The organism is Pandoraea iniqua (genome assembly GCF_902459685.1).
In the GTDB taxonomy this organism is placed as follows: domain Bacteria; phylum Pseudomonadota; class Gammaproteobacteria; order Burkholderiales; family Burkholderiaceae; genus Pandoraea; species Pandoraea iniqua.
The window spans coordinates 1-55,973 of sequence record NZ_CABPSF010000009.1 but is presented as its reverse complement, the minus strand read 5'-3'; the positions used below and the strand labels follow the sequence as shown (position 1 = coordinate 55,973).

Sequence of the window (55,973 nt, the reverse complement as noted above, 5' to 3'; positions counted from 1 at the left end):
CGATCGCCCGGCGCCTCTGGCGGTATCTATCGGATACCGAAGCATCGACCTCATCATCCGCTTCACCGCCGTGGCGGGCCGCCCACCTCCAAATTCCCGGGCGCTCGTCACGACATGACGTTTTATCCGAATCCATGCCGCGACACTGTCCATGCGGCCCACGCTTCTGGAGGGAGAAAATGCAAAAACGCGATTTCCTGATGAAAACTTCTGTCGCCGTTGCCGCGGCCGCCTTCGCGCTTGCCGGTTGCACGACGACCACGCCGTCGCAAGCCGACAAGAGCGACAATTCGGCCGGCGCCAATGCCAACAAACGCCGCGAAATCGATGCTTCGGTAAACGGCGCACTCGACAAGATGTACGCCTCGGTCAAGGGCTCGCGCGAACTGGTCAATAAGGCCCGTGGCGTGCTGGTCTTCCCGTCTGTGCTGCAAGCCGGCTTCGTCGTGGGTGGTGAATATGGCGAAGGCGCGCTGCGCGTAGGCGGCAACACGCAGGGCTACTACAACACGGTGACCGCGTCGTTCGGTCTGCAAATCGGCGCGCAGTCGAAGGCCGTGATCTTCCTGTTCATGACGCAGGACGCCCTCGACAAATTCCAGCGCACCGACGGCTGGACGGCAGGCGCGGACGCCTCTGTCGCGCTGGTCAAGATCGGCGCCAACGGTGCGGTCGACCTGAACACGGCCACGTCGCCGGTGGAAGTGATTGTGATGACCAACGCCGGCCTGATGGCGAACCTGAATGTCGAAGGCACGAAGGTCACCAAGCTGAAGATCTGACGCTGAGCCTTCGGGCTCGCAGTGCTCCAAAGGAAAACGGCGCCACCCTTCGCGGGGTGGCGCCGTTTTTTATGCCTGTCGCTATTGCACGTCGCTGCTTACTCGTTACTGAAAGCTGCCGGACGCCACTTCAACAAACGCTTTTCAAGCGACGTCAGCAAGTAATCCGCGCCGAGTGCGACGGCAGCGAGCACGATCATCGCGGCGAACACACCGCTCGCGTTGAAGGCGCCCTGCGCCGTCGAGATCAGCAAGCCGATGCCTTGCTTCGACCCGAGGAACTCACCGACGACCGCGCCGACGAGCGCGAAACCGAAGCTCACGTGCAGGCTGGCGAGAATCCACGACAGCGCCGACGGAATCACCACCGCCATCGTCACCTGACGACGCGATGCGCCGAGGATCTGCGCATTCGCAATCATGTAGCGATCGGCTTCACGCACGCCCTGAAACGCATTGGCGAACACCACGAAGAACACCATCACCACCGCAAGCGCCACCTTCGAGGCCATGCCCAGACCGAACGCGATCACGAAGATCGAGCCCAGCACGACACGGGGAATCGAGTTGGCAATCTGGATGTAGAGGCTCAACACATCGGAGAGCAGTTTGTTGCGGCCGAGCACGATGCCGCAGATCACCCCGGCCACCCCGCCGATGAGAAAGCCGAGCACGGTCTCTTCGAGCGTGACGAGCACCTGTGCCCACAACGGCCCTTGCGACGTGCCATTCACGCACCAGTCGTAAATTTGCTCGACGATCAACGTCGGCTGCGAGAAGAAGAACGGATCGATCCAGCCGATGCGCGCGGCCACTTCCCAGCCACCGAGACCGATCACCAGAATGGCGACACGCAGAAAGATCACCAGCGCGCGGCGCTGTTTGATACGACGTTGCGCGGCAGCTTCCTCGCGCGCGAGATCGGCGTCGCCGAACCCTGCCAGCACGGCCTGTTCACTCATGTTCATGCCCTCCTCCTGACGGCATGGGCACGCGCGGCTGCGCGGCCCGTCAATTCACTTTTCATGACCGGCGCCTCACGAGAGATCGCGAGCCCGGTCAAGACATCAACCGATCTTCACTTCTTCGCGCAGGTCAGCCCAGATCTCGCGAGAGATATCGATGAAGCGTTGTTCGTACCGAATCTCCGACATCACGCGCGGACGCGGCAGGTCGATCGTGTACACGTTCTTGAGCGTGGCCGGGCGCGCCGTCAGCACGAACACACGGTCGGCCAGCGCAATCGCTTCTTCCAGATCGTGCGTGACGAACACCACCGAGCCTGACGTCGACGACCACAGTTGCAGCAGCTCGTCCTGCATGAGCGTGCGCGTTTGCATGTCGAGCGCCGAAAACGGCTCGTCCATCAGCAGAATTTCGGGGCCGTTGATGAACGTCTGTGCGAGCGCCACGCGCTTACGCATGCCGCCCGAGAGCTGGTGCGGATAGTGGCTGCCGAACTTGTCGAGCCCCACGCGTTTGATCCACTGATCGGCGAGCGCGTACGCAGCGTCCTTCGACTGGCCGCGAAACAGCGGGCCGGCGGCCACGTTCTCGCGCACGCTGCGCCACGGAAACACCGCATCGTTCTGGAACACGAAGCCGATGCGCGGATCGATGCCGTTCACGGTCTGGCCCATCACACGCACCGAGCCGGCGGTCGGGCGCAGCAGGCCCGTAATCATCGACAGCGTGGTCGATTTGCCGCAGCCGGTCGGGCCGACGATGGCGACGAACTCGCCACGCGCCACCGACATGCTGAAGTTGCGCAGCGCGATGGTCGCCTTGCCGTCAGGCGAGATGAAGCGGCACGACACGTTGTCGAACTCGATGGCCGGCGTGTCGCGCGAGACCGCGCTGGCCGCACGGGCCGGTGCCGGTGCGGTGGGGGTGTGAGTCTGGCTAATCGTCTGAGTCATGCTCAGCTCCTCTGATACGTCGACGGGCTAACGGTGGCGTTGCGCTAATTCAAGGGGTGAGCACGCCCGCACACCGGACGGGGGTCAGGTGCGGGCGGCTCGGATGCTGGTTAAGTTGACGCGGCGTCGTAGAGACCGCGCGCCGGTACTACCGGGTCAAGAGAGGCGAGTCGGGCGAATCAGTTACTTGGCCTGATCGACGAACTCGTTGGTGTAAGTCTTCGACAGATCGATGTGCTTGCCCTTGACGTTCGGATTGAACGCGGCGAGCACCTTCAGCACGGTCTCGGGACCACCGTTCGGCATGCGGCCGTCCGGCGAATACATCGGCAGCGAGTTTTGCAGGGCCTGCACGTACAGCGCCTTGTTGTTGCCGTAGTAGTCCTTCGGCATCTTGTCGGCGATCTCGGCGGCCGAGTGCGTGTTGATGAACTTGAGCGTCTTCACGAACGCACGCGCCAGCTTGGCGGCTTCCGGCTTGTGTTTGTCGAGCCATGCACGCTGCACGTAGAGGCTCGATGCCGGGTAAGCGCCGCCCAGTGCAGCGACCGTGCCTTCCATCGTGCGCATGTCGACCAGCACGGCGGCGTCGCCCGTCTTGAGCAACTGCGAGGCGGTCGGCTCGGTCGTCATGCCCGCGTCGATGCGGTTCTGCTTGATGGCGGCGATAAACGTGTTGTCGGCGCCCACCGGCAGCACCGAGTACTGCGACGACGGGATGCCGTGCTTGGCCGCGAGGTACTGCGTGAGGAAGTTGGTCGACGAGCCGAGACCGGTGACGCCGAGGGTCTTGCCCTTCACGTCGGCCATGCTCTTGATGGTGTCTTTGCTCTTCGCGTTGACGAGCTCGACCTCGCCCGGCACCTGACCGAAGATCACGATCGCCTGAATTTCCTTGCCCTTGCTCTGCAAGTCGATCGAGTGATCGTAGAAGCCCACCACGGCCTGCACGGCACCGGCGAGCAACTCGTTTTCGGCGTCCACGCCGGCCGGCTGCGAGAGCAGCTCGACGTTCAGACCTTCGTCCTTGAAGTAGCCGAGTTGCTCGGCAAGCTTGGCCGGCAGATAAACCATCTTCGTGATGCCGCCCACCATGATCGTGACCTTGCCGCTATCGGCGGCAAAGCCCGGCGCACTGGCAGCCGCCAATGCCACGCCGAACACGCTGGCGAGAACAGGTTTCACAAGGGCTTTCGGCAGGCGCAGGCCAAGGCTTGCTCGCATTGTGGTGTCTCCATTGTTTTAGGGATAATGGGCCGGACCCGCGCGGTGCGGTTTCGGCTGGCCTCGGGCAACGGTGTGACGGTGCATCGAGGTCAAGGCAGCGATCCTTTCATCTGCCTTCTGGCGGATTGTAGAAAAACGAAGCTTTCATCGAGCTTTCGTCCCATGCAGGTTTTCGCCGGCAACGGGTGGGTGTTTACCCGCTGTTGGCTTGCCCGTGCACAGCGGGCACACTCCGGGGCGCTCCCGCAGGCATTTCGCCTTAGCCGTCATGAAACTCTTGCTGATCGAAGACAACGACACCCTCGCCCACTGGCTCGCCCGCATGCTGCGCGACGACAACTTCACCGTCGACGCCGCGCGCGACGGCGATGCGGCCGACCGTCTGTTGCAAACCGAAACCTACGACGTGGTGCTGCTCGATCTCATGCTGCCGAAGCTCGGTGGCAAGCACGTGCTGCGCCGGCTGCGCGAGCGGCGCAACAACGTGCCGGTCATCATCCTGACCGCGAGCGGTTCGGTCGACGAAAAGGTCGATTGCCTTGGCGCGGGCGCCGACGACTATCTCGTCAAGCCGTTCGAAGTGCGCGAGCTGATTGCCCGGGTGAAGGCGCTGGCCCGGCGCCACGCCCCCGAACAAAGCGCCGACTTCGTGTGCGCCGATCTGGCTTATCACACAGGCACGCGGCAGTTCACCATTGCGGGCACCCCGCTCGCGCTGCCCTCGCGCGAACACGCCGTGCTCGAGATTCTGATGCGCAAGCAAGGCAAGACCGTCGCCAAGACCGCGCTGGTCGATGGCGTCTTCGGACTGGACGACGAGCCGAGCGCCGATGCCATCGAGATCTATATCCATCGCCTGCGCAAGAAGCTCGAAGCGAGCCGCGCGGCCATCATGACCCTGCGCGGACTCGGCTACCTGTTGCGCGAGAAAGATGCTTAGCCTGCGCGTCAGACTGCTGATGTGGCTGATGCTGCCGCTCTCGCTCTACATCGGCGCGAGCGCGTGGCTGGCCTATCGCAGCGCCCACGACACGGCCGAGCTCGTGCAGGACCGCGCGCTGCTCACCTCGGCGCAGGTCATCGCCGGGCAAATCACGTGGGTGGACGGGGCGCTGCGCGCGAACGTGCCGCCGTCGGCACTGGAGCTATTCGCATCGCCGGCGCACGACCGCGTGTTCTATCAGGTCATCACCGAGCGCGGCCAGTTGCTCGCCGGGCCGCCCGACTTTCCGCACCCGGCGCTGTTCCCGGCCACGGTGCCGGCCTATTCGAACGTGACCTACAACGGCGAGCCGCTGCGCGTGATCAGCTTCGTGCGCACGATGTACGACTCGGGCACGCCGCACCGCGTCGCGGTGGTGGTCGCCGAGACGATGTACGCGCACGACCGGATGCTCGCCGAGTTGTGGGAGCCGTCGCTGCACCGGCAGATCGCCATGGCGGCACTCGCTGCCTTGCTGGTGCTGATCGGGCTGACGGTCGAGCTGCATCCGCTCATCCGGCTCAAAGACGAAGTGGCTGGCCGCTCGCCGCAGGAGCTGGTGCCGATACGCGCCGGTCAATTGCAGACCGAGCTGCGCCCGATCGTCGATGCCATAAATTTGTGCATCCAGCGGCTCTCCGCGCAGGCACAGCAGCAGCGGCGTTTCGTGGCCGACGCCGCGCACCAGTTGCGCACGCCGCTCACCCTGCTCGACACCCAGTTGCAGTTTGCCGCCCAGCTCGACGATCGCGCCGCGCTGGCCGACGTGCTCACCGCCATGCAGACCAGCAGCCGCGGGCTGGCCGACCTGACCAACAAGCTGTTGTTGCTGTCGCAGGCGGAAGCTGCCGACACCCCGGCGTTCTCGCGTTCGCGGGTCGATCTGGTGGCGGTGGCAGCGGGCGTGCTCGAAGAGCTGGTCGCGCTGGCGCAGCGCCGCAACATCGATCTGGGGTTCGAATCGGCGCACACCCACGTGTGGGTGGCGGGCAACGGCGGCCTCTTTCATGCGATGGTCATGAATCTTGTCGACAATGCGATCCGCTACATCCACGAGGGCGGACGCGTCACCGTGGCCATCGACAGCGCGGACCATGTCGCGCACCTGCGCGTGATCGACGACGGGCCGGGCATTCACGCCGAAGCGCGTCAGCGCGTGTTCGAGCGTTTCTATCGCAACGCGCCGCCGGGCCAGCCGGGCACCGGGCTGGGGCTCGCCATCGTCAAGGAAATCGTTGCCGCCAATCACGGCACCGTCACGCTTTCGCCGGGTGAGGACGGGCGCGGCCTGATCGTGACCGTGTCGTTACCGCTCAGTTCGGAGACCGAAAGCAACGCCCGATAGGGCACACGATGGCGATACCGGCACCAAAAGTGCACACGTAAACCCGTGCGACCGGCTGAAAGAAAATAACAACCGTATGAAGTCGCGCGAAAAATTAAGGCGTTACAATTGTTTAGATCGGAAATGTCGTTTGAAACATACGCTCGACTGGATGCGCTAGGACAAACCCTGATATATTTGGGGCCATCGTAGAATCCTCCTCAAGCAAGTGGAAACTTCTTGATCCAAATCAATTAGTTACACTTCGCTGTCAACCATGCGGGTGCCCGCCGCGTGTAATTGTGACGAAATGTAAAGTTTGTTAAATTGAATGTGGGTCTCGCCGCGTGGGTTGCGGCACGGGACTTTTTCTCTCAGGGATTTATCTCCATGCCGTATCTCGTCGATCCTGCCGCACAGGCTGCGAGACGTCGCGTGTCGCTTGACGATGCGTTGCACTCGCGTGCCGTGACGCCGGTATCGGACCTGCCCGCCGCAAGCGGCGTGGCGCTGCCACTCGAGGCGCCCGAGCCGGCCTCGCGCCCTGCGCGCGCCGTCGTGGCACGTCCGCTCGCGCAATCGGTAGCCCGAAAGATCGACGCCGCACGCGAAGCCGAGCGCACGCGTATCGCGCAAGAGATGCACGACGGGCTGGGCGCCCAACTCACGGCATTGCAACTGGTCGTGGCGCGCCTGTCGGTGCGACCGCCGGCCGATGCCGCCGAGTGGCAATCCCTCTGCACCCAGATTCAGAACGCCGCCAACGCGGCACAAGATGCCGCTGACGAGCTCGTCGGCCGCCACCGTCCGCCCGCACTCGACGCGGGCCTCGTGCCGGCGCTGCGCGTCTGGCTGCGCGGCTTTGGCGAGCAGAGCGGCCTCACGTGCATCTGGCGTTGCGACGACATCACACGCGAGCGCGTGGCCAATCTCACCCCCGACGCCATGCTCGCGCTGTACCGCATTGCGCAGGAAGCGCTGACGAATGTCGCCCGGCACGCACGCGCTACGCGTGTGGTCGTGGCGCTCGACAGCAGCCACCGCTCACTCAAACTTACGATTTCCGACGACGGTTGCGGCGTAGCCCGCGGCGCGCGTCGCAAGCACGGACATTTCGGACTGGTTGGTATGCGCGAGCGCTGTACGGCGCTCGGCGGCACGCTACGTATTGGCAGTGTTCAAGGATCGGGGACGCTCGTGAGCGCACGTCTTCCCTGGCACCAGATCCTGTCGGTCCCGACAGCGGCGCTCGCTGCCGGTCTCAAAGCCCCGGAATCGCTTGCCCTTCACGGATACGCATCATGACGCTTAGAGTGCTCATCGTCGACGACCACGCCATCGTGCGCCAGGGCGTCCGGCAGTTGCTCTCCGATAGCGGGAGCATCGCCGTTATCGGCGAAGCCGATTGCGGCGCGGAAGCGCTGGAGATGACAGAAGCCGCGCAGTGGGACATCGTCCTGCTAGACATTTCGCTACCCGACACGAACGGTCTCGAGATTCTCAAGACCCTGCGACGAAAACACCCGCGTCTGCCGGTGATGATCTTCAGTATGTACGGCGAAGGCCAGTTTGCCTTGCGTGCGCTCAAGGCCGGTGCTGCCGGTTATCTGAGCAAACGCTCGAACGCCCAGCAACTGGTGTCGGCCGTGCGTCAGGTGGCGGCGGGACGCAAGTACGTGAGCCCGATGGTGGCCGAGACGCTGGCCGACTACCTCGGACCGGACGCCGACCAGCCGCCGCACGAACGTCTGTCCGATCGCGAATACCAGACGCTGTGCATGATCGGCTCGGGCAAGCGCCTGACCGACATCGCCAACGCGCTCTCGCTCTCGGTGAAGACCGTCAGCGTGTACCGCACGCGCCTACTCGAGAAGATGCGGCTGAACAACAACGCCGAGCTCACGTATTACGTGATGCAACACGGTCTGGTCAGTGCCGAGATGGGACCGATGTGCGCCTGATCTTGCGCTTGATCGTGCGTCTAACTTGCGCCTAAGTTAGTAAGCGCAAACCGTAACACCCCTATTGCCGCCCCTCGGGCGGCAATATTTTTTCATCCCTGCAAAAAATATTTTGCACAGGGTGCCCGGTCTCGCGGTACCCGGCAATGTCGACCTGAGCGCCACAGTGTGCAGCGCAGGCCGTTACCTCTCCGAGCCTTACCGGACTTGAATTGGCGGCACTTTGCCCCTTTCCTTGCCGGATCAATCGTGGAGGAATTTCGTAGACTGGCTTACTAGCGTTTTTCCGACATCGACGATGCCAGTCGATGGGGGGCGGCAGAGCATTTTGCAAAACCACCCTAAATTTTCCCAAAGGCCGTCCGATATCCCCTACAACGGCGGCTTTCGGCGAATGGCTGTAAGGCCAAAGTTACGGCACTTACGCCGGAGCCAAAAATTTTGGGAAAGGAGTGGCTAAATGTCATCTGTCATCAATACCAATATCTTCTCGCTGGTTGCTCAACGTAACCTGAATACGTCGCAATCGGGCCTGCAGACCTCGATCACCCGTCTGTCGTCGGGCATGCGCATCAACAGCGCTGCTGACGATGCCGCCGGCCTCGCGATCACGGACCGCATGTCGGCCCAGATCAACGGCACGCAGCAAGCTCAGCGCAACGCCAACGACGGTATCTCGCTGGTGCAAACCGCTGCGGGCGCCCTGTCGTCGATCACGGACAACCTGCAACGTATCCGTACGCTGGCCGTTCAGTCGACGAACTCGACGAACTCGGCTTCGGACCGCGCTGCACTGGACCAAGAAGTTCAACAGCGTCTGGCTGAAGTGAACCGCCTGGCCACGCAAACGTCGTTCAACGGCCTGAACGTGCTCGACGGCTCGATGGGCACGGCGAACTTCCAAGTGGGTGCTAACGCTGGTCAGACCATCTCGGTCAACCTGCAACAAAGCATGACCATCTCCAGCATCGGCTCGGTCGCACAAACGACCTCGGCCACGAACCCGCTGAGCTTCACCGTTGCTGCCATGACCGTCCAACTGGGCGCAGGCACGGCAGTGAACGTCAAGGCCGGTACGTACAACAGCTCGGCAGACCTGGCAACGGCCATCAACACGGCTGCACAAAGCGCCGGTTTCACGGGCAACGTCGCTTCGGTCAACTCGGCTGGCGAAATCGCGGTCACCAACACCGATCCGACGCAAACGCTGACGATTGCTGGCGCTGACGCCACCACGCTGGGTCTGGCTGTGGCCGCTGGCGCCGCCGGTACGACGAGCACGTCGACCGCCGTCGCTTCGACGTTCTCGCAAACGCTGGCTACCGGCGATCTGGTCCTGACCGTGAACGGTAAGGCAACCAACATCACCGGCAAGATGAACAGCGCCACCGACCTGGCCAACGCGATCAACTCGTCGAACAGCGGCGTGAACGCGTATGTCGACACCGCCGGCAAGATGCACCTGAGCTCGGGTTCGTCGTTCCAGATCAGCGGCGGTACGGCGGCAACGCTGACCAAGCTGGGCCTGCCGACGACTGCCACGACGTACGCTACGAGCGGCAGCCTGGCACAAGCCGACGTGAAGACGGTCAACAGCGCCACGCTGATGCTGTCGCAAATCGACTCGGCCATCGGCACCGTCGACACGCTGCAATCGACCCTGGGCGCCATTCAAAACCGCTTCCAGTCGACGATTTCGAGCCTGTCGACCACGACGCAAAACCTGACCTCGGCGCGTTCGGGCGTGCAAGACACCGACTACGCTGCTGAAACGGCTAACCTGACCAAGTCGCAGATTCTGCAACAAGCAGGCATCTCGATGCTGGCTCAGGCAAACCAACTGCCGCAACAAGTGCTGAAGCTTCTCCAGTAAGCGCCTGTTTGGCATGGTGTAACGCCCGGCGGCAACTCGGCCGGGCCGCCGGCGGCGCCACCTTCACGGGGGGCGTCGCCGCAAGCATTACAAAGGCTGTAATTTTTTGCGCCGGCGTTTTGCGCGTTGAGCAACTAATTTAAAGAGTGAGCAATTTATGGCGACTACCGGCAGTTCTACAACGGGCTCTATTTCGTCACCGGGCATTGGCTCCGGGCTGGACGTCAACGCGCTCGTCACCAGTCTGATGCAGCCGGCCACGCAAAAGCTCAACTTGCTCAAGTCGCAAGAGGCCAGCTACCAGACCAAGGTATCGGCACTCGGCAGCCTGCAATCGGCACTTAGTTCGTTCCAAACGTCGCTGTCGGCGCTGTCCTCGGCATCGTCGTTCTTGCAAATGACGGCTACGCCGGGCGACGCGACGTTCCTGACCGCGTCGGCAGATACCACGGCGAAAGCGGGCAGCTACACGATCAACACGACCCAATTGGCGCAAGCGCAGAGCTTGACGACGTCGGGCGTGTCGGACCCCGCCGCCTCGATCGGCAGCGGCACGTCCACCAAGCTGACCTTCAGCTTCGGCACGATTTCGGGCGGCACGCTCACCAACGGCACGTACGCCGGCGCCAGCTTCTCGCCGAACGCGCAGCAAGCGCCGTTTAGCGTCACGATCACCAACACGAACAACTCGCTGCAAGGCATTCGCGACGCCATCAACGCCGCCAACGGCGGTGTGACGGCCACGATCGTGAACGACGGCAGCGCCACGCCGAACCGGTTGGTGCTGACTTCGACGCAGACCGGTCAGACGATGAGCATGAAAGTCGACGTCGCAGCAGGCGGCGACAGCACGCTCACGAACATGCTGGCGTACGACCCGACCGGCACGCAGAACCTGACGCAGACCGCAGCAGGCCAGAACGCCAACCTGACCATCAATGGTCTGGCGGTGTCGAGCCCGACCAATACCGTGAAGAGCGCCGTGCAGGGTCTGTCGATGACGCTGCTCAAGACCGGCTCGACCACGGTCAGCGTGAGCAACAACAGCGATGGCGTCAGCAAGTCGGTCAACGATTTCGTCACGGCGTACAACACGCTGCAATCGGCCATCGGCAAGCTGACGTATTTCGACAAGTCGAGCGCCACGCCGGGCAGCACCTCGAACAACAACGGTCCGCTGATCGGCGATACGACCACGCAGATGATCACCACGCAGATCCAGCAGATCCTGAACGGCAAGCTGCCGGGGGTCTCGGGGTCGGTGCTGACATCGCTGGCCGATATCGGCGTGACGTTCCAGGCTGGCGACGGCACCGGCAGCGCCACCGATACCTCGGGTCAGCTCGCGGTCGACTCGACCAAGCTGCAAAAGGCCATCGCTTCGGGCGGGTTCGCTCAGCTTGCCTCGCTGCTGGCGACCAACGGCACGACCACCGACAGCCTGATCAGCTACCAAGGCTCGACCAGCAATACGAAGCCGGGTCAGTACGACGTGGTGATTACGCGCCTGGCGACCCAGGGCACGCTCACGTCGAACGCCACGCTGGGCGCGAACACCATCATCGACGGCACCAACAACACGTTGACGGTGCAGGTCGACGGTAAGAGCACGTCGATCACCATCCCGAACGGCATCTACACGCCGGATAAGATGGCATCGGCGTTGCAAGCGGCCATCAACGGGAACTCGCAGTTCGTCACCAATGGCTCGTCGGTGACCGTCAAGCAAACCAACGGCGTTCTCTCGATTACGTCGAACCGTTATGGCTCCGCCTCGAACGTGCGCGTCACGTCGGGCAATGCCATGACCGCGCTGTTCGGCACCGGCGTGTCGCCGAGCACCGATGGCGTGGACGTCGGCGGCTCGATCGGCGGCGTGATCGCCACGGGCAGCGGTCAGTTTCTGACCGGCGCGGCAGGGTCGCAGACCGATGGCCTCAAGATTCAGGTCACCGGCACCAATCTCGGCAATCGCGGCACGATCAACTTTTCGCAAGGCTATGCGTCGCTGCTGTCGAATCAGGTCAGCAACTTCCTGAGCGCGAAGGGTGCGATCAGCACGGCCCAGTCGAACCTGAACGCCAGCATCAAGCAGGTGCAGCAACAGGAAAGCGACTGGCAGGACCAGATGACGCAGATGCAGAACCGCTATCTCGCCCAGTTCACGGCACTGGATGCGACGATGGCCAAGCTGCAAAACACCAGCGACTACCTCAAGCAGGTGCTCGGTGGTTCGTCCTCTTCGTCGTCCTCGAAGTAAGCGCACGGTACGCGCAATCACGTCCGCGCTCCGGAGAAAGTCATGTACGGTCAAAACGCCGCCAACGCGTATCGCAAGGTCGGACTCGAGACGGGCGTCATTGCCGCGAGTCCGCACCAGCTCATCATGATGCTGTTCGATGGTGCCAAAGCGGCCCTCACCAAAGCACGCGTGCATTTTGAAGATGGCCGCATCCCCGAGCGGGGTCAGGCGCTCTCGAAGGCCATCGGTATCATCGGCGGTCTGCGCGATGGTCTGGATATGGAAGTCGGCGGGGAACTGTCGCGTAACCTTGGCGATCTGTACGACTACATGGGGCGGCGTCTGCTTGAGGCAAATCTCGAGAACGACGTCGCCAAGGTACGAGAAGTCGACACCCTGCTCGACACGATTGCATCGGCCTGGCGAGAAATCGCGCCGGCCGCCGGCACGGGTGCCCCCGCCGCACAGGCGGGCACCGGAGTGCGCTATGAATGAAGCCACAACCTTGTTGAACTGCTACGAAAGCATTGCCGGCCTCACCGAGCGCATGCTCGGCGTCGCCCGTGAAGGCGACTGGGATGCCCTGATCGATCTCGAGACGCAGTACCGCGCCCAGGTCGACGCGATCAAGCAGCTCGACGCTGCCCTGCCGCTCAGCGAAGACGAGCGCGCGCGCAAGCATGCGATCATTCGCCGGATTCTCGCCGACGATGCCGCCATTCGCGACCTTGCGGTGCCGCGCCTTGCGCATCTCGACGCGATGATCAACAGCACGCGCCGTCAACGTGCGCTGCACGAAGTCTACGGTTTGAATCTGGGCGCCTGACGCACGCTCCGCAGCGCGGCGTCTTTCGTCTGTCATTTCGCAACACGCAATACGAAACACGGAGTACGGCATGGCCGGTCTCGACTCGGTAGTCGCCGCCACCCTCGCGCGGCGGCTCGATTCGCTGCTCGGCTTCGGGCAGGGCGTCTCGTCGTCTGCGGCGCCCGGCGCCGTTGCCGGTGCGCCGCCCGCCGGCGACGCGACGTCTGCACCGGCCAACCTCACCACCCAAACGTCTCAAGGTGCCACCGGCATCGGCAATGCGCCTGCGCAAACCGCAGGGCGCGTGCCCACGCCCGTGCAGCAAGCCACGCTCTCGGCGGCGGCGCGCACGATCGACACCATTCTGCGTCTCGCCCCTGAATCGCCCGGCCCGGTGCAGGCCGGCACCCCTGTCTGGCCGGCGGCCCCCGGTACGGGCGCACCGGCGCTGGCGCCGTTGGTCGCCGCAGCGCTCAAGGAAGCGCTGTCGGCGAGTGGCCTTTTTTACGAATCGCATCTTTCGCAGTGGGCCTCGGGCAGCCGCTCGTTCGAACAGTTGCAGGCCGAGCCGCAGTTGCGCTGGCCGGCGTCGGCCAACCTCGCGGCGCAATTGCGTGCTGCGGGCGCCGACGCGACGCTGCCGGGCCCCGGGCCCCTCACGCGTCTGCTCGGTCCGGCGGGCGGCGAGGCAGCCCTCGCCACCGGATGGCCGGCGTTGGGCGTCGGTTCGTTGCCATCCTTACCGTCGGCAGCGACGGCAGCGGCAGCGCCTCTGCAACCGGGCGTGGCCAATCAGGCGGACGGCGGCGACGGTGGTTTGCACACCAGTGCCAACTTGCCGAACACAGCGACCGCGCTGGCCCATGCCGCCAGCGTCGCGCATACGACCAGCAGCGTGTTGCCGACCGGCCGCGAGGCGGACGCACTCCTCGCGGGTGCCACCGATCCGTCAACGGCGAATGCCCAGCCGCACGGCGCCGCGGGCGCGATCGCAGCGGTAGCGAATACCCCCGCCGAAAGCGTGACGCTCGTGCGCCAGCAGCTCGACATGCTGGTCAATCCGCAATTTCAGTGGAACGGCATGGCGTGGCCCGGCGCGCCGATGGAGTGGCAGGTCGAAGAGCGTGCCGGTCAGCAAGCCCCGGGAGACGCGCCTGCGCCGTCGACGTGGCACACGCATTTACGTCTGACGCTGCCGTCACTGGGTACGGTCGATGTCACGCTCGGACTGTCGGGGCAGCAATTGCAGGCGCGGGTGCTGGCGGACTCTTCGGATTCGGCGACCACGTTGGCAGGGGAAGGCGAAGATCTGCGACAGCGGCTGGCTGCCGTCGGGCTCATCGCCAGTCAGTTGTCGTTCGGCGCGCTGGAAGCGCAAGCCGCGACGGCGGGGAACACCGCCGATGTCAGCGGGAATGCGGATGAGAGCGCCGCCGAACTGCCGGTGCCGGTCGCATCGCCCGGCGACACCCCCACGAGCGGAGGCACGGCATGACGCTGCCGCCGGAACGCCGCACCGCCGTCGCCCTCGCTTATGGTGCGAAGGACACCGCACCTCGTGTGGTGGCCAAGGGCTACGGTTTGCTTGCGGAGACCATCGTGCGCACGGCGCGCGAGCACGGTCTTTACGTGCATGAGTCGCCGGAGCTGGTCAGCCTGCTCATGCAGGTCGATCTCGATCAGCGCATCCCCGCGCAGCTGTATCAGGCCGTGGCGGAATTGCTCGCGTGGCTCTACAAACTGGAAGCGGGCCGAGGCGGCAAGCCGCCGCAATTGCCGCCGGGCATTTTGGGGCCGCAAGCCGATGCAGCGGCGTCCACTTCTACGGCTTCGCAAACGCCGACGGGCAACGACGCCTGAGTCGCATGGCACGGTGCGCGCTGCCTGTCGGCGCGCATCGTGAACCTTCTGATTTCTTCCCTTCGCAGTTTCAAGACGATTGCTCGTCAAGTGAGCGTTCATGCGGCTTTGCGCCGTGTCGTCACTGATTGAGAGCGCCGCCCCACGGGCACAGCCTGCCTCGCGTCACTAGCATGTCCTTCGAGTGTTTTGTCTTAGCGGCCAAGATGCTCGTCCTCTTCGACATGACCGACATGACTCGCTGACAAGGCACGCCCCATGCAAATCACACACAACCCATTCAATCCCGGTGCAGGCACCCCGCCGCCGACGCTTTCCGGGCGCGACGACGTACGCGAAAACCTGCACAACTGCGTTGCACGCCTGCTGTTGGGACGTCACGCCAACGGTCAGTTGCTGATCGGCCTGCGCGGCGTCGGCAAGACCGTGCTGCTCGAGCGTCTGGTGCATGACGCCGAACAACAAGGCGCCATCACCGTGCACCTTGAGGCTCCCGAGTTCAGATCGCTGCCGGCATCGCTGGCGAAAGCCCTTCGACTGGCGCTGTTGCGGATGAACCGTATTCAGTCGGCAAAAGATGCCGTGATTCGCGGGCTGCGTGCGCTGGCCGGTTTCGTTTCCGGACTCAAGTTGATCTATCACGACATCGAAGTGGGGTTGGACTACTCCCCCGAACCCGGTTTGGCGGATAGCGGCGATCTGGAGACGGACTTACGCGCGTTGCTTGTCGAGGCAGGCCACGCCGCCCGTTCGGCGAAGACGGTGCTCGCCATCTTCATCGACGAACTGCAATGCATGCCGAAGCGGGAAATGGCGGCGATGCTTTACGCATTGCATCGATGTGCGCAGTTGCAATTGCCGGTGATTTTGATTGGCGCGGGCTTGCCGCAGCTCATCAGTTTGGTGGGTGACGCAAAGTCGTACGCGGAGAGAATGTTCGAGATCTCGGATATCGGCCCTCTCTCTGAGATTGACGCGCGCAATGCGATCTCTGCACCGGCCGCACAGGAAGGCGTCGACATCACACCCGATGCGCTCAGTGCCATCGTCGAGCAGACCGGCGCCTATCCGTACTTTTTGCAGCAATGGGGAAAGCACGCCTGGAGCGCGGCCACGGAGAGTCCTATCACGGTGGCGCACGTCATCAGCGCATCCAGTGCGGCCGTCGAGGCGCTGGACAGGAACTTCTATCGCCTTCGCTTCAATCGCCTGACGCTGGCCGAGAGGCGCTATCTGCGCGCGATGGCCGAGCTTGGCGCAGGCCCACACTATTCAGACGTGGTCGCCGCCGAGCTGGGCAAGCCCGTCGAAACCCTCGAACCCGTGCGGAATGACCTCATCAGCAAGGGCATGCTCTACAGCGCCCCACAGGGTGACGCGGCCTTCACTGTGCCCCGCTTCCATGAGTTCCTGAAACGGGTCATGCCGGATTTACGGCTATGTGCAACCACCGAATAACCCCGGCATATACCTGCCCCGATTCGTTACTTATCAACGCCCCGAACCCGATGCTCCAGACTCATTCACCATTTATCTGCCGTGCCGCCGTGCAGGCGCGCCCACCTCACATGCCGTCAGCGCCCATAACGACGATCTCACACGCTGCGTTTCTCGAGCACATCGCGCGAACCGATGGCGGCATCTTTGCCGCATGGAACGGCAACGTCTGGCGGATCGAAGTGATCGACGGGATGACGTTGAAATTGCTGTCGCAGCCGGGCACCGGCCTCACGGCGACCTTCAATTGTCTGAACGATGTAGCGGACCACCTTCTTGCCCTTGGCATCGCCGAATACTCCGTGGTTCTCGACGAGGGCACCCGGGAGCCGGACGACTACGCAGACTGGCTCCGCGCGGCAGCCATTCAGGCACTACGCGAAGCGAACGACCCGACAACGGCATGGGTATCTCATGAAGCGTCAAACGATGCTGCTGATCGTCTGATTTCGGAACTGATGGCGAAAATAGCGGCGAGGGATGACGAGCAATGATTCCCATCTTCTGGACGCGTCGCGCCATCAGAGAAAGGCTCGACGCACTGCACTATCTGCTTTTGCGCAACGCCCGGGCGGCCCAGAGTCAATCAAAGGAGATTTCCAAACAGGTTTCCGTGCTTCACCGATTTCCGGCCATCGGCCGCCCCGGCGAAGCCCCGGGAACACGCGAACTGGTCATTCGCCGCACGCCGTTTCACACCGTCTATCAATATCGGTCTGAACTCCCGCGCGTTGAGATCGCCCGCCTATTGCACAACGCCCGCCACGGACGTTGACCCTCGTCGCCCAACAAAAAAGCCCCGTCATCGACGGGGCTTTTCATAAGGTCCGCGCTAGCGCGACCGGCCGGATAACCGAGCCCGGCACGCAAACTTGCGCGCGTTACCTCACACCTGCATGTTCATCACGGTTGTGTAGGCCGAAACGAGTTTGTTGCGCACTTGCAGGCTCATCTGGAAACCGATGTTGGCTTTTTGCAGATCGACCATCACGTCGTTCAGCCCCACACCCGGCTCGCCCATCTCAAATGCCTTGGCCTGCGTCTCCGCACCAGTCTGCGATGCCGACACGCGCTTGAGCGACGCTTCCAGCTCCGAGGCAAAGCCCCCCGTCGCCGACGCGGCACCCGCGCCAGCATTGGACGTGCCCAGCACCGAGCCCGCCGCCTGCGACGCTACGCTGCCCAGCTTCTGCAATACCGATTCGATCCCCGGAATGGCCATGATTTTTTGTCCTTAACAGGCGCCAGCCGCCCGCGCCGTCGCGCAGTCCCCACCGGTCAGCCTTTTATCAGTCACGTCGGAGCTTACCACCCCGTGGCAAGCCCCCAATACCCTAATTAGCGGCAAAACACCCGCCTAATCCTCAAAACGATTCCATATTCGCCGTCGAATAATCAGGACCATCGGCGTCGTGCGTACTCGGAAGCGGACCTTTCCATTCCTTATCGCACTCACGGTGCCACGCGTACCCGGAGAATTCTGTCGCATGTTAGTGAGCACTTCCACCGCGATGAACGTATTGTTGACGCTACTGGCGTGGAGCCGCGCATGAACGCCGCCACCCAGACGGCCGACGTCGCCGCCAAACCGCCTCTGCTCACGCAGTTGCGCTCGCGCGAGCGCCTGCCGCTGCTCGTCGGCGGGGCTGCCCTCATCGCGCTGCTGATCGCCGTGTTCCTGTGGAGCCGTGCGCCGGACTACAAGGTCCTCTACAGCAATCTGAGCGATCGCGATGGCGGTGCCATCATCACATCGCTGCAACAGATGAACGTGCCGTACAAGTTCGCCGAAGGCGGCGGTGCCATTCTGGTGCCGTCCGAGCAAGTGCACGACGTGCGCCTGCGTCTCGCCTCGCAAGGCCTGCCCAAGGGGGGTCTGGTTGGTTTCGAACTGATGGACAACCAGAAGTTCGGTATCAGCCAGTTCGCCGAACAGGTCAATTACCAGCGCGCCCTCGAAGGCGAACTCGCCCGCTCGGTCGAATCGCTCTCCGCCGTGCAGGCCGCCCGCGTGCATCTGGCCATCCCTAAGCCCTCGGTTTTCGTGCGCGAACAACAGAAGCCGAGCGCCTCGGTGCTCGTCACGCTCTACCCGGGCCGCGTGCTCGACGACGGTCAGGTCAGCGCCATCGTCCACATGGTGTCGTCCAGCGTGCCGGAACTGCCGGTCAAGAACGTCACCATCCTCGACCAGAACGGCAACCTGCTGTCGGCCCAGAGCGGCAACGCCCTCGGTCTGGACGCGAGCCAGCTCAAGTACGTGCGCGAACTGGAGCAGTCGTACGCCCGCCGCATCGAGTCGATCCTGAACCCGATCGTCGGTGCCGGTAACGTGCACGCGCAGGTGACGGCGGATGTCGACTTCAATCAGGTCGAACAAACCTCCGAGAACTACAAGCCGAATTCGGGCGAACAGGCCGTGCGCAGCCAGCAAAGCAGCGAAGCCACGCAGGTCGGTGCCAACCCGGCCGGCGGTGTCCCGGGTGCCTTGTCGAACCAGCCGCCGGGTCAGGCCACCGCCCCGATCACGCAGCAGCAGAACCAGTTCGTGCAGCAGGGTGCCAACGCGCCGGGCGGCGCCAGCGGCGCGCAGGGCCCGCAAGGTCCGCGCAGCGATCGCAAGGACGCCACGGTCAATTACGAAATCGACCGCACGATTCGCCACATCCAGCAAGCCACGGGCAGTCTGAAGCGCCTCTCGGCCGCCATCGTCGTGAATTACCGTCCGGGCGCAGACGCCAAGGGCAAGCCGGCCATGGTCGCGCTCACGCAAGCCCAGCTCGACCAGATTCAGAATCTGTCGAAGGAAGCCATCGGCTTCTCTGGCCAGCGCGGCGACACGCTGAACATCGTCAACAGCCCGTTCACGGTGGAAGAAGATCCGGAAGCCAACCTGCCGTGGTGGCGTCAGCGTCAGAACATCGAACTGGCCAAGCAAGTCGGCAAGTGGGCACTGATCACGCTGGTCGGTCTGTATCTGTGGTTTGGCGTGGTGCGCCCGGCCATTCGCAAGCATCTGGCACCGCCCCCGCCGGCCGAACCGACGATGGCAGGCGTCGCTGGCGGCGCCGCCGGTGGCGGCAGCGGTAGCGCGGGCGAAGACGGCGAAGATGGCGCGTCCGGCGCCAAGGGCGAACTCAGCGCTTACGAGCGCAACTTGCAGTACGCGCGTCAGGTCGCGCGACAGGATCCGAAGATCGTGGCAACGGTAGTGAAATCATGGGTGGGCGGCGATGAGCGCAGCTGAGGGACTCCAACGCAGCGCCATCCTGTTGATGTCGCTGGGTGAAGACGAGGCCGCGGAGGTTTTCAAGTACCTCGCGCCCCGGGAAGTGCAGAAGCTCGGCGCGGCCATGGCCTCGCTGCGACAAGTCACGCGCGACCAGATCGCCGACGTGCTGCAAGACTTCGTGCTCGAAGCCGAACAACATTCGGCCCTGTCGCTCGACTCGTCCGAATACATCCGCTCGGTGCTCAACAAGGCGCTCGGCAACGACAAGGCCGCCGGCCTGATCGAGCGCATTCTGCAAGGTGGCGACACCAGCGGCATCGAAGGCCTGAAGTGGATGGACTCGACGGCAGTCGCCGAACTGATCCGCCACGAGCACCCGCAGATCATCGCCACGATTCTGGTCCACCTCGACCGCGATCAGGCCTCGGAAGTGCTCGCGCTCTTCACCGAACGCCTGCGTAACGACGTGGTGCTGCGTATTGCGACGCTCGACGGCATTCAACCCGCCGCGCTGCGTGAACTCAACGATGTGCTCACCAAACTGCTCTCGGGCAGCGAGAACATCAAGCGCAGCCCGATGGGCGGCATTCGCACGGCCGCAGAAATTCTCAACTATCTGGGCGGCGTGCACGAAGAGTCGGTCATCGAAGCCGTGCGCAACTACGACTCGGACCTCGCGGCGAAGATCGTCGAAGAGATGTTCGTGTTCGAAAACCTGCTCGACGTGGAAGACCGCAGCATTCAGGTGCTGCTCAAGGAAATCGAGTCCGAGTCGCTCATCATTGCGCTCAAGGGTGCGCCGGTCGAGCTGCGCGAGAAGTTCTTCAAGAACATGTCGGCCCGCGCGGCCGAACTGTTGCGCGAAGACCTGGAGTCGCGCGGCCCGGTCCGCGTCTCGGAAGTCGAATCCGAACAGAAGAAGGTGCTGCAAGTGGTGCGGCGCCTGGCCGATCAGGGCGCCATCATGATTGGCGGCCGCGGCGACGACGCTTACGTGTAACCGGACGGGGCCCACGCGAATGTCGACCATCATCCCGAAAGAACGCCTCTCCGCCTGGCAACGCTGGGAGATGGCCTCGTTCGACCCGCCGCCGCCCCCGCCGCCCCCGCAACCCAAACCGCCGAGCCCGCTCGACGACCCCGCACTGGTCGCACAAATCGCCGCGTGGCGTGAAGAAGCGCGCGCCGAAGGGCACGCACAAGGTCACGCCGCCGGACACACCGAAGGCTATGCCGCCGGACAAGCCGCCGGTCAGGCCGAAGTGCAGGCCCGCGCCGCACAACTCGGTGACATCGCCCACGCGCTGGGCGATGCCGTGAATGCGATTGACCGCGAACTGGCCGAGCCGCTGCTCGGCCTCGCGCTCGACATCGCGCGTCAGGCGCTGCGTCAGACGCTCACCATCCGCCCCGAGACCCTGCTGCCGATCGTGCGCGACCTGCTCGCCAACGATCCGCTCACAGGCTCCCCGCGTCTGCTGCTCAATCCGGAAGACGTCGCACTCGTCGAAGCCCATGTCGGCGCCGAGTTGCAGGCCGCTGGCTGGACCGTGCGCGCCGACCCGGCCATCGAGCGTGGCGGCTGCAAGGCCGAAGCGGCCAGCGGCGAAGTCGATGCCACCGTCGCCACCCGCTGGGAGCGCGTCATGGCCGCGCTGGGCAAGGATTTGCCATGGTGAATGCCGAACTCACCCCACTCGCCGCCCATGCGCCGGTGCTGCCCAGCACCGAGAACACGCATGGCGACGCGCCCGCCACGTCTGCCACCGCTGGCCCGGCAACTGCGCCGGCCAACGACGGCACGTCGCCCAGCGTGCGGCTGTGGGATGAGATCGACACGCACGTGCAAGCCGGCGCCTTGCAGCCGGACGATCACGACGAAGCCCCCGACACGTCCGAATCCACCGACTCCACCGAATTGCACGATTCGGGCAATTCAAGCGATTCCATCGATGCGGACGACGCCGTAACGCACGCCGACGCACCGGCTGCCAGCGCATCGCACGCCCTCGGTGCCCGCGAAATTGCGCGCGACGCCCATCTGCGCCGCTGGCAGAACACCCTGCGCGAGCGCATCGCGCACGTGCACGCCATCGAACCGACGCGCCGCTGCGGCCGTCTGACGCGCGCCGCCGGTCTGGTGCTCGAAGCCGTGGGGCTGCGCCTGCCGGTCGGTGCCGGCTGCCTGATCGAGTTGCCCGTTCACGATGCATCGCGCGAACCGGCGACCGCCGAAGCGGAAGTCGTCGGCTTTGGCGGCGACCGTCTGTTTCTGATGCCGCAAACCGAAGTCACCGGCTTGTTGCCGGGCGCGCGCGTGTTCCCGATGGAACCGGCCGCCGACGGCCCGTTGCCCAGTCAGCGCCACAACGGCAAACGCCTGCCGGTGGGCGACGCCCTGCTCGGCCGCGTGGTCGACGCTGCCGGCCGCCCGCTCGACGACATCGGCCCGCTCGGCCTGACCGACAGCGCCTCGCTCGCCTCGGTGCCGATCAACCCGCTCGGGCGTGCCCCGATCGAGTCGGTGCTCGACGTCGGCGTGCGCGCGATCAACGCACTGCTGACCGTCGGACGCGGCCAGCGCATGGGCCTCTTCGCCGGGTCCGGTGTGGGCAAGAGCGTGTTGCTCGGCATGATGGCGCGCTTCACGCAGGCCGAAGTCATCGTCGTCGGCCTGATCGGCGAGCGCGGCCGCGAAGTGAAGGACTTCATCGAAAACATTCTCGGCCCGGACGGTCTGGCCCGCTCAGTGGTGGTGGCTGCGCCGGCCGACGTGTCGCCGCTGCTGCGTCTGCAAGGTGCGGCTTATGCGACCACGCTGGCCGAACACTTCCGCGATCAGGGCAAAGACGTGCTGCTGATCATGGATTCGCTGACCCGTTACGCCATGGCCCAGCGCGAAATCGCGCTCGCCATCGGTGAACCGCCTGCCACGAAAGGCTATCCGCCTTCGGTGTTTGCCAAGCTGCCGGCGCTCGTCGAGCGGGCCGGCAATGGCCCGGACGGCGGCGGCTCGATCACGGCGTTCTACACCGTGCTGACCGAAGGCGACGACCAGCAGGACCCGATTGCCGACTCGGCCCGCGCCATTCTCGACGGGCACATCGTGCTCTCGCGTCAGTTGGCGGAGTCGGGGCACTACCCGGCCATCGATATCGAACAATCCATCAGCCGCGCGATGGCGTCGCTCATCGACGACGCGCAGTTCGATACCGTGCGCCGCTTCAAACAGATGCTGTCTCGCTACCAGCGCAACCGCGACCTGATCAATGTGGGCGCGTACGCACCGGGTAGCGACCCGATGCTCGATCAGGCGATCGAGCTATATCCCCGTCTCGAAAGCTTCCTGCAACAAGGAATGCGCGAGCGGGCCGGCTATCCGGATGCCGTGCAGATGATGCACGGCCTGTTCCGTTAATCGGAGGTGTGGCTATGAATTCCACCCTGCCCCTGAAACTCCTGATCGAACTGGCTCAGAAGGACGTCGACGAAGCCGCACGCCTGCTGGGCGAGCGTCAGACCCAGCGCGCGGACGTCGAACGCCAGCTTGAAGCCCTGCGTCAGTACCGCCACGAGTACCGCACGCGCATGCAAACGGCCACCATTCAAGGCATGGCCGGTTGCGACTGGCGCAACTTCCAGCAGTTCATCGATACGCTCGACACCGCCATCGGCCAGCAGACCATGCTGCTCGAACAAGCGGAAGAGCGTCTCGCCGCGGCCCGCCGTGAATGGCAGGCCCAGCAGCGCCGCCTGAATTCCTTCGGCACGCTCGCCTCGCGCGAACAGGCCCGCACGACCTTGCGGGTGGCACGCCGCGAGCAGAAAGAAAACGACGAGTACGCCGCGCGCAGCCTGCGCCGCCGTGCCGAATCACCGATCTGAAGGACATAGGAGTCATCATGTCGATTCTGAGCTTCCTGCCCGATTCCGCAGGCGCCTCGCAGGCCGCGAATGCCGCGAGCCGCGCTGGCGCATCCAGCACCGGTTCCAGCACCGATAGCGGCGTGCTGCCGTTCTCGGCCGTGCTCTCGCAGCAGCAAACGCGCCAGACCGTGCCGACGCCGGTGAGCAACAACAACACCAACAACGCGTCGCAGTCACAAACGCAGCAGTCGCAGTCGTCGAACAACTCGACCAAGTCGACGGACAACGCGAACAACACGACGGCGCAGGCTGGGCAGACCGGCCAGACTGCGGCGTCGAAGAAGCCCACGCAACCGTCCAAATCGGCAGACGACGATAAAGACGGCGACGACGAAGCGCAGGCCAGCACCGCCGCACCGGCCGATCCGGCCGCCGCCGCCGCGCTGGCTGTCGCACTGGCCGCCATGAACGGTACGCCGCTGACCCCGCCGCCGCCCGCAGCCGCCGCTGCCGCATTGGCCACCGATGGCGCGACTGACGGCAAGCCGGGTACCGGTACCGGCGCCGCCATTGCCGCCGCCGTGAACGGCGCGCTGCAAGCCACCGGCGCCGCGCAACTGACCGGCCAGCCGCCGGTCGGTACCGCAGACACGGCAAGCACCACGGCCACGGCTGATACGAAGGCCCCGGCTGGCCCGGCAAGCACGAGCGCTGGCGTCGGCACCGCAGCGACGCCCGCCAAGACCGGCGGACTGTCGCTCGACGCCCTCGCCAAGAACGCCACCGCCACGCAAACCAGCGCACAACCGGCCGCGACCGACGCCAAAGCCCCTGCGACGCCAGTCGTCAGCGCCGACGCGCAGACGCAGCGTCTGGTCGATGCGATGGCCGCATCGCAAGGCGGGCGCGACGCTGCCGCACAGGCCGCCACGGTCGCCAATCAGGCCGCCGCCCAAGCCGCGCAGGCGACGACATCAGCCGTCGATGCCCAGCCGCAGTTGCAGGCACAGGCCGGTCTGCCGGCCACGCTGGCGCTGAATGCACGCGTCGGCACGCAAGACTGGAACAACCAGCTTTCGCAGCAAGTCGTGTGGCTGTCGTCGGCACACGCCCGAACGGCGCAACTGAGCCTGAACCCGCCCGATCTCGGCCCGCTGCACGTCGTGCTGAACGTGGCCAACGACTCGGCGCAGGCGATGTTCGTCTCGCAACACGCCGCCGTGCGCGACGCGGTGCAGGCCGCTCTGCCGCAACTGCGCGAAAGTCTCGCGAACAACGGCATCGCGTTGGGGAATGCCTCCGTGAGCGCCGACAGCTCCCAGCAGCAAGCCTTTGCCCAACAGGGTGCCAACGGCAACGGTGGCGGCAATGGCAGCGGGAATGGAAATGGGCGCGGCCTGCCGGGCTTCGGTCAGGGGGACGACGCTTCGCTCGCCGCCACGACCGTGAGCGTGCCGGTGCGCGTCTCCAATGGCTTGGTAGATACGTTCGCCTGATATTCGCCGAGTTAGCCGAGCCCCTTCAAATTGGGCTTCGGCCCGCGCAGCATAAGGGTTTGCGGTGTGTTCGCAGTGCAGTCATTGCGCGACGCGACGCCGCATTACCCTAAAGCACACGGGTTTTTCTGCCGTTAAGACAAAGACGCGAGTTAGACGCGATTGTCCCTTCTTTTCGGCCGATCACCCGGTGGCGGGTTGGCCGACAATCATTACCCAATAGCAGGCGAATACATGGCAAATCCCGCACCCACGCAAGCGGCCGCTCCCTCGGGGGGAGGTATGCGCAAATGGATCCTGTTGATCGTCGCGGTGGCATTGATGGCCGCCGCCGGCGCGGCGACTGCGGTGTATCTGCTGACCGGACACAACGAGACGGCCAAAGCGCCGCCGCCGCCCCCGCCGCCCGTGTTCGTAGGTATGGACCCGTTCACGGTGAACCTGTCGGGCGAGGACGGCGAGCGTTACCTGCATATCGGTCTCTCGCTCAAGGTGGCAGACGCCGAGACGCAGGCCCGCATCACGCAGCACATGCCCGAAGTGCGTAGCCGCGTGTTGTTGCTGCTTTCGTCCAAGCAGCCGCAGGACCTGGCCACGATCGACGGCAAGCGCCGTCTGGCGAGCGAAATCCGCACGCTGGTCGCGCAACCGTTTGCGGCCAACATGCCACAACAGGCTGTGGGCGAAGTGCTGTTCACCGCGTTTGTAATTCAGTGAGTGATTCATGGCGCATGAGGAGTTCCTGTCGCAGGAAGAAGTCGATGCCCTTCTGAAGGGTGTCACCGGCGAACAGGATGACCGGTCGGAGTCGGAAGATCATTCCGGCATCCGTCCATACAACATCGCGACGCAAGAGCGCATCGTGCGCGGGCGCATGCCCACGCTCGAGATCATCAACGACCGCTTCTCGCGCCTGTTCCGCATCGCGCTGTTCAACTTCATGCGCCGCAGCGCCGAAATTTCGGTCAGCCCGGTGCGCGTGCAGAAGTACAGCGAGTTCATCCGTAACCTGCCCGTCCCGACCAACCTCAATCTGGTCCACATCAAACCGCTGCGCGGCACGGCCCTGTTCGTGTTCGATCCGAACCTCGTGTTCCTCGTGGTGGATAACCTGTTCGGCGGCGACGGCCGGTTCCATACCCGCGTCGAAGGGCGCGACTTCACGCAGACCGAGCAGCGCATCATCGCGCGCCTGCTCGATCTGGTGTTCGAGAACTACGGCGCGTCGTGGAAGCCGGTGCATCCGGTCGAATTCGAATACGTGCGCGCCGAAATGCACACGCAGTTCGCCAACGTCGCCACGCCCAACGAAGTGGTGGTCACCACCACGTTCGATATCGAGTTCGGCTCGGTCGGCGGCGAATTCCATATCTGCATGCCGTACTCGATGATCGAGCCCCTGCGCGACCAGCTCTCGAGCCCGCTGCAAGGCGAGACGCTCGAAGTCGACAAGCGCTGGGTGCGGCTGCTCTCGCAGCAGGTGCAGGCCGCCGATGTGGAAATCGTGACCAACCTCTCGCAAATCGACATGACGCTCTCGCAGCTGCTCAACATGCGCGTGGGCGATGTGATTCCGCTCGACGTGCCCGAGCTGCTCGAAGCCAAGGTCGACGGCGTGCCGGTCATGCATTGCAATTACGGCGTCTTCAACGGTCAATACGCTTTGCGCGTGAACCAGATGATCAACCATTCGCATAGCGATTACACGAAGGACAACGAGTGATGAGCGATACCCCTCAAACGCCCGGTGACGACGCCCAGGCCATGGCGGACGAGTGGGCCAGTGCCATGGCGGAGCAGACCGCGGCCGAGCCGGCACCCGCCGCCGCAGCCCCGGCAGCCGCGCCCGTGTTCCAGCCGCTCGCAGCGGCCGCCGGCAACCCGGCAGGCGCCACGCATAACGACATCGATCTGATTCTCGACATCCCGGTGCAGATGACCGTGGAGCTGGGCCGCACGAAGATCGCCATTAAGAACCTGCTGCAACTGGCACAAGGCTCGGTGGTGGAACTCGACGGCATGGCCGGTGAGCCGATGGATGTGCTGGTCAACGGCTGCCTCATCGCGCAAGGCGAAGTGGTGGTCGTGAACGACAAGTTCGGCATTCGCCTGACTGATATCATCACGCCATCCGAACGCATCCGTAAGCTCAACCGATGATTGCAACGAAAGTCCACGGCCTGCCCGTGAGGCGCGCCTTGGCACAAGCAGCAGCGCTCGCGAAGCCGCGAGCGTGGCTGCCGGGCGCACGCTCCTGCGGCATCACAGCTGGTATTGCGGCCGATATTGCGGCCGATTGCGCATCCTCCTGCCCGGCACGTCTCGCCGGTCTGTTCCGCCTCCCATTCAGTCTCTTCACTGCCTTCACTGCCTCCACGCTGCTCATGGCGAACGCCGCGCACGCGCAAGGCACCGCGTCGCAAGCGGCGGCCGTGCCGAGTCTGGGCGGCGCCGGCATCGTGCAGACCGGGCTGGGCCTCGTGTTCGTGCTCGCGCTGCTCTTCGGGCTGGCGTGGCTCGCCAAACGATTCGGCCTGCAACGCCCGCTGGGTGGCGGCAACGTGCGCATTGTCGGCAGCGCCGCCGTGGGCCAGCGCGAACGCGTGGTCGTGGTGGAAGTTGCGGGTGACTGGGTGGTACTGGGCGTTGCCCCGGGGCAAGTCCGTGCCTTGCACACCATCGACGCCCAGCGCGTCGCCGACCTGCCCGCCACGCCGAGCGGCCCGCATCCGGGTGCGCAGGCCAACCGCGCCGCGCAAGCCTTTGCGCAAAAGCTGCGCGAATCGATGAAAAAGGATTCCTGATGTCTCGTGCCTGGCTGCCCGCCGAGTGGAAACTGGGCTTGGCGCTCGGACTGGCATTGCTCTGCGCCGTCGCCCTGCCGGGCACGGCCATGGCACAGGCCACCCTGCCGGCGCTCACCACCACGCCCGCCCCGGGCGGCGGACAGACGTATTCGCTGTCCGTGCAGACGATGTTGCTGCTCACATCGCTGGGCTTCCTGCCCGCGATGTTGCTGATGATGACCGCCTTCACGCGCATCATCATCGTGCTCTCGCTGCTGCGTCACGCCATCGGCGTGACCACCTCGCCGCCCAACCAGATTCTCATCGGACTGGCGCTGTTCCTGACCTTCTTCGTGATGTCGCCGGTGTTCGACAAGGCGTACACCGACGCCTATCAGCCGTTCGCCGCCAACAAGATCAGCTTCGAACAGGCCATCGACACCGGTGCCAAGCCGTTCCACGCGTTCATGCTCAAGCAGACCCGCGAAGCCGATCTCGCGCTCTTCGCCAAGCTGGCCAAGACACCGCCGATGAACGGCCCGGAAGACGTACCGATGCGCATTCTCGTGCCGGCCTTCGCCACGAGCGAGTTGAAAACGGCCTTCCAGATCGGTTTCACGATCTTCATCCCGTTCCTGATCATCGATCTGGTGGTCGCGAGCGTGCTGATGGCCATGGGGATGATGATGGTCTCGCCCTCCACCGTGTCGCTGCCGTTCAAGCTGATGCTGTTCGTGGTGGTCGATGGCTGGCAACTGCTGCTGGGCTCGTTGGCCCAGAGCTTCAACATGTAGCGGGGAGGCACGCCGAATGACTCCGGAAACCGTCATGGCGCTGGCCCATCAGGCCATGCAAGTCACGCTGTTGCTGGCTGGCCCGCTGCTGCTCGTCGCACTCGTCTCGGGTTTGCTCGTGAGCCTGTTTCAGGCCGCTACGCAGATCAATGAAATGACGTTGTCGTTCATTCCGAAGCTGCTGGCCGTGTTCATCACGCTGGTCGTGGCCGGACCGTGGATGCTCAACCTCATGGTCGACTACATGAAGCAGTTGCTCACCGGCATTCCCGGCCTCGTCAGCTAAGGCGGGCCGAGTCATGCCACGGCACGCCGCCCTCTCCCTCGTCCCTTGATCAGCTTCACCTACGACCAGCTCTCGGGCGTCATTGCGGCGTTTCTGTTTCCGTTCGTCCGCTTGCTCGCGCTCACGATGAGCGCGCCGCTCTTCGGCGACTCGGCGGTGCCGGCGACGGTCAAGATCGGCCTCGCGGGCATCGTCGCCCTCACACTGGCACCGATGCTCGGCCCCATGCCGGCCGTGTCGCCATTCTCGTGGGAAGGGTTGTGGATTCTGGCGCAGCAGCTCATGATCGGCGCCGCGCTCGGCTGGTGCATGCAGATCGTGTTCTCGGCGATCAGCATGGCGGGCGACTTCGTGGGCTTGCAGATGGGTCTGTCGTTCGCCACGCTGCTCAACCCGAACAGCGACGGCAGCACCGCCGTGCTCGGCATGTTCCTCAACGTGGTGGCGATGCTGGTGTTTCTCGCCACCAACGGCCATCTGGTGATGTACGCCACGCTCGTCCAGAGCTTTGCGGTGCTGCCGATCTCGGGCACGCCGATCTCGGCAGGCGGCTGGCAGTATCTGGCGTCGTTAGGCGGGCAGCTCTTTACGCTGGCGCTGATGCTCTCGTTACCGCTGGTGGCAGCCCTGCTGATCTGCAATCTGGCGCTCGGCATTCTTAACCGCGCGGCGCCGCAGCTCAACATCTTCGCCGTGGGCTTTCCGCTCACGCTGGCCGTCGGCCTCTTCGTGCTCGAACTGATGATGCCGCGCATTGCGCCGGTGATGGACCACTTCACCTCGATCGGCGTGGACATGATGATCCGCGCCACCGCAGCGTTCGTCCCCAAGGCCTGAACGGCCGCACCTCTCCCCCGAAAAACAAACGGGCCACGCGGCAATGCCGGTGACCCGTGTCGTCCTGCGACGGCGTGGTGGCGCGTTTGCGCCGCCCACGCTGCGTGTGTCGCTTACAGCAAGCTGAACAGCGAGAGCTTCTGCGTCTGGAGGAAGCTTTGCTGCGACGCCTGCAATGCGGCCTGCAACTGCGCAAACTTGGTCGCCGACGAATTCCAGTCGACTTGCAGCAGGTCGGCCAGTTGCGACTGATAGTTCAGCGAATTGCTGTCGCCGATATTGTTCAACGCCGTCAGCTCGTTCATGCGCGAGCCCACCGTCGTGCGCACCGTCGTGACGTTGTCGTACGTGTTGCTGAACATCTCGCTGAACGTGGTCAGCGCGTTCGAAAGGTTAGACTGCCCCGCTTGGCCGGCGCTACTGAGCGGCGTCTTGAGTGTGTTGATCAGCGCTTGCAGGTTGTCGAACACGTTGGTGCTGGCTTTGTTCGCCGGTTGCACCTGATAGTTGTCGCCATTGGCCGGCACGCCGTTGAAGGTCACCGACTTGCCGCCGAACGTGATCGGCTGACCAGCCGTGTACGCCCCCGTCACGTCAGGCACCGTCGTGTCGGTCTGATCCTTGACGGTGTACGTCGTCGTCGGCGGCGTAGTCGTGCTGTCGACGGCGAAGCTGATCTGATACTGATGGGTCGCGCCCGGGTTGGTCACGTCGGTCGTAGAGACCGGCTTGTACGTGGCGGAGCCCTGATTGCTGCTGTTGCCCGTGATCAGCGCACCCGCCGTGCCCGGCTGAATGCTCTGGAAAATGCTCGAACCGATGTCGTTGATCGCGATTTGACGATTCGGGCTGACCTGCACGTAGCGCACACCGGCGTCACCGGCATACGACGCCCCCGTGGCCGACGTCACGTAGGCCGCCGAGTTGCCCTGAAAGCCCGAGAACAGGTACTGACCGTTGGCATCGGTCGTGTTCGCGAGCGAGAGCAGTTGCTGGAAGCTCGACTGAAGGTCGGTGGCGATCGTGTTGCGGTCGCTGTCGTTGAGCGACGGGTTACCCGCCGTTACGACCTGCGACATCACGTGTTGCAGCGTGTTGATGATGCTGCCGAAGGTCGAGTCTTCGAGTTGCAGCTGCGTCGTCGCCGAAGCCCGGTTCGCCGAGTACTGCGAGTTCATGTCGTTGTTCTGCGACACGGCCACGGCTTGGGCCGATGCCACCGGGTCATCGCTGGGCGTGGTCACGCGCAGGCCCGACGAGAGCTGCTGCTGCGTGTTGAGCAGATCAGAGGTGTTCTGGCTCATTGCGCGCAGGCCCTGATCGTAAATCATGTTGGTGCTGATTCGCATGGCGCTGTCTCCTGCCCTTAGTTGACCATTTGCAGGATCGTGTCGAACAACGACGACGCTGTCTGAATGACCTTGGAGTTGGCCTGATAAAGCTGTTGATACTTGATCAGGTTGGCTGCCTCTTCGTCGAGGTTCACGCCGGAATTCGATTGCTGGGCCCCTTGGGCCTGTTGCAGCAGCGTTTGCTGCGCGGCGCTGGTCGCCTTGTAGGTGTTCGTGGTCGAACCGACATACGACACGAGATTGGCGTACGCCGACGTGTAGCTCTGCGAGCCGCCCACTTTGGTCTTGTCGTTTTGCAGCGCCGACAGTGCCAGACCGTTACGGTTGTCGGTCACCGCGCCCGAGGTGTTCGGGGCGATGGTGAACTTGTCGCCGTCGGCTGGGGTGCCGCTCACGTTCACGGTCACACCGCCCATCGTGATCTTGGCGCCGTTGGTGGCGTCGTACGGCACGGTATCGCCCGCGGCGTAGGAGGTCGTCACACCGTTGACGGTCACCGTCATCGGCGACGGTGCGACGAGCGTGAGCGCGCCGGTCGTGGCGTTCTTGCTGAACGTGAAGTTCACCGGCCCCGTCAGCACGTTCGACAGGTAGTTAGCATCCACCGAGCCCTGATCGACCTTGAGCGAGCCGCCGTTGCTGCTGCCTGCCGAGGCGATGACCGGTGCGGCCAGTGCAATCTTGCCCGGGTCAGTGATCGCGACGCCGATGTTCTGCGCGGCGTTGCGGGTCGGCTGAATCGTGAAGCTGTCGCCGGCGGCCATGTTGCCCACCGTGACCTTGAAGCCGTCGCCAAACGCGGCGCCGCTGCTGTCTTGGAAATTCAGGGGCGCGCCCGGCGTCGCCGGCGCACCTGCCGTCCACTTGGCGCCGTCGGTCAGGCGCGTCATGGTGTAGTTGGTGCCGTCGTAGGTCACGGAGTAATCGCTGGCCGTGATCTTCGAGGCATCGGTGATCGACGCGTTGAGCGTCGCCGAACCGGAATTGCTGGTGTTCGCAATGATCGTCGGGCTCGGCACCGTGAAGAAGTTACCGCCCATCTGGCCGTACAGATCCAGACCGAGCTGGTTCTGTGCGTTGAACGTGCCGGCCAGCGACAGCGCGATCTGGCCCAGCGAGTTCTGCGCCTGCGTGAGTGCACCGCTGCGGAACGACAGCAGACCGGCCAGCGAGCCGCCGGTGATCGACGATTCCGGAATGGGGATCTTGGTGCCGTTGGGCGACACGTAGGCGACGGTCAGTTGCGACGGATCGCTCGTCGACGGCACCGTGGTCATCTGGTACGCCGAGTTGCCCATCACGAGCGACTGGCCGTTGCCCACGAACACGTTGTACGAGCCGTCGGAATTCTTCACGACGTTCGTCTGAACGATAGCGTTCAGGCTGGCTACCGCCTGATCGCGCTGGTCGAGCAGGTCGTTCGGGGTGACGCCGCCGCCATTGCCCTGTGCTTGCAGAATCGCGTCGTTCAACGTGGCGATCTGCTTGGCGTAGGTGTTGATCTGTTCGGTCGACTGGGTGAGATTGCCGTTCACGGCCGTACGCAGCGACGAGAGCGCCCCCGAGAGCGACTGGAACATGCTCGTGAGCGTCTGGGCCGACGAGATGACCGTGGCGCGCGTGGCCGAGTTGTTCGGCGCGGTCACGATGGTCTGCAAGTTCGTGAAGAACGAGGACATCGAGGCCGACAGGCCGGTCGTCGAGCTACCCAGCGCGTTGTTGATCTGCGAGATCTGCTGGTAGTAAGTGTTGAGCTGGCTGTATTGGGTCTGCGCCTGATTGGCCTGACCTGCCAGAAACTGGTCGTACACCCGCGACACGTCGCTCACCAGCACGCCCGAACCGATATAGCCCACGCCCGCGAACTGGCTGTCCGCCTGGGTGTAGCTGACGATTTGTCGGTTGTAGCCGGCCGTCCCCGAGTTGGAGATGTTGTTGCCGGTGGTGTTGAGGGCGAACTGGGCGGCGTTCAGCCCGCTCATGCCAATATTGATTAGGCTCATGATCTCGCGGCTTGAGTTGGAGGCGCGTCCCACGGGAAAGCCCGTTCGCGCACCGTTACCGATGTGTTTACGGCAGCCTGGCAGCAATATTGAGGCCCGGCCGGTTTTGCCTAAAATTTAGGCAGATTGAGCAGCCACTTCGCCTCAGGCGAAGTGCTTCATGATCTTCATCAGCTTGTTGGCGTACTGCGGGTCGGTCGCGTAACCGGCGCGTTGCAGGTTGTTGGCGAAGCTTGCCGCGTCGTTGGCGCTGGCCACCACCTGCGCGTAGCGCGGGTTGTTCGAAATCAGCTTGGCGTAGTCGGCAAACGCCTCGTCATACGAGCCGTACGCGCGGAACTTGGCCATGACCTTGCGCGGCTGGCCGCCCACATATTCCGTAGTGGCGACCTCCACCGTCGGTCCGGTCCAGTTCTTACCCGCCTTGATGCCGAACACGTTGTGGCTGGTGCTGCCGTCGCTGCGACGGATCTCGCGCTTGCCCCAGCCGGACTCCAGCGCCGCCTGACTCAGCATGAAGCGTGCCGGGATACCGCTTTGCGCGCTGGCGCTCTGTGCGGCCGAGGCCATACGGTCGACAAATTCGCCCGCGACCGCCGGGGCACCGTCGGCCACGCCGATGGCGTCGGCCGAGTTGTAGGCACGGCCCTGCAACGACTGCTGGCGGCCCATGGCGGCGGGCGGCAGCGTGGTACCCGTCTGGGCGAGCTGCTTGAGCATCAGGTCGGCCAGCCCCATACCCTTGTGCGAGGCGAGTTGCTGGGCAAGCTGGTCGTCGAGCATGCCGTTGAACATCTTTTCCTGATCGCTGCCGAGCAGGCCGCCGGACATCGTGGCGTCGCGCATGCTCTTCATCATCATCTGCGTGAAGACGGCTTCGAACTGCTTGGCCGCCTGCTGGGTGGCCTGCGGCGTCTGCTGATGCGCGGCGGCGCGCAGGGCGGTGAGGCCCTGCATGTCGTAGGTCGCACGCTGCGTCAGGTCGGGCAGGTTCTTGCCAGCGAGTCGGTTGCCGTCCGCCATATCAGATGATCTCCAGATCGGCGCGCAGCGCGCCCGAGGCCTTCATGGCCTGCAAAATCGACATCAGGTCCGCCGGGCTTGCGCCGAGCGAGTTCAGCGCCTTGACCACGTCGGCGAGGTTCGCGCCCGCCTTGACCAGCTTGAGCGCGTTGTTCTCCTGTTGCACGGAGATTTGCGAATTCGGGGCCACCACCGTCTGCCCGCCCGAGAACGGCGCCGGCTGGCTGACATTGTTTTGCGTGTCGATCACCACCGACAGGTTGCCGTGGGCCACGGCGCACTGCTGGATCGTCACGTTCTGGTTCATCACGACCGAACCGGTGCGGGCGTTGATGATCACGCGCGCTGCCGAGTTGTCCGGCTTCACTTCAATGCTTTCCAACTGGGCGAGGAACTGCACCCGCGCTGACGGATCGGTCGGCGTGCGCAGCAGAATCACCCGGCCATCGAGCGCCTGCGCCGTGCTGTAGCCGAAGCGGCGGTTCACCGCATCGACCACGCGCTGGGCGGTCGAGAAGTCGGTGGCGTTCAATTCCATCTGAATGGTGCCCGGCTGGCCGCCCATGGCGGTCGGGACACTGCGCTCGACGATCGCGCCGTTCGGAATCCGGCCCGACGCGAGCTGGTTGACCGTCACGCTCGACCCGTTGGCCGACGCGCCAGCGCCGCCCACCAGCAGGTTGCCCTGCGCGAGCGCGTAGACCTGACCGTCCGGCCCCTTGAGCGGGGTCATGAGCAGCGTGCCGCCACGCAGGCTCTTGGCGTTACCCATCGACGAGACGACGACGTCGATCGGCTGACCCGGGCGCGTGAACGCCGGCAGCGTGGCAGTCACCATCACCGCCGCCACGTTCTTCAACTGCATGTTGGTACCGGGCGCCACGGTAATACCGAGCTGCGAGAGCATGTTCGTCATGCTCTGCACGGTAAACGGCGTCTGGGTGGTCTGGTCGCCCGAGTTGTCGAGGCCGGCCACGAGACCGTAGCCGATCAGCTGGTTGTCGCGCACGCCCTGAATCGAGGCCAGTTCCTTCAGGCGCTCCGCATGGGCGGCACCGGGCGCGAGCATCGCGAAGCCGGCGGCACCCGCGACGACGAGGGCCTTAACGAGCACCTGAGCAAGCGCCTTCGCCATCGGGTGAGCGTGAGCACGCGGGCCAGCGTGTTGGCCAGACTGGCGGGAAGCGTGCGCGCGGCGCGGCAGGGACGACATGATCGACATCAGAACGGCGAAACGTTAAGGAAGAAGCGTTGCAGCCAGCCCATGGTTTCGGCTTCGTTGATGTAGCCCTTGCCACGGTATTCGATGCGCGCATCGGCCACCTGCGTCGAAGGCACGGTATTCGCGCCCGAAATCGTCTGCGGGCTGACGACGCCCGAAAACTTGATGTACTCCGTGCCCTGATTGATCGCGATCTGCTTCTCGCCGGCCACCGTCAGGTTGCCGTTGCCGAGCACTTCCATCACGGTCACGGTGATCTGCCCCGAGAACACGTTGTTGGCGTTGGCCGCGCCCTTGGCGTCGAACTTGTTCGCGCCATTGGCATCCAGACTCTGGTTGTTGAACACCCCGCCCACGACGCCCGGCATCTGATTGAGCGCGAGCGAGCCGCTGCCGGCGCGGCTGGTGTTGGCGGCCGAATTCTTGCTGGCCGCCGTGTTCTCGTTGATCGTGATGGTCAGAATATCGCCGACGTTACGCGGACGGCGGTCTTCGAACAGCGGCCGGTTCGAGTAGATCGGGCGATAGATCGACCCTTCCGGATCGGCCGCCATCGGCGGGGGCGGCGGACGCGTGGTGGTCGGGCCCTGCACCACCGGTTCTTGCGGTACGTAGGCGCAGCCGGCCAGACCGCTCAACGCGACGGCGGCCATCAGCGCGAGGAACCGCGCCGGGCTTGCGGTACGTTGAGTAACTGAATCGGTCGATTTGGCTGACTGAACTGACATCTCGGCTTTCCTGAACACGAGTCTGACGGCAACGATAGCGGCAAGCGCCACTTACATCTGCGTCAGACGCTGGAGCATCTGATCGGACGCGGTCACGGCCTTCGAGTTGATTTCGTAAGCACGCTGCGCCTGAATCATGTTCACCAGTTCTTCCACCACGTTCACGTTCGACGTTTCAACGTAGTTCTGATTGAGCACGCCCGCGCCGTTGGTGCCCGGCTGTGCCACGTTCGGCGCGCCTGACGCGGCCGTCTCGGCGTACAGGTTCTCGCCCAGACTTTGCAGGCCGGCGTTGTTGATGAACGTGGCGAGCTGGAACGTACCGATCTGCACGTTGGCCGTGCTGCCCGGCTGCGTCACCGACACCGTACCGTCGCGCGCAATGGTCAGCGACAGGGCGTTGGCGGGGATCGTGATCGCCGGCTGAATCGGGTAACCCGACGCCGTCACCAACTGGCCGTTGTTGTCGACCTGAAACGAGCCGTCGCGCGAGTAGGCGGTCGTGCCGTCCGGCATCAGCACCTGGAAGAAGCCGTCGCCGTTGATGGCCACGTCCTTCGCGTTGCTGGTGGACGTCAGGTTGCCCTGCGTGAAGATGCGCTCGGTCGCGGCCGGACGCACACCGGTACCCAGTTGCAGGCCCGACGGCAGCAGCGTTTGCTGCGACGACTGGGCGCCGGGCTGGCGAATGGTCTGGTACAGCAGGTCCTCGAACACCGCACGGCCTTTCTTGAAGCCGTTCGTGCTGGTGTTGGCGAGGTTGTTCGAAATCACGTCCATGTTCGTCTGCTGGGCGTTCATGCCGGTAGCAGCGATGTAGAGCGAACGGATCATTTGGTGTTTCTCCCCGTGTACGGTCGTGGCGCGCCGGGTGTGGCGCGCCGTCGGCCCGTTAGCTGAAATTCAGCAACTGGTTGGCGGACTGCTCGTTGGTATCGGCCGTTTGCAGCATCTTCATCTGCATTTCAAACGCACGCGACTGCGAAATCATGTTGACCAGACTACTGACCGGGTTGACGTTGCTGTTCTCGATCGAGCCTGCGACCACGACGACATTCGGGTCGACTTGTACCGGTGCGTTGTTGCCCGTACGGAACAAGCCGTCGTCGCCGCGCACCAGATTGCCTTCCGGCGGATTGACCAGCTTCAACTGCCCCATCACAGCGATCGAGTTGGGCGGATCGCCCTGCCCCAGCGCCGAAATCGTGCCGTCGGTGCCGATGGTCACGGCCGCGCCCGGCGGCACGGCGGCCGGCCCGGCGTCGGTCATGACCGGCAGACCGTGCAGCGTGATCTGGCCGTCTGCCGTCATTTCGAGGTTGCCGCCACGGGTGTAGGCTTCGCGGCCCTGCGCATCGCGCACGGCCAGCCAGCCTTGTCCCTGAATGGCGACGTCGAGCGCGCGACCCGTTTGCTGCATCGCGCCGGGCGTGAAGTCGGTGCCCGGCGTCGAAGTCGTGACGAAGGTACGCGTGCCGGCAGCGCCGTCTTCGGCGCGCACCGGCACCTGACGGAACGAGGCGAGCTGGGCCCGAAAGCCCGGCGTCGAGACGTTGGCCAGATTGTTGGCGGTGGTCGATTGCTGCTCCATCGCCTGCTTCGCGCCAGTCATGGCGACATAGATCAGACGATCCATCGACGTCCCTCGTGCAAGTTACGCATGCGCGCCGCTCCGCTTACAGGTTGACCATCGTTTGCATCAACTGGTCTTCCGTCTTGATCGTCTGCGCGTTGGCCTGATAGTTGCGCTGCGCGGTGATCATGTGGACCAGTTCGGCGGTCAGATCGACGTTCGAGGCTTCGACGGCACCGGCTTGCAGCTTGCCCATGTTCGTACCGCCCGGCACGCCGACGATGGGGATACCCGAGGCGGCCGACTCTTGCCAGAGGTTGTTGCCCATCGGGATCAGACCCTGCACGTTGTTGAAGTTGGCGAGGGCCACTTGGCCGAGCACCATCGACTGCGTGTTCGAGTACGTACCGACGATCGTGCCGTCCGCGTTGAACGTGAAGCCCGTCAGGCGGCCCGACGTGTAACCGTTCTGCGTGAGCGTGTTCGGCGTGTACGTGTTGCCGTACTGCGTCGTGCCCGTCAGGCTCATCTTGATGTTGCCCGCCGATGCGCCGTTGCCGTACGCAATCGTCGGCAGCGTGATCGGGCCAGTGACGGCAGTGCCCGTCGAGTCCGTTTGCGCAACCAGGCTGCCTGCCGAGTTGAACGTGAGCGTTGCGACCGGGCCGGTGCCGATCTGCGTCGTGCCATCGACGGACGCGTAGACCTGCCACGTGGCGTTGTTCGTCGCCGGGTCGACGGCCGACTTCTTGAAGTACAGGTTCACGTCGTGGGAATTGCCCAGCGAGTCGTAGACCTTGAGCGACGTACCGTTGGTGTACGAGTTCGGATCGGTGATCGAGAACGTCGTGGTGTTCACGGCGCTGCGCGAGTCGAGGTTGAACTGACCGGTGATCGTGCTCGTGGCCGTCGGGGCCAGATCGCCCGTCGGAATTTGCAGAGCGACCGGCGACACGCTGTTGATGATGCCGTTCGGGCCGGCCAGATAGCCGGTCAGCTGGTCGCCATTGGCATCGACGATGTAGCCGTTCTTGTCGAGCGAGAACTGACCGTTACGCGTGTAGGCGATGGTGCCGCCGTTCGACACGCGGAAGAAACCGTTGCCGGAGATCGCCAGATCGAGCTGACGGTTCGTCACGGTGATGTCGCCCTGCGTGAACTGCTGCGCAATGTTCGACACGCGCGTGCCGATACCGACCGTGTTGTTGCCGGCGCCGAACAGCGAGCTGGCGTAGATGTCGGCGAATTGCGCCTGACCCTGCTTGAAGCCGACGGTCGCCGCGTTGGCAACGTTGTTGCCGATGACGTCCAGATCCTTGGAGGCGGCGTTCAGGCCGCTCAGTCCGGTCGAAAAGGCCATGGTGATACTCCTGAAATTCGGTTGACGACGCTATCGGTCGCGATAAAACGGTTAAAGACTGACTTCGCTTGTTATGTCGCTTGATACGTATTCGGTGTCACACGCGGCTTACAAGATCTCGCGCACGTCCGAGAGCTTGATGTTCGAGCCCGTGCCGACGTTGAGCAGCGGCGCGCCGGTGGTGCTGGCCACCACGCTTTGCACCTGCGCGTACGACAGCAGCGTCGGCGTCACGGCCTTGCCGTTGGACGTTGCGGTGACCGCCAGCGTGTACTTGCCATCCGCCACGGCATTGCCCGCGTCGTCCTTGGCGTCCCACGTGAGCGCCTGCACGCCCGCATCGAGCGCACCCGCGTTGACGGTACGCACCACCTTGCCGGTGCTGTCCTTGATCTGGATCGTGACGGTGTCGGCGTCGCTCGGCAGTTCGAAGCCGAACGGCGTGGCCGTCTTGGTCACCGTGCCGTCGGTCGCCGTGGTGCTGCCCACGCCGATGTTGGTGCCCGGGATCAGCACGCCCTTGCCGACCAGTGCCGCGGCTTGCAGGCTCTGCGTCGAGTTGAGCTGCGAGGTCACCGACGACAGCGTGGTGTTCAACTGGGTGATGCCCGAGACCGTGCTGATCTGCGCGAGCTGCGAGGTCACCTGCGAGTTGTCCATCGGGTTCAGCGGATCCTGATTGTTCATCTGAGCGACGAGCAATTTCAGGAAGCTGTTCTGCAAATCGTCCGCGCTGCCGGCCGACGATTTGGAGCTCGAGCTGCTGCTGTTGGCGGTGCCGTTGACCGAATCGAGGAAAGTCTGCGAGAAATTCGCTGCGTTCGACGTATTGATACTTGCCATCTTCTGGTCTCCGCGCGGCTGCTTATTGGCCGACCGTGAGGGTTTTGAGCATCAGCGTCTTGGCGGTGTTGAGCGCCTCGACGTTGGCCTGATAGGAGCGGGAGGCGGAGATCATGTTGACCATCTCCTCCACCGGGTTGACGTTGGGCATCGTCACGTAGCCCTGCGCGTTGGCCGCCGGGTTCTTCGGGTCGTAGACGGTCTTGAGCGGCGACGAGTCTTCGACCACGCCGGCCACCTTTACACCGCCCACTTCGCTGCCCGTCACCGGGTTCACCTGAAACACGACCTGCTTGGCGCGGTACGGCTGCCCGTCCGGCCCGGTCACGCTCTCGGCGTTGGCCAGATTGCTGGCGGTGACGTTCATGCGCTGCGACTGGGCCGTCATGGCCGACCCGGCGACATCGAAAATGCTCATGAGTGGCATGGCGCTTACCCTTGACTCGTGATGGCCGCCAGCATCGTCTTGATCTGGCTGGAGAGGACCGTGAGGCCCGTTTGGTAATGCACGGCGTTATCGGCGAAGTTCACCCGCTCGGCGTCGAGTTCGACGGTGTTGCCGTCGATGCTTTGCTGATACGGCACGCGGTAAAGCAATTCGGGGCTGCCCATGGCCGGGGCCGGCGTCGTGGCGCGCGCAGCGATATGGCGCGAGGAGGTGCGCGTGAGCGACACGCTCGACTCGGTGGCGAGTTGCTGCTGGGCGCCGCGCTCGACCGCCTGACTCAACGCGTTGTTGAAGTCGACGTCGCGCGACTTGTAGCCCGGGGTATCGGCATTGGCGATGTTCGAGGAAATGACTTCCTGACGATAGGCGCGCATGGCTAACGCCTGCTGATTGAATCGCAGTGCCGCGTCCAGTTTGTCCATGATCTCGCCTCGCTCGATGCTTGCCTTGATGCCCGGTACTGCTGAAGAAGATGGCTCCCGCTGCCCGGGACACCGCACTCGGTGTCCACCGGCGTCTGCGGTGTCGCCGCTGAGCGCTGGCTCATCGACGTGTACAGACGGGATGCCCTGCCGGGTCCGAAAAAAGTACGGACCTTTTGGCATGCTTCGCATCGTATGCCTCACCCCCTCGGTTCAATCGGAGGAATAGCAAGGGTATTGACCGCCATTTCGACCCATAGCGCGGGGCCGGACGTCTCTAGAATGGCTTCCTGACGGCATCGGGCGGAGCTCGCCCCCCAGGCACAGGAGCGCTGCCCGGTGCCGTCGGCTTCTGAAGAGGGACGCGACGTCCCGGATGGTTGAGCGTGCGGCTGACGCAACAGCGGGCCGCGCCGCAAGGAGAGAGAGCATGGCTGGCAAGTTCGGCGGCAGTTCCGCCTTGGCCTCCCGCGCGCGACAAGCGCTGCGGCATGGCCGGCGCACGGCCGTACTGCGCTCCGGCCTGCTGGCATCGGTACTGGCACTGGCGGGTGGTTTCGGCCTTGCAGGCGTTGCCGGTATTGCGCATGCAGCCAATCCCGCGCAGGGCATCGCCACCGATCCGAACGCCCAGAATCTCGGCGATACCCTCGGCCCCGGCGCCATCGTCATTCCCGGCAACAATGCCGCAGCGGGTGGCGTAGCGACCAACGTACCGAACAATCCACGCTCGGTTGCCCCGGCAGCTGCGGTGAACGCCAACAACGGCTACTCCAATGGCGGTGCGAACGGCGGCGTGGCAAGTGCCCCGGCGCAGCAAGCCACGCAAGCCCCCCAGAACAATTCCCAGTTCCAGAATACGGAAGCCGTGCGGCAGACTGCCGAGCGGTTTCTGCGCGAGCAGACGACCGGGTTGCCCGGACGCGTGACGATCACGGTGGGTGATGCGGTGTCGGACCGCATGCCGGCGTGCGGCGCGCTTGAGCCGTTCCTGCCGCCGGGCGCGCGCCTGTGGGGCTCGACCACGGTGGGCGTGCGTTGCGCGGGCGAGCGCCCGTGGACGCTGTACCTGCAAGCCCGCGTGAGCATCAACGCGACCTATTTCGTGGCCGCGCGCCAGATCAACCCGGGCGAGACCATCGGCCCGAACGATCTGTCGCCGCGTCAGGGCGATCTCACGCTGCTGCCGCGCACGGTGGCGACCGATGCCGGGCAGATCGTGGGCACCGTGGCCGTGAACCGTATTACGTCGGGTCTGCCGATTCGTTCCGACCTGTTGCGCAGCGCCATCGCGGTGCAGCAAGGCCAGACGGTGCGCGTGGTCACGCGTGGCTCTGGTTTTGAGGTGAGCACCGAAGGTCAGGTGCTGTCGCGGGCCAGTGCTGGCGACCCCGTGCAGGTGCGTACGCGTGCCGGTCAGGTCATTAGCGGCACCGTGAAAAGCAACAAACAGGGCAACATCGAAGTCGAAGTTGCACTATAAGTAAGTATTCACTCTTACCAAGAATTTGCTGACTTCACCCGGGCACTTGAACTGGTAACAGGATGTTACTTGCCTAAAGTTACAGCGGATAATGCCGTTACACAGGCAGGTTTCTGGGGAAAGCACATGAAAATCGAACCACCCGCCAATCCGTTGCCCGGCGTCGGCCCGACGAAGGGGACGACGACCGATCGGACGAGCACCGGCGCTGCGAGCGCTGACGGCGCGGCTACGCCTGCGGCCGGTAACGACGCGAGCGTGAGCACGAGCGCGTTGTCGTCGGAAATGCGCGCGTTGCAGGCGGCACTGGCCCAAACGGGGTCGGCCGACATCGACGTCGCCAAAGTGGCCGAGATCAAGCAAGCGATTGTGGAAGGACGTCTTACCATTGATACCAGCAAGATTGCGGACGGCCTCATCGAGACCGCGCGCAGTTTGCTTCCCACGCAATCGAAGTCATGAACACCGAAGCCCTGCTGACTGCCCTCACGACCGAAACGAACGCGATCAACGCGTTTTCGACGTTGCTTGGCGAAGAACAGCAGGCTTTGGTCAGTGGCACGCTCGACGCGCTGCCAGAGCTGACCGAGCGCAAGACGCGTGCGGTTGCCGACCTCGCGACGCTTGGTCGCGAGCGCGATGCGCAGCTTCAGGTGCTGGGCTATTCGCCGGATGAAGCCGGTGCGACGGCGGCCGCCGCCAGCGAACCGCGTCTGGGCGCCGCGTGGCAGGCATTGTTGAGCGCAGCGGCCGAAGCCAAGCGCGCCAACGAGACCAACGGCGTACTCATCCGCACCCGCCTGACGTACACGCAGCAGGCGCTGAACGTGCTCTACGGCCCGGAACAGAACGCCCCGCTCTACGGCCCCGACGGCCGCACCACGCCGCGCTCTAGCGGTGGGAGTGTGACGGCGTAATCGCCTCACCATTCATCTGCATCTCGGCCACCACTTCGGCCACGACCTCGCGTATCCCCCTCAGCGCGCCGTCAGGCGTCGCATCTAGCCACGACAGCGACGGAAACTCGGCACACAGGCCGACGTGTTCGTTATCTTCCTGTGACCACGTCAGGTAGTAGGTGTATTGGTCGGCGGCTGCGGGCGCGGAACGCCGGTGGTAGATATTCGGTGATGAAGTCATCCGGCAATGATGCCGGGATCGGTCACGGTGCTTCAATCGCGAATTGTCCGAAAAATCTTGCGCCGACGGACAAGGGGCACATTTGCCACGTACGATCCCGCGTTCATCGGGACCACTCGCCGCCTGACCATGCATTTGTCTTTGCCCGATTTCCTCGGCATCCTCGGTGCCGCATTCGTGGTGCTTGCCTACTGCCTGAATCAGACAGACCGGCTGTCATCCGGCGATTGGCGCTTTCCAGCGATCAATCTCAGCGGCTCGGCTTTGATTACGGTGTCCCTCGTCTACAACCCGAATCCGGCGTCCCTGCTGATCGAAATCTTCTGGGGCGCGATCAGCCTCTACGGATTGCAAAAAGCCCTCAGACGCGCGAGCGCCTGAGGGCTTTTCTGTTCGGCTAACGCCGTAATGCCTTGGTGACTTAGCCCGCCGACGTCCACGCCTTGTCGCGCAGCGTCGCGCGCAAGCGTGAAATCGCCTGACTGTGCAACTGGCATACGCGCGATTCGCTGACTTCGAGCACCGCACCGATCTCGCGCAGGTTCAGCCCTTGCTCGTAGTACAGACTCATCAGCAACTTCTCGCGGTCCGGCAGCCGGTCGATCGCATCCACCACACCGTGACGCAACCCCTCGTCGAGCAGCATCTTGAGCGGGTCCGCCCCCGGGTCTGCGCAAATCCGGTCGATGAACGGCTCTTCATCCGCCGATTCGAAGTCTTCGTAGTAGATCAACTGGCAGCCGTGCACGTCCTGCAACATCTGCTGATACTCAGTCAGCCCGATCGACAGCTCGCCCGCAATCTCGCTCTCCGACGGGCCACGGCCCAGCCGTTGCTCCAGCCGCTGCACCGCCTTCTCGATCTGACGCGCCGTCTTGCGAATGCCGCGTGACGCCCAGTCCAGCTCGCGCAACTCGTCAAGCATCGCGCCGCGAATGCGCTGACTCGCGTACGTCTCGAACTGCGCACCCTGCGTTTCCTGATACCGGTTCGCTGCATCGAGCAGCCCCAGCATGCCGGCCTGAATCAGGTCTTCCAGTTCCACACTCGCCGGCAGCTTGGCCATCAATTGCAGCGCCAGTCGGCGCACCAACGGCGCGTATTGGGTCAGCGTGTCGTTCGTGTCGACCTTCCCGCGCGCGGTATACATGTTTCCCTCCGCTTCCTCTCGACGCGTGCCGTGGCGCTCAGGCGGTGGCCGCAGGCAATACGCCCGCGCCATGCGCCATCTCGCCCATATCAGCCATGCCCGCGGCCACTGTCTCGCGTGCCGCCAACGGCCAATGCATCACCTGTGCCGCCAACTGACGATACGCCACCGCCGCCGGGGCCATCGGGAACGCATCGACCACCGTGCGCGTCAGCTGTCGCGCGCGCAACACCTGCCGGTCCGACGGCACATGACCCGCCAGCTCCAGCGACACCGCCAGATACCGGCTCGCGGTCGTGGCCAGATTGCGGCACACCACGCGCGCTTCCACATCCTCAGCGCGATTCACCAACACCCGGAACTGCGCCAACGCATATTCGAAATGGGCCTGCTTGATCCACGAGTACGCCCCCGTGATCGACGCCGGCTCACACCCCAGCACCACCAGCACATCGTGCGCATGCGCCGCCAACGGACTCAGCAACGCACCTGCATGCGTGCAGTCGATGACGACCACGTCCGGCTCGCCCACGGTGAGCAACGGCATGGCCCGCACCGGGTCGATGCGCTCGGGATGACGGTGCGCCACCGGCACCAGGACAAAATTGTCGCGCGTACTCACCCGAACGGCGTCGGGCGAGACCCGCCCCGCCAACACGTCATGAATGTCGCCGCGCAGCGGCAACCCCATGGCGGGCGCGGCATGGCCGCTTTCGTCGGCCAGCACGACATCCTGACCATGATGGGCCAGCGCACTGGCCAGATTGAGGGCAACACTCGTCTGACCGGCTTCAGGCGCACTTCCCACCACCGCGACGACGCGCGTGGTATGGCGCGCCACCAACCGGCGCAGCCCTTCCGCTTGATCGAGTACGAGTTTAACCAAAGCACGCCTCGCCTGAAGGTTGGGCGGGCGCAAACAGCCCGCTGTAGTTAGGATCGACCCCGCGCACAACCGCCATCAGATCTTCCTCGGCCGGCACGAACGGCGACCCGGTCACCGGCGCCGACAACGCCGTGTCGATCAGGAACTGACGATCCGCCACGTGCAGGTTCTCCGGCACACGCTGTCCCGTCGACACGTAATGCACCGGCAGACGATGACGAATCACCGTGTCGAGCACCGACCCGAGGTTGGTGGTTTCGTCCAGCTTCGTCAGAATACACCCGGCCAGATCGCTGCCACCTTCGGCACTCGCGCTCCGGTAGGCATGCACTACTTCATTGAGCGTGTCGCCATGGCTCGTCGCGTTGAGCAACAACAGGCGCTGCACCGGCGTCTCGGCCCCGCACAACATCGCCACTTGCTCGGGCACGGTGCGGTCGCGCTGGCTCATGCCGACCGTATCGATCAGCACCATATGCTTGTTGCGCAATTCGGTCAGCGCAAGACGCAGATCCGTCGCGTCTTTCACCGCATGCACCGTCACACCGAGAATCTTGCCGTAGATGCGCAGTTGCTCGTGACCGCCGATACGGTAGCTGTCGGTCGTGAGCAGTGCGAGCTTCTCGGCGCCGTGACGCATCACGCAACGTGCCGCCAGCTTGGCCGTCGTCGTGGTCTTGCCCACGCCGGTCGGCCCCATGAGCGCATACACGCCACCGCGCTCCATCAGTTCGTCTTCATTGGGCATGACGGGCAGATTGCGCTTGAGCGCGTTCTTTACCCAGTCGAGTCCGGCATTGCGGTCGCTGCCTTCAGGCAGGTGTTCCAGCAACGCACGGCCCAGTTGTGCCGAGAACCCGGCGGCCAGCAGCGTGCGCAGAATCTCGCCCTGCGCCGGCGAGCGGCGCTGCTTGTCGTTCCACACCAGCCCCGCCACCTGCTCTTCGAGCAGACCGCGCATGGACTGAAGCTCACCCATCATGCTCTGCGCAAATGCGCTGGCCGCCGCGGCGTCCTGCACCGAGGCCGAGGGCCCGGCGAACGCGGCCGGTGCAGCCGCCACCGGCTGAGCGGCTTGGATGGGCTGGGCCGGACGCGGACGTGGCCGGTGCGTCGGCATGTCGCCGCCGGCGAGTGCGTCCAGATCCTCTTCCGCCAGCGCGACGATTTCCACGCCGTTAGCGACCGAACGATTGGACAACACGACCGCGTCGGGTCCGATTTCCTCGCGAATCTGGCGCAGTGCGTCGCGGCACGTGCCCGCAAAGAATTTACGAATCTTCACGCTTGACCTCCGATGAGTGCCGTCATTTTCACGTTGCGCGTATCAGGCACTTCCGCATACGACAGAACCTTGAGCTGCGGCAGGCTGCGGCGCAAGAAGCGCGAGAGCAGCGAACGCAGCGGATGTTGAACCAGCAAGACGGCCGGCAGCCCCTGACGCTCCTGACGCGCCACGGCTGCCTGTGTTTCGCGCAACAGCGTGTCGGCGAGGCCCGGCTCCAGACCGGTACCCCCGCCAGCGGACAACGCCTGCGTCAGAATGCGTTCGAGATTGGCGTCGAGGCCAACCACTTCGAGGTCACCGTTGCCCGGGAACACGCTCTGCGTGATCGCGCGGCCCAGCGACAGGCGCACCAGCGCCGTGAGTTCGTGCGGGTCTTGTACGCGCGCGCCATGTTCGGAGATCGCATCGATGATGGTGCGCATATCGCGAATCGGCACCTGCTCTTCGAGCAGGTTTTGCAGCACTTTTTGCAGCGTGGTGAGGGCGACCGTCTTGGGCACCAGGTCTTCGATAAGCTTCGGCGCGTCCTTGCCGATACGCTCGATGAGCTGCTGCACTTCCTGACGGCCGAGCAATTCGTGGGCGTGCCCGTTGATCAAGTGGTTCAGGTGGGTCGCCACGACCGTACCGGCATCGACCACCGTGTAACCGTAAGCCTGCGCTTGATCGCGCTGACCCACGTCGATCCATGTGGCCGGCAGGCCGAAGGCCGGATCGCGCGTGGGCGTGCCTTGCAGCGGTGCGCTGACCTGACCCGGATCGATCGCGAGCAGTTGCCCCGGATACGCTTCGCCTTCGCCGATGATCACGCCCTTGAGCGTGATGCGGTATTGGTTCGGGCGCAGCTCCAGATTGTCGCGAATGTGCACCACCGGCGCGAGGAAGCCGATTTCCTGCGCGAATTTCTTGCGAATGCCCTTGATGCGTTTGAGCAGCTCGCCGTCTTGATTGCGGTCCACCAGCGGAATCAGGCGGTAACCGACTTCCAGCCCCAGCGGGTCGACCAGCGCCACGTCATCCCACGAGGCTTCGGCCACTTCGCTGGGTGCCGACGCCGCGACCGGCGCGGGACGCGTCGATTCCTGCTTGGCGCGCTCGGTGCGCTGATGCTGCCAGCGGGCCAGTGCGCCCAACCCGACGGCCAGCACCAGAAAGGCAAAGTGCGGCATGCCCGGAATCAGGCCCATCAACCCGAGAATCGCGGCCGTAATGCCCAGCACGCGGGGGTTGTTGAACAGCTGCGAGACGACCTGCTGACCAATGTCTTCGTCGGTCGCCACGCGCGAGACGACCACACCGGCCGCCGTCGAGATCACCAGTGCCGGGATCTGCGCGACCAGACCGTCACCGATCGTGAGCAGCGTGTAGTTCTTGGCGGCCGTGCCGATGTCCAGACCGTGCTGGGCCACGCCGACGATCAGGCCGCCGACGATGTTGATGACCATGATCATCAGGCCCGCCACCGCATCGCCGCGCACGAACTTCGATGCACCGTCCATCGAGCCGTAGAAGTCGGCTTCCTGCGCGATCACCGTGCGGCGCTTGCGCGCTTCGTCTTCCCCGATCAGGCCGGCGTTCAGGTCGGCGTCGATGGCCATCTGCTTACCCGGCATGGCGTCCAAGGTAAAACGCGCGCCCACTTCGGCGATACGGCCGGCACCCTTGGTGATCACCATGAAGTTGATGACCACGAGGATGATGAACACCACGATACCCACGGCGTAGTTGCCGCCGACGAGGAAGTGGCCGAACGCCTCGATCACCTTGCCGGCCGCATCCGGGCCGGTGTGACCTTCGAGCAGCACCACCCGGGTGGACGCCACGTTCAGCGACAGGCGCAGCAGCGTGGAGAACAGCAGCACGCTCGGGAACGCCGCAAAGTCGAGCGGCTTTTGCGTGTACATGCTGACCAGCAGCACCATCACGGCCAGCGCGATGTTGAACGTAAAGAGCAGATCCAGGATGAACGGCGGCAACGGGAGGATCATCATGCCCAGAATCATGACGATCAGCACCGGCGCGGCGAGTGACTTCAGGTTGCCGCCGAGCAACGTTTGGGACGAGCGCAGAAACTGGTTCGCGCGGGGGTTGAGGTTCATTCGTTACGCTCCGGCGCGCGGCAGCGCGTCGAGTTCAGCCGGGACCGGCAGATCCGACGGGGTGCGCGGCTCGGCGCCCCCTTCGTTACGCCAGCGGCGAAGCTGGAAGACCCACGCAAGCACTTCGGCCACGGCCGTGTAGAGCGTGGCCGGAATTTCGTGACCGATTTCCACGTGCTTATGCAGCGCACGGGCCAGCGGCGGGGCTTCGAGAATCGGGATACGGTGCTCTTCGCCCATTTCGCGGATACGTTTGGCCACCAGATCGGTGCCCTTGGCCAGCACGCGCGGCGCGCGCATGTTGTCCTTGTATTCGAGCGCGACGGCAAAGTGCGTCGGGTTGGTGACGATCACGTCGGCCTTGGGTACGTCCTGCATCATGCGCCGGCGTGCCGCCTGACGCTGCAACTGGCGGATATGCGCTTTGACGTGCGGATCGCCTTCGTTTTCCTTGTTCTCCTGACGCACTTCCTCTTTGGTCATGCGCAGCTTCTTGTAGTGCTGCCAAAGCTGGAACGGGATATCGATGGCCGCCACCAGCAGCAGCGACATCACGATGAACGCGCAGCACACCACGATCATCTCGCCCACATGGGGCAGCGCCACACGCGGCGACTGGGTCATCAGGCCCATCACGGCGTCGCGGTCGCGGGCGATCGCCCAGTAAGCAACCGACCCCACCAGCAGGGTCTTGGCGATGGCCTTGATCAGTTCGACCAGCCCCTGCGTCGAAAACATGCGCCCCAAGCCCTTCGCCGGGTTGAGCCGGCCGAAGTTGGGTGCGAGCGATTTGGTGGAGAAGAGCCAACCGCCCAGCGCCATGGGCGCAGTGATCGCTGCCAGCACCAGCAGGCCGAGCAGCGGGGCAATGACCATGAGGGCGTCGGCCCCCGAGTGGGCGGCGTTGGCGAGCATGCGGTGGGTGTCGAGCGCGGTGCCCGGCTCGAATTGCATGCCGTGGCGCATCAACTGGGCGAAGCCCTGGGAGATCCGGTCGGCGGTCATCCACATGCCCGCGACACCGGCGGCCAGCAGGGCAAAGGTGGATAGCTCGCGCGAACGCGCAACCTGCCCCTCCTCGCGCGCCTTTTCAAGACGCCGGGGAGACGCGGGTTCCGATTTTTCGAGATCGCTTTCCTCAGCCATGCCCTATCCACGTCGGGCGGACAGACCCACCCTATCCCGACCGATTATGTCCGTAACCGTCAAGACACAAAGGGGGGAATAGAGGCGGGAATGGGCGGTATTTCAGAACCCGAGGCTGGCAAGCAGGTCGTCGACCTGCTCTTGATCGGACACGATGTCCGTGCGACCTTCTTTTTTGACCTGCGGACCGTTGAGCAGAGAGTCTTCCGCTTCCTTGCGCTTCTCGGGCGGCATGTTCTCGAGCAGCGTCTGGAACAGGTGCTTCTCGATCTCCTGCACGACTTCCATGATCTTCTTGATGACCTGACCGGTCAGATCCTGAAAGTCCTGCGCCATCATGATTTCCATCAGATGGGCATTGGTCGCGCGGGTGTCTTCGGGCACCCGGCGCAGGTAGCCGCGCGTCTCGGTGACCAGCTTGCGCGCGTCTTCGAGTTCGAGCGGCTGGTCGAACCAGCTCGCCCAGCGCGCATCGAGCGCGTTGGCGTCGACTTCCAGCCGCTCCTGAATGGGCTTGGCCAGTTCAATCGCGGTAAGCGCGCGCACGGCGGCCTGTTCCGTCATCGTCGCGACGTAGTTCAGCCGGTCGCGCGCGTCGGGAATGGCCTCAGCGGCTTGCTCGAGTTGTTTATCCAGGCCGAGTTCGCGCAGGTTGTCGCGCAGCATGCGCGTCAATTGCCCGATGCGCATGAGCATGCGCTCGGCCGGGTCTCCTGCCGGCGCGGCCCCGTTGGGCTCGACCGGCCATTCAGTGCTCGCGTCGTGGGTCACGCTCAGGCCCCCGTCTTTTCCATTTTCTCGAAGATCTTGCCCAGCTTTTCATCAAGGGTTGCGGCCGTGAACGGCTTGACCACATACCCGCTCGCCCCCGCCTGCGCGGCAGCGATGATGTTTTCCTTCTTAGCTTCGGCAGTCACCATCAGCACCGGCAGCTTCGAGAGGTTCGGGTCGGCGCGAATCTGCTGGAGCATCGTCAGGCCGTCCATGTTCGGCATGTTCCAGTCCGAAACCACGAATTCGAAACTACCGCCGCGCAGCTTGGCGAGCGCCGCCGCGCCGTCTTCCGCTTCGTCGACGTTCGAGAAACCCAGCTCTTTGAGCAGGTTTCGCACAATTCGGCGCATCGTCGGGAAATCGTCGACGACCAGAAACTTCAAGTTCTTGTCTACCATCATCACTCCAATTCGGCCGGCGCCCCCGAGGGGCCCGGCGCCATTTCATGGGGCCTTCGCCGCAGCACTCCAGTGCCCTGGGTACTCGCAAAACATGCGAAGCATACTGCGAAAAAGAAAAGCGCCCTACTATACTCGTTGCGTGCGTTCGCCAAATTTCGCGACCTGATGCAGCACTTTGCGCGCCATCTCCGACAGGGGCACGACCTCTTCGGCCCCGCCCATCGCAATGGCTTCGCGCGGCATGCCGAACACGATGCAGCTCGCTTCGTCCTGCGCAAACGTGTGCGCGCCTGCCCGGCGCATCTCCACCAGCCCCGCCGCACCGTCGCGGCCCATCCCCGTAAGGATCACCCCAATCGCATTGCGCCCGGCGTGAACCGCTGCGGAGCGAAACAATACATCGACCGACGGCCGATGTCGATTCACCGGCGGTGCCGGGTCGAGCAACGCCACGTAGTTGGCACCGCTACGCGAGAGCTGCAAGTGGGTGTCGCCACCCGGCGCAATATACGCGTGGCCCGGCAGTACGCGCTCGCCATGTTCGGCTTCCTTCACCGTGATACGGCAAAGCCCGTTCAGGCGCTGCGCGAACGACTTGGTAAAGCCGGCCGGCATGTGTTGCGTAATCAGAATCGCAGGCGCATCGGGCGGCATCGGCACGAGCACTTCGCGAATCGCTTCGGTCCCGCCCGTCGATGCGCCGATGATGATCAACTTTTCAGTCGACACCAGCGGGTTGCGCAGCAGCGGCGCCGCTTCGATCGGTGCCGGCGTTGCGCTCTTGGGCGGTGCACTGCGCACGCGGGCGCGCGCGGCGGCGCGAATCTTGTCGGCGATCATCTCGCCGTACTCGAGCATGCCGTCGCGAATGCCCAGACGCGGCTTGGTCACGAAGTCGACCGCGCCCAGTTCCAGCGCGCGCAGCGTGACTTCCGAGCCGCGCTCGGTCAGCGATGACACCATCAACACCGGCATCGGCCGCAGACGCATGAGCTTCTCGAGGAAGTCCAGACCGTCCATGCGCGGCATTTCGACGTCGAGCGTGAGCACGTCAGGGTTGTGTTGTTTGATGAGATCGCGCGCGACCAGCGGGTCGGGCGCGGTCGCCACCACAGTCATGTCCGGTTGCGCATTGATGATCTCGGTCATCAGGCTGCGCACGAGTGCGGAATCGTCCACGCACAGGACTTTGATAGGTTCGCTCAAGCCTCCTCCATTTTTCGGTTGTCAGGCCCCGGCCGAGGCTTGGCGGTTCTGGCCGGTGGCGCAAAGAGTTCTACGGAGCCCCGTACTTCGCGTGTGCGCAGTCGCTGCGCATACGCCTGTTCGCGCTGCGCAATCGCCGGGTCTCCGCGATCGCCCAACTTTTTGACCATCACCCGGCCGGTGCGCGGCAAAAAACACACCTTGCGCGGATGCGGTCCGAGCAGATCCTGCGCAGTCACGCGAATCTGCTCGGTCTCGAGATAGCGCAACACAAAGTTCGCGTTGCGATCCCCGATGTTCAATGTGGTCATGCCCGCCAGCACGGCGCCGCCGCCAAACACCTTGGCTTCGAGCCGCTCACGGCGTGCCCCGAGCTTGATCAGCTCGTTGATGAGCATTTCCATGGCATACGCGCCGTAGCGCATCGACGCCGAGAGCAGCCGGTCGCGGTCGCTCTCGCCGTCGTCGGGCAGCATGAAGTGATTCATGCCACCGATGCCCGTGACGTTGTCGCGCACACACGCGGCAACACACGAGCCCAGCACCGTCACGAGCATGATGTCTTCGGTCGTGACGAAGTATTCGGACGGCAGCAGTTTGACAGCGCGCGTGTTGAACGCACTGTCGAAGTAATGGTTAGTCGCGAGGGCTTCGGCCAGCGGCTGCGCCATGTCAGGCTCCCCTTGCTCCGGTGCCGGCCAGTTCGTACACCGTCTGCCCGCGCAGACGGAACGCCCGGCTCACATACGTGAAATTCTCGGAGTGCCCGGCAAAGAGCAGTCCGTCCGGTTTGAGCAACGGCACGAAGCGCTCGAGAATGCGCGCCTGCGTCGCCTTGTCGAAATAGATCATCACGTTGCGGCAGAAGATCACGTCGAACGGCCCGCCAAGCTGCCACGACGGGGCGAGCAGATTGAGCGGCGCAAAGGTGACCAGTTGCTGCAATTCGGGGCGCACCTTGATCTTGCCGGCGTTCGCGCCCGTGCCACGCAGAAAGTGGCGGCGCAGTTGTTCCTGCGAGAGCTTGCCGGTTTGCTCGCCGTTGTAGACCGCCGCCGAGGCGCGCGCGAGCACCTGCGTGTCGACGTCGGTCGCAATCACGCTGGCGTTGGGCCGCGAGCCCAGCGTATCGACCAGCGTCATCGCAATCGAATACGGCTCTTCGCCGGTCGAGGCCGCACAGCACCAGATCGAGATCGGCTTGGCGCGGTTGCGGATGAACTCGGCGAGCAGCGGGAAGTGATGCGATTCGCGGAAGAACGACGTGAGGTTGGTGGTGAGCGCGTTGGTGAACGACTCCCACTCGCTGTCGCCGGTGTCGGCTTCGAGCATGTCGAGATATTCGGTGAAGCTCGTCATGCCGAGCGCACGCAGCCGCCGTGCGATACGGCTATAGACCATCTCGCGCTTGTGTTCGGCCAGCGCGATGCCCGCACGCTGATAAATCAGATTGCGAATGCGGCCGAAGTCGGCCAGCGAGAACGCGAAGTCGCGCTCGCCCGCGAGCGCAGCCCCGCTGGCACGGGCAAACTCCGTGCTGCGGCTGCCGTCGCCACCCTCGTTACCGGGGGTGCCGCGACGCGTCGTATGCGAGGTAATGCGCGAGTCAGTCATTGAGTTTCACCGGCGTCAGTGGCTCGCCTTATGCCGCGCGAGCGAACGGTTGCGGCGTGTTTTCGCGACGCGTGGCGCTCATCGCATGAATACTTGCGCTGCCCGCCCCGCTCGTCTGGAACACCGAGACCGCCGCGCGCAGTTCGTGCGCCTGCGATTCCAATGCCCCGGCGGCCGCAGCCGCCTCTTCCACGAGTGCCGCATTCTGTTGCGTGACTTCGTCCATCTGGGTCACGGCACGATTGACCTGCTCGATACCGTTCGACTGCTCGGCCGACGCCGCCGAAATCTCGCCCATGATGTCGGTCACACGCTTGACCGCCTGCACGATCTCTTCCATCGTCTGGCCGGCTTGTGCCACCAGCGAGGTGCCGTCCTGCACCCGGCGCGACGACTCTTCGATCAATGCCTTGATTTCCTTCGCGGCCGACGCGCTGCGCTGCGCCAGCGTGCGCACTTCGCCTGCGACCACCGCGAAGCCACGGCCCTGCTCACCGGCACGCGCGGCTTCCACCGCCGCGTTCAGCGCGAGGATGTTGGTCTGGAAGGCAATGCCGTCGATCACGCTGATGATGTCGACGATCTTGCTGGAGCTGGCCGAAATGCCATCCATCGTCGTGCCGACCTGCCCGGCCACCTGACCGCCACGCGAGGCGATCTCCGACGCGGTCACCGCGAGCTGGCTGGCCTGACGCGCGTTATCGGCGTTCTGGCGCACGGTCGCCGTGAGCTGCTCCATCGACGACGCGGTTTCTTCCAGCGACGCGGCTTGTTGTTCCGTACGCGCCGACAGATCGGTATTGCCCGCCGCAATCTGCTGCGCTGCCGTTGTGATCGACTCGGTGCCTTGTCGAATCTGTCCGATGGTGTCGGCCAGCGTGTGTTGCATGCGCTGCATCGCGAACAGCAGGCTGGTGTTGTCGCCCGCGGCCACGTTCACATGACTTTGCAGATCGCCCGCCGCAATGCGTTGCGCGATTTCTGCCGCATATTCGGGCTCGCCGCCAAGGCTGCGCTGTACGTTGCGGATGATCGCGACCATGGCCGCCGTGACGATGCCGCCGATGAGCAACAGCGCGATGCCGTAGCGCAGCAGCGTCGCGAGGAACGCGTCGTCGACGTCCTGCACATACACGCCGCTCATGAAGCCCCAGTCCCACGGCGCGAAGTACTTCACGAACGAGAGCTTGGCCATGCGCTTGTCGCTGCCGGCCACTCGGCCGTAGTAGTCGACGAAGCCTGCGCCCTTGTCTTTGGCGACGCGGGCCATTTCGACATAGAGCAGCTTGCCGTTCGAATCCTTGTAGGTGGAGACGTCTTTGTTCACCAGATCGGTGAGCGTCGGGTGCATCAGCACGGTCGGCTTGGTGTCGAAGATGACCACATAGCCGCTGCCTCCGTCGCCGTAGCGCATCGACTTCAGACGCGCCATCGCCTGCTGTTTGGCCTCGGCCTCGGGCATCTTGCCCGCAGCGGCCTGTGCGGCGTAATCGCGCACGATGCCGTCGGCGGTGGTCACGATGTCCTGCACGGCGTCTCGCCGCTCGGCCAGCATCGTGCCGCGTTCGTGCCACGACGCCCAGCCGCCGAGCAATAAAAGACCCAGCCACATCAGCGCGAGCGCGGACCAGAGTTTTGCCTTGAGACTCAACTGCATCATGATGTGACCCTCCACCACCGGCTCACCGTCGCGCGGACATCGTGTCCCGCACGCACGGCGGCTTTTGTCTTACCCATTGTTGCCACTTGCCGACACGCGCCACCCGGAGTTGTAAGCTGCCATCTCCGGACGGGCACGTGCACCTTTCCTGTAGTTGCTGCTGGTGTTGCCTGTACTGCGCGGAATGCTCGTAATGCTTGTAATGCTCGTGTTGCCTGTACCGCGTTGCCGGAAGGGCGCGCTATCGCGGGATAACGCGCGCTTCAAGACGATCAGAACGTTTCCCAATCGCCGTTGGCGTCGTCCGTGCCGGTGCGTGCCGCCGGGGCCGCTGCGGCCGGGGCCGGGCGGCGCAGCGGTGCGGCGGCCGGGGCAGCCT

At 64.2% G+C, this 55,973-nt stretch carries 57 protein-coding genes and 1 pseudogene; 31 read left to right on the top strand and 27 right to left on the bottom strand.

The features are described 5' to 3' along the window. Nucleotides 1–179: 179 nt before the first annotated feature. Nucleotides 180–782 (top strand): BPSL1445 family SYLF domain-containing lipoprotein, encoded by a 603-nt coding sequence (locus PIN31009_RS24025; RefSeq protein WP_150791779.1) that lies wholly within the window; start codon nt 180–182, stop codon nt 780–782. Nucleotides 783–880: 98 nt separating this feature from the next. On the opposite strand, the gene PIN31009_RS24020 is transcribed toward PIN31009_RS24025, so the two are convergent. The 3 genes from PIN31009_RS24020 to PIN31009_RS24010 form a co-directional block, all read right to left on the bottom strand. Beyond that, a complete protein-coding gene (locus tag PIN31009_RS24020; RefSeq protein WP_174554621.1) occupies nt 881–1,750 on the bottom strand; it encodes an ABC transporter permease in 870 nt (289 codons plus the stop codon). Between the two features lie 99 nt (nt 1,751–1,849). Continuing rightward, nucleotides 1,850–2,701 carry an ABC transporter ATP-binding protein gene (locus tag PIN31009_RS24015; protein WP_246185830.1) on the bottom strand — a complete coding sequence of 284 codons (852 nt, stop codon included), beginning with the start codon at nt 2,699–2,701 and terminating at the stop codon, nt 1,850–1,852. Nucleotides 2,702–2,884: 183 nt separating this feature from the next. After that, nucleotides 2,885–3,925, bottom strand: coding sequence for an ABC transporter substrate-binding protein (locus PIN31009_RS24010; RefSeq protein ID WP_150791778.1), 1,041 nt, complete (start codon nt 3,923–3,925; stop codon nt 2,885–2,887). 271 nt (nt 3,926–4,196) lie between these two features. Here PIN31009_RS24010 and PIN31009_RS24005 point away from each other — a divergent pair, with 271 nt between their 5' ends. The 13 genes from PIN31009_RS24005 to PIN31009_RS23945 all read left to right on the top strand — a co-directional run bounded on the left by PIN31009_RS24005 (nt 4,197) and on the right by PIN31009_RS23945 (nt 17,250). Next, on the top strand, nt 4,197–4,868 hold the full coding sequence (locus PIN31009_RS24005) for a response regulator transcription factor (protein WP_150682508.1): 672 nt from the start codon (nt 4,197–4,199) through the stop codon (nt 4,866–4,868). Further along, nucleotides 4,861–6,255: a sensor histidine kinase gene (locus PIN31009_RS24000; RefSeq protein ID WP_246185829.1), complete on the top strand. Its 1,395-nt coding sequence runs from the start codon at nt 4,861–4,863 to the stop codon at nt 6,253–6,255. The genes PIN31009_RS24005 and PIN31009_RS24000 overlap by 8 nt, the downstream gene beginning before the upstream one ends. Nucleotides 6,256–6,624: 369 nt before the next feature. Then, the gene (locus tag PIN31009_RS23995) at nt 6,625–7,539 is read left to right on the top strand and encodes a sensor histidine kinase (RefSeq protein WP_150791777.1); all 915 of its coding nucleotides are present in this window, start codon (nt 6,625–6,627) and stop codon (nt 7,537–7,539) included. Then, a complete protein-coding gene (locus PIN31009_RS23990) occupies nt 7,536–8,195 on the top strand; it encodes a response regulator (RefSeq protein WP_058376530.1) in 660 nt (219 codons plus the stop codon). Before PIN31009_RS23995 ends, PIN31009_RS23990 begins: the two co-directional genes overlap by 4 nt. Nucleotides 8,196–8,655: 460 nt before the next feature. Further along, the gene (locus PIN31009_RS23985) at nt 8,656–10,068 is read left to right on the top strand and encodes a flagellin N-terminal helical domain-containing protein (RefSeq protein WP_087690963.1); all 1,413 of its coding nucleotides are present in this window, start codon (nt 8,656–8,658) and stop codon (nt 10,066–10,068) included. A 157-nt stretch (nt 10,069–10,225) separates the two neighbouring features. Continuing rightward, nucleotides 10,226–12,328 carry a flagellar filament capping protein FliD gene (gene fliD, locus PIN31009_RS23980; protein ID WP_150791776.1) on the top strand — a complete coding sequence of 701 codons (2,103 nt, stop codon included), beginning with the start codon at nt 10,226–10,228 and terminating at the stop codon, nt 12,326–12,328. Between the two features lie 42 nt (nt 12,329–12,370). After that, nucleotides 12,371–12,805, top strand: a complete 435-nt coding sequence (fliS, locus tag PIN31009_RS23975; RefSeq protein WP_058376533.1) for a flagellar export chaperone FliS — start codon at nt 12,371–12,373, stop codon at nt 12,803–12,805. Further along, a complete protein-coding gene (locus PIN31009_RS23970) occupies nt 12,798–13,136 on the top strand; it encodes a flagellar protein FliT (protein WP_058376534.1) in 339 nt (112 codons plus the stop codon). Before fliS ends, PIN31009_RS23970 begins: the two co-directional genes overlap by 8 nt. Nucleotides 13,137–13,206: 70 nt before the next feature. After that, the gene (fliK, locus tag PIN31009_RS23965) at nt 13,207–14,613 is read left to right on the top strand and encodes a flagellar hook-length control protein FliK (RefSeq protein ID WP_150791775.1); all 1,407 of its coding nucleotides are present in this window, start codon (nt 13,207–13,209) and stop codon (nt 14,611–14,613) included. After that, nucleotides 14,610–14,978, top strand: a complete 369-nt coding sequence (locus PIN31009_RS23960; RefSeq protein ID WP_150791774.1) for an EscU/YscU/HrcU family type III secretion system export apparatus switch protein — start codon at nt 14,610–14,612, stop codon at nt 14,976–14,978. The genes fliK and PIN31009_RS23960 overlap by 4 nt, the downstream gene beginning before the upstream one ends. 258 nt (nt 14,979–15,236) lie before the next feature. Then, on the top strand, nt 15,237–16,436 hold the full coding sequence (locus PIN31009_RS23955) for an ATP-binding protein (RefSeq protein WP_150791773.1): 1,200 nt from the start codon (nt 15,237–15,239) through the stop codon (nt 16,434–16,436). 50 nt (nt 16,437–16,486) lie between these two features. Further along, nucleotides 16,487–16,969 (top strand): hypothetical protein, encoded by a 483-nt coding sequence (locus PIN31009_RS23950; RefSeq protein ID WP_150791772.1) that lies wholly within the window; start codon nt 16,487–16,489, stop codon nt 16,967–16,969. After that, complete coding sequence (locus PIN31009_RS23945; RefSeq protein WP_087721925.1) at nt 16,966–17,250, top strand: type II toxin-antitoxin system RelE/ParE family toxin; 285 nt, start codon at nt 16,966–16,968, stop codon at nt 17,248–17,250. Before PIN31009_RS23950 ends, PIN31009_RS23945 begins: the two co-directional genes overlap by 4 nt. A gap of 111 nt (nt 17,251–17,361) precedes the next feature. On the opposite strand, the gene fliE is transcribed toward PIN31009_RS23945, so the two are convergent. Further along, nucleotides 17,362–17,697 carry a flagellar hook-basal body complex protein FliE gene (gene fliE / locus PIN31009_RS23940; RefSeq protein WP_058376538.1) on the bottom strand — a complete coding sequence of 112 codons (336 nt, stop codon included), beginning with the start codon at nt 17,695–17,697 and terminating at the stop codon, nt 17,362–17,364. A gap of 327 nt (nt 17,698–18,024) precedes the next feature. On the opposite strand from fliE, the gene fliF reads away from it, so the two are divergent. The 13 genes from fliF to fliR all read left to right on the top strand — a co-directional run bounded on the left by fliF (nt 18,025) and on the right by fliR (nt 29,773). Next, nucleotides 18,025–19,722, top strand: coding sequence for a flagellar basal-body MS-ring/collar protein FliF (gene fliF, locus PIN31009_RS23935; RefSeq protein WP_150791771.1), 1,698 nt, complete (start codon nt 18,025–18,027; stop codon nt 19,720–19,722). Then, on the top strand, nt 19,709–20,707 hold the full coding sequence (gene fliG, locus PIN31009_RS23930; RefSeq protein ID WP_084656486.1) for a flagellar motor switch protein FliG: 999 nt from the start codon (nt 19,709–19,711) through the stop codon (nt 20,705–20,707). The genes fliF and fliG overlap by 14 nt, the downstream gene beginning before the upstream one ends. A gap of 19 nt (nt 20,708–20,726) precedes the next feature. Next, nucleotides 20,727–21,386, top strand: a complete 660-nt coding sequence (fliH, locus tag PIN31009_RS23925; RefSeq protein ID WP_150791770.1) for a flagellar assembly protein FliH — start codon at nt 20,727–20,729, stop codon at nt 21,384–21,386. A gap of 152 nt (nt 21,387–21,538) precedes the next feature. After that, nucleotides 21,539–23,125 carry a flagellar protein export ATPase FliI gene (gene fliI, locus PIN31009_RS23920; protein WP_425495514.1) on the top strand — a complete coding sequence of 529 codons (1,587 nt, stop codon included), beginning with the start codon at nt 21,539–21,541 and terminating at the stop codon, nt 23,123–23,125. A gap of 14 nt (nt 23,126–23,139) precedes the next feature. Next, a complete protein-coding gene (gene fliJ, locus PIN31009_RS23915; RefSeq protein WP_150791769.1) occupies nt 23,140–23,592 on the top strand; it encodes a flagellar export protein FliJ in 453 nt (150 codons plus the stop codon). Between the two features lie 17 nt (nt 23,593–23,609). Further along, complete coding sequence (locus PIN31009_RS23910) at nt 23,610–25,070, top strand: flagellar hook-length control protein FliK (RefSeq protein WP_150791768.1); 1,461 nt, start codon at nt 23,610–23,612, stop codon at nt 25,068–25,070. A gap of 234 nt (nt 25,071–25,304) precedes the next feature. Beyond that, nucleotides 25,305–25,787 carry a flagellar basal body-associated protein FliL gene (fliL, locus tag PIN31009_RS23905; RefSeq protein ID WP_058376543.1) on the top strand — a complete coding sequence of 161 codons (483 nt, stop codon included), beginning with the start codon at nt 25,305–25,307 and terminating at the stop codon, nt 25,785–25,787. A 7-nt stretch (nt 25,788–25,794) separates the two neighbouring features. Then, on the top strand, nt 25,795–26,793 hold the full coding sequence (fliM, locus tag PIN31009_RS23900; RefSeq protein ID WP_058376544.1) for a flagellar motor switch protein FliM: 999 nt from the start codon (nt 25,795–25,797) through the stop codon (nt 26,791–26,793). After that, entirely contained in the window at nt 26,793–27,230 is a 438-nt protein-coding gene (gene fliN / locus PIN31009_RS23895; RefSeq protein ID WP_150682517.1) for a flagellar motor switch protein FliN, read from the top strand. Before fliM ends, fliN begins: the two co-directional genes overlap by 1 nt. Before the next feature lie 38 nt (nt 27,231–27,268). Then, the gene (fliO, locus tag PIN31009_RS23890) at nt 27,269–27,874 is read left to right on the top strand and encodes a flagellar biosynthetic protein FliO (protein WP_246185828.1); all 606 of its coding nucleotides are present in this window, start codon (nt 27,269–27,271) and stop codon (nt 27,872–27,874) included. Between the two features lie 89 nt (nt 27,875–27,963). Beyond that, a complete protein-coding gene (fliP, locus tag PIN31009_RS23885) occupies nt 27,964–28,650 on the top strand; it encodes a flagellar type III secretion system pore protein FliP (protein WP_140413304.1) in 687 nt (228 codons plus the stop codon). A 16-nt stretch (nt 28,651–28,666) separates the two neighbouring features. Further along, nucleotides 28,667–28,936, top strand: a complete 270-nt coding sequence (gene fliQ / locus PIN31009_RS23880; protein WP_058376547.1) for a flagellar biosynthesis protein FliQ — start codon at nt 28,667–28,669, stop codon at nt 28,934–28,936. A gap of 45 nt (nt 28,937–28,981) precedes the next feature. Next, nucleotides 28,982–29,773: a flagellar biosynthetic protein FliR gene (gene fliR, locus PIN31009_RS23875; RefSeq protein ID WP_150791767.1), complete on the top strand. Its 792-nt coding sequence runs from the start codon at nt 28,982–28,984 to the stop codon at nt 29,771–29,773. 113 nt (nt 29,774–29,886) lie between these two features. Here fliR and flgL read toward each other — a convergent pair whose 3' ends face one another. From flgL to flgB, 11 genes are all read right to left on the bottom strand, one after another. Continuing rightward, the gene (flgL, locus tag PIN31009_RS23870) at nt 29,887–31,122 is read right to left on the bottom strand and encodes a flagellar hook-associated protein FlgL (protein ID WP_150682519.1); all 1,236 of its coding nucleotides are present in this window, start codon (nt 31,120–31,122) and stop codon (nt 29,887–29,889) included. 17 nt (nt 31,123–31,139) lie between these two features. Further along, on the bottom strand, nt 31,140–33,128 hold the full coding sequence (gene flgK, locus PIN31009_RS23865; RefSeq protein WP_150682520.1) for a flagellar hook-associated protein FlgK: 1,989 nt from the start codon (nt 33,126–33,128) through the stop codon (nt 31,140–31,142). 144 nt (nt 33,129–33,272) lie between these two features. Beyond that, nucleotides 33,273–34,151 carry a flagellar assembly peptidoglycan hydrolase FlgJ gene (gene flgJ / locus PIN31009_RS23860; protein WP_150682521.1) on the bottom strand — a complete coding sequence of 293 codons (879 nt, stop codon included), beginning with the start codon at nt 34,149–34,151 and terminating at the stop codon, nt 33,273–33,275. Between the two features lies 1 nt (nt 34,152). Continuing rightward, nucleotides 34,153–35,286, bottom strand: coding sequence for a flagellar basal body P-ring protein FlgI (locus PIN31009_RS23855; RefSeq protein ID WP_150683368.1), 1,134 nt, complete (start codon nt 35,284–35,286; stop codon nt 34,153–34,155). Between the two features lie 86 nt (nt 35,287–35,372). Next, on the bottom strand, nt 35,373–36,101 hold the full coding sequence (locus tag PIN31009_RS23850) for a flagellar basal body L-ring protein FlgH (protein WP_150682522.1): 729 nt from the start codon (nt 36,099–36,101) through the stop codon (nt 35,373–35,375). 51 nt (nt 36,102–36,152) lie between these two features. After that, complete coding sequence (gene flgG, locus PIN31009_RS23845) at nt 36,153–36,935, bottom strand: flagellar basal-body rod protein FlgG (protein ID WP_058376553.1); 783 nt, start codon at nt 36,933–36,935, stop codon at nt 36,153–36,155. Nucleotides 36,936–36,993: 58 nt separating this feature from the next. Continuing rightward, the gene (locus PIN31009_RS23840; RefSeq protein ID WP_150791766.1) at nt 36,994–37,737 is read right to left on the bottom strand and encodes a flagellar basal body rod protein FlgF; all 744 of its coding nucleotides are present in this window, start codon (nt 37,735–37,737) and stop codon (nt 36,994–36,996) included. A 40-nt stretch (nt 37,738–37,777) separates the two neighbouring features. Further along, nucleotides 37,778–39,034 (bottom strand): flagellar hook protein FlgE, encoded by a 1,257-nt coding sequence (gene flgE, locus PIN31009_RS23835; protein WP_150791765.1) that lies wholly within the window; start codon nt 39,032–39,034, stop codon nt 37,778–37,780. 108 nt (nt 39,035–39,142) lie between these two features. Further along, nucleotides 39,143–39,877 carry a flagellar hook assembly protein FlgD gene (flgD, locus tag PIN31009_RS23830; protein ID WP_150682524.1) on the bottom strand — a complete coding sequence of 245 codons (735 nt, stop codon included), beginning with the start codon at nt 39,875–39,877 and terminating at the stop codon, nt 39,143–39,145. A gap of 22 nt (nt 39,878–39,899) precedes the next feature. After that, a complete protein-coding gene (gene flgC / locus PIN31009_RS23825) occupies nt 39,900–40,304 on the bottom strand; it encodes a flagellar basal body rod protein FlgC (protein WP_058376557.1) in 405 nt (134 codons plus the stop codon). A 5-nt stretch (nt 40,305–40,309) separates the two neighbouring features. After that, nucleotides 40,310–40,747 carry a flagellar basal body rod protein FlgB gene (gene flgB, locus PIN31009_RS23820; protein WP_425495512.1) on the bottom strand — a complete coding sequence of 146 codons (438 nt, stop codon included), beginning with the start codon at nt 40,745–40,747 and terminating at the stop codon, nt 40,310–40,312. A gap of 430 nt (nt 40,748–41,177) precedes the next feature. On the opposite strand from flgB, the gene flgA reads away from it, so the two are divergent. From flgA to PIN31009_RS23805, 3 genes are all read left to right on the top strand, one after another. Continuing rightward, nucleotides 41,178–42,230, top strand: coding sequence for a flagellar basal body P-ring formation chaperone FlgA (gene flgA, locus PIN31009_RS23815; protein WP_174997370.1), 1,053 nt, complete (start codon nt 41,178–41,180; stop codon nt 42,228–42,230). 126 nt (nt 42,231–42,356) lie between these two features. Beyond that, nucleotides 42,357–42,692: a flagellar biosynthesis anti-sigma factor FlgM gene (gene flgM, locus PIN31009_RS23810; RefSeq protein WP_150791763.1), complete on the top strand. Its 336-nt coding sequence runs from the start codon at nt 42,357–42,359 to the stop codon at nt 42,690–42,692. Continuing rightward, nucleotides 42,689–43,147: a flagella synthesis protein FlgN gene (locus PIN31009_RS23805; protein WP_150682527.1), complete on the top strand. Its 459-nt coding sequence runs from the start codon at nt 42,689–42,691 to the stop codon at nt 43,145–43,147. The genes flgM and PIN31009_RS23805 overlap by 4 nt, the downstream gene beginning before the upstream one ends. Here PIN31009_RS23805 and PIN31009_RS23800 read toward each other — a convergent pair. Further along, a pseudogene (locus PIN31009_RS23800) lies at nt 43,146–43,370 on the bottom strand (hypothetical protein); the annotation flags it as partial. The gene PIN31009_RS23805 and the pseudogene PIN31009_RS23800 overlap by 2 nt on opposite strands. Before the next feature lie 6 nt (nt 43,371–43,376). On the opposite strand from PIN31009_RS23800, the gene PIN31009_RS23795 reads away from it, so the two are divergent. Further along, a complete protein-coding gene (locus PIN31009_RS23795; protein WP_217426836.1) occupies nt 43,377–43,751 on the top strand; it encodes a CBU_0592 family membrane protein in 375 nt (124 codons plus the stop codon). A gap of 40 nt (nt 43,752–43,791) precedes the next feature. Here the strand turns inward: PIN31009_RS23795 and PIN31009_RS23790 are convergent, their stop codons facing one another. The 11 genes from PIN31009_RS23790 to PIN31009_RS23740 all read right to left on the bottom strand — a co-directional run bounded on the left by PIN31009_RS23790 (nt 43,792) and on the right by PIN31009_RS23740 (nt 55,594). Then, a complete protein-coding gene (locus PIN31009_RS23790) occupies nt 43,792–44,520 on the bottom strand; it encodes an RNA polymerase sigma factor FliA (RefSeq protein ID WP_058376563.1) in 729 nt (242 codons plus the stop codon). Between the two features lie 37 nt (nt 44,521–44,557). Then, nucleotides 44,558–45,406 (bottom strand): MinD/ParA family ATP-binding protein, encoded by an 849-nt coding sequence (locus tag PIN31009_RS23785; protein ID WP_058376564.1) that lies wholly within the window; start codon nt 45,404–45,406, stop codon nt 44,558–44,560. Continuing rightward, on the bottom strand, nt 45,399–46,691 hold the full coding sequence (flhF, locus tag PIN31009_RS23780; RefSeq protein WP_150791762.1) for a flagellar biosynthesis GTPase FlhF: 1,293 nt from the start codon (nt 46,689–46,691) through the stop codon (nt 45,399–45,401). The genes PIN31009_RS23785 and flhF overlap by 8 nt, the downstream gene beginning before the upstream one ends. Continuing rightward, entirely contained in the window at nt 46,688–48,793 is a 2,106-nt protein-coding gene (gene flhA, locus PIN31009_RS23775) for a flagellar biosynthesis protein FlhA (protein ID WP_150791761.1), read from the bottom strand. The genes flhF and flhA overlap by 4 nt, the downstream gene beginning before the upstream one ends. Before the next feature lie 3 nt (nt 48,794–48,796). Then, the gene (gene flhB / locus PIN31009_RS23770; protein WP_150682530.1) at nt 48,797–49,939 is read right to left on the bottom strand and encodes a flagellar biosynthesis protein FlhB; all 1,143 of its coding nucleotides are present in this window, start codon (nt 49,937–49,939) and stop codon (nt 48,797–48,799) included. Nucleotides 49,940–50,041: 102 nt separating this feature from the next. After that, nucleotides 50,042–50,716: a protein phosphatase CheZ gene (cheZ, locus tag PIN31009_RS23765; protein WP_425495513.1), complete on the bottom strand. Its 675-nt coding sequence runs from the start codon at nt 50,714–50,716 to the stop codon at nt 50,042–50,044. Beyond that, the gene (gene cheY, locus PIN31009_RS23760; protein ID WP_058376568.1) at nt 50,713–51,111 is read right to left on the bottom strand and encodes a chemotaxis response regulator CheY; all 399 of its coding nucleotides are present in this window, start codon (nt 51,109–51,111) and stop codon (nt 50,713–50,715) included. The genes cheZ and cheY overlap by 4 nt, the downstream gene beginning before the upstream one ends. Nucleotides 51,112–51,240: 129 nt before the next feature. Next, nucleotides 51,241–52,320 carry a protein-glutamate methylesterase/protein-glutamine glutaminase gene (locus PIN31009_RS23755; protein ID WP_084656491.1) on the bottom strand — a complete coding sequence of 360 codons (1,080 nt, stop codon included), beginning with the start codon at nt 52,318–52,320 and terminating at the stop codon, nt 51,241–51,243. After that, entirely contained in the window at nt 52,317–52,991 is a 675-nt protein-coding gene (cheD, locus tag PIN31009_RS23750; protein WP_058376569.1) for a chemoreceptor glutamine deamidase CheD, read from the bottom strand. Before cheD ends, PIN31009_RS23755 begins: the two co-directional genes overlap by 4 nt. A 1-nt stretch (nt 52,992) precedes the next feature. Next, nucleotides 52,993–53,934 carry a CheR family methyltransferase gene (locus PIN31009_RS23745; protein ID WP_084656492.1) on the bottom strand — a complete coding sequence of 314 codons (942 nt, stop codon included), beginning with the start codon at nt 53,932–53,934 and terminating at the stop codon, nt 52,993–52,995. A gap of 28 nt (nt 53,935–53,962) precedes the next feature. Then, nucleotides 53,963–55,594, bottom strand: coding sequence for a methyl-accepting chemotaxis protein (locus PIN31009_RS23740; RefSeq protein ID WP_150791760.1), 1,632 nt, complete (start codon nt 55,592–55,594; stop codon nt 53,963–53,965). Nucleotides 55,595–55,973: the final 379 nt, after the last annotated feature.

Excerpts from the sequence above, each read along its gene's own strand:
- fliM (WP_058376544.1), top strand. The coding sequence starts at position 25,795 with ATGGCGCATGAGGAGTTCCTGTCGCAGGAAGAAGTCGATGCCCTTCTG.
- fliF (WP_150791771.1), top strand. The coding sequence starts at position 18,025 with ATGAACGCCGCCACCCAGACGGCCGACGTCGCCGCCAAACCGCCTCTG.
- flgJ (WP_150682521.1), bottom strand. The coding sequence starts at position 34,151 with ATGGCGGACGGCAACCGACTCGCTGGCAAGAACCTGCCCGACCTGACG.
- PIN31009_RS23850 (WP_150682522.1), bottom strand. The coding sequence starts at position 36,101 with ATGTCAGTTCAGTCAGCCAAATCGACCGATTCAGTTACTCAACGTACC.
- PIN31009_RS24000 (WP_246185829.1), top strand. The coding sequence starts at position 4,861 with ATGCTTAGCCTGCGCGTCAGACTGCTGATGTGGCTGATGCTGCCGCTC.
- fliH (WP_150791770.1), top strand. The coding sequence starts at position 20,727 with ATGTCGACCATCATCCCGAAAGAACGCCTCTCCGCCTGGCAACGCTGG.
- fliJ (WP_150791769.1), top strand. The coding sequence starts at position 23,140 with ATGAATTCCACCCTGCCCCTGAAACTCCTGATCGAACTGGCTCAGAAG.
- PIN31009_RS23840 (WP_150791766.1), bottom strand. The coding sequence starts at position 37,737 with ATGGATCGTCTGATCTATGTCGCCATGACTGGCGCGAAGCAGGCGATG.
- PIN31009_RS24015 (WP_246185830.1), bottom strand. The coding sequence starts at position 2,701 with ATGACTCAGACGATTAGCCAGACTCACACCCCCACCGCACCGGCACCG.
- fliS (WP_058376533.1), top strand. The coding sequence starts at position 12,371 with ATGTACGGTCAAAACGCCGCCAACGCGTATCGCAAGGTCGGACTCGAG.
- flgD (WP_150682524.1), bottom strand. The coding sequence starts at position 39,877 with ATGGCAAGTATCAATACGTCGAACGCAGCGAATTTCTCGCAGACTTTC.
- PIN31009_RS23795 (WP_217426836.1), top strand. The coding sequence starts at position 43,377 with ATGATGCCGGGATCGGTCACGGTGCTTCAATCGCGAATTGTCCGAAAA.
- PIN31009_RS23805 (WP_150682527.1), top strand. The coding sequence starts at position 42,689 with ATGAACACCGAAGCCCTGCTGACTGCCCTCACGACCGAAACGAACGCG.
- flgB (WP_425495512.1), bottom strand. The coding sequence starts at position 40,747 with ATGGACAAACTGGACGCGGCACTGCGATTCAATCAGCAGGCGTTAGCC.
- PIN31009_RS24020 (WP_174554621.1), bottom strand. The coding sequence starts at position 1,750 with ATGAACATGAGTGAACAGGCCGTGCTGGCAGGGTTCGGCGACGCCGAT.
- PIN31009_RS23990 (WP_058376530.1), top strand. The coding sequence starts at position 7,536 with ATGACGCTTAGAGTGCTCATCGTCGACGACCACGCCATCGTGCGCCAG.
- flhA (WP_150791761.1), bottom strand. The coding sequence starts at position 48,793 with ATGAACCTCAACCCCCGCGCGAACCAGTTTCTGCGCTCGTCCCAAACG.
- fliL (WP_058376543.1), top strand. The coding sequence starts at position 25,305 with ATGGCAAATCCCGCACCCACGCAAGCGGCCGCTCCCTCGGGGGGAGGT.
- PIN31009_RS23745 (WP_084656492.1), bottom strand. The coding sequence starts at position 53,934 with ATGACTGACTCGCGCATTACCTCGCATACGACGCGTCGCGGCACCCCC.
- PIN31009_RS24005 (WP_150682508.1), top strand. The coding sequence starts at position 4,197 with ATGAAACTCTTGCTGATCGAAGACAACGACACCCTCGCCCACTGGCTC.
- flgA (WP_174997370.1), top strand. The coding sequence starts at position 41,178 with ATGGCTGGCAAGTTCGGCGGCAGTTCCGCCTTGGCCTCCCGCGCGCGA.
- flgE (WP_150791765.1), bottom strand. The coding sequence starts at position 39,034 with ATGGCCTTTTCGACCGGACTGAGCGGCCTGAACGCCGCCTCCAAGGAT.
- PIN31009_RS23790 (WP_058376563.1), bottom strand. The coding sequence starts at position 44,520 with ATGTATACCGCGCGCGGGAAGGTCGACACGAACGACACGCTGACCCAA.
- fliK (WP_150791775.1), top strand. The coding sequence starts at position 13,207 with ATGGCCGGTCTCGACTCGGTAGTCGCCGCCACCCTCGCGCGGCGGCTC.
- flgC (WP_058376557.1), bottom strand. The coding sequence starts at position 40,304 with ATGCCACTCATGAGCATTTTCGATGTCGCCGGGTCGGCCATGACGGCC.
- PIN31009_RS24010 (WP_150791778.1), bottom strand. The coding sequence starts at position 3,925 with ATGCGAGCAAGCCTTGGCCTGCGCCTGCCGAAAGCCCTTGTGAAACCT.
- PIN31009_RS23945 (WP_087721925.1), top strand. The coding sequence starts at position 16,966 with ATGATTCCCATCTTCTGGACGCGTCGCGCCATCAGAGAAAGGCTCGAC.
- flgM (WP_150791763.1), top strand. The coding sequence starts at position 42,357 with ATGAAAATCGAACCACCCGCCAATCCGTTGCCCGGCGTCGGCCCGACG.
- fliP (WP_140413304.1), top strand. The coding sequence starts at position 27,964 with ATGGCACAGGCCACCCTGCCGGCGCTCACCACCACGCCCGCCCCGGGC.
- cheD (WP_058376569.1), bottom strand. The coding sequence starts at position 52,991 with ATGGCGCAGCCGCTGGCCGAAGCCCTCGCGACTAACCATTACTTCGAC.
- PIN31009_RS23910 (WP_150791768.1), top strand. The coding sequence starts at position 23,610 with ATGTCGATTCTGAGCTTCCTGCCCGATTCCGCAGGCGCCTCGCAGGCC.
- PIN31009_RS23950 (WP_150791772.1), top strand. The coding sequence starts at position 16,487 with ATGCTCCAGACTCATTCACCATTTATCTGCCGTGCCGCCGTGCAGGCG.
- PIN31009_RS23855 (WP_150683368.1), bottom strand. The coding sequence starts at position 35,286 with ATGGCGAAGGCGCTTGCTCAGGTGCTCGTTAAGGCCCTCGTCGTCGCG.
- flhB (WP_150682530.1), bottom strand. The coding sequence starts at position 49,939 with ATGGCTGAGGAAAGCGATCTCGAAAAATCGGAACCCGCGTCTCCCCGG.
- PIN31009_RS23955 (WP_150791773.1), top strand. The coding sequence starts at position 15,237 with ATGCAAATCACACACAACCCATTCAATCCCGGTGCAGGCACCCCGCCG.
- PIN31009_RS24025 (WP_150791779.1), top strand. The coding sequence starts at position 180 with ATGCAAAAACGCGATTTCCTGATGAAAACTTCTGTCGCCGTTGCCGCG.
- fliN (WP_150682517.1), top strand. The coding sequence starts at position 26,793 with ATGAGCGATACCCCTCAAACGCCCGGTGACGACGCCCAGGCCATGGCG.
- PIN31009_RS23740 (WP_150791760.1), bottom strand. The coding sequence starts at position 55,594 with ATGATGCAGTTGAGTCTCAAGGCAAAACTCTGGTCCGCGCTCGCGCTG.
- flgK (WP_150682520.1), bottom strand. The coding sequence starts at position 33,128 with ATGAGCCTAATCAATATTGGCATGAGCGGGCTGAACGCCGCCCAGTTC.
- flgG (WP_058376553.1), bottom strand. The coding sequence starts at position 36,935 with ATGATCCGTTCGCTCTACATCGCTGCTACCGGCATGAACGCCCAGCAG.
- fliD (WP_150791776.1), top strand. The coding sequence starts at position 10,226 with ATGGCGACTACCGGCAGTTCTACAACGGGCTCTATTTCGTCACCGGGC.
- fliE (WP_058376538.1), bottom strand. The coding sequence starts at position 17,697 with ATGGCCATTCCGGGGATCGAATCGGTATTGCAGAAGCTGGGCAGCGTA.
- PIN31009_RS23960 (WP_150791774.1), top strand. The coding sequence starts at position 14,610 with ATGACGCTGCCGCCGGAACGCCGCACCGCCGTCGCCCTCGCTTATGGT.
- flgL (WP_150682519.1), bottom strand. The coding sequence starts at position 31,122 with ATGCGAATCAGCACCAACATGATTTACGATCAGGGCCTGCGCGCAATG.
- PIN31009_RS23970 (WP_058376534.1), top strand. The coding sequence starts at position 12,798 with ATGAATGAAGCCACAACCTTGTTGAACTGCTACGAAAGCATTGCCGGC.
- PIN31009_RS23995 (WP_150791777.1), top strand. The coding sequence starts at position 6,625 with ATGCCGTATCTCGTCGATCCTGCCGCACAGGCTGCGAGACGTCGCGTG.
- fliQ (WP_058376547.1), top strand. The coding sequence starts at position 28,667 with ATGACTCCGGAAACCGTCATGGCGCTGGCCCATCAGGCCATGCAAGTC.
- cheY (WP_058376568.1), bottom strand. The coding sequence starts at position 51,111 with ATGGTAGACAAGAACTTGAAGTTTCTGGTCGTCGACGATTTCCCGACG.
- fliG (WP_084656486.1), top strand. The coding sequence starts at position 19,709 with ATGAGCGCAGCTGAGGGACTCCAACGCAGCGCCATCCTGTTGATGTCG.
- PIN31009_RS23985 (WP_087690963.1), top strand. The coding sequence starts at position 8,656 with ATGTCATCTGTCATCAATACCAATATCTTCTCGCTGGTTGCTCAACGT.